57 protein-coding genes and 1 tRNA gene (2 of these 58 only partly in view) are annotated in these 55,122 nt (G+C 63.9%); 30 read left to right on the forward strand and 28 right to left on the reverse strand.

The genetic code is table 11. From position 1 onward, the window contains the following. On the forward strand, positions 1-577 hold the 3' portion of the coding sequence (locus tag F7R11_RS25155) for a porin (RefSeq protein ID WP_064805386.1). 530 nt of this gene lie to the left of the window's left edge; the window shows 577 of its 1,107 coding nt (coding positions 531-1,107); its start codon lies beyond the left edge, outside the window; it ends in the stop codon at positions 575-577. A gap of 467 nt (positions 578-1,044) precedes the next feature. On the opposite strand, the gene F7R11_RS25160 is transcribed toward F7R11_RS25155, so the two are convergent. Then, positions 1,045-2,256, reverse strand: a complete 1,212-nt coding sequence (locus F7R11_RS25160) for a Do family serine endopeptidase (RefSeq protein ID WP_021197507.1) — start codon at positions 2,254-2,256, stop codon at positions 1,045-1,047. Positions 2,257-2,275: 19 nt separating this feature from the next. Here F7R11_RS25160 and F7R11_RS25165 point away from each other — a divergent pair, with 19 nt between their 5' ends. Beyond that, on the forward strand, positions 2,276-3,022 hold the full coding sequence (locus tag F7R11_RS25165) for a Nif3-like dinuclear metal center hexameric protein (protein WP_064805384.1): 747 nt from the start codon (positions 2,276-2,278) through the stop codon (positions 3,020-3,022). Between the two features lie 15 nt (positions 3,023-3,037). Here the strand turns inward: F7R11_RS25165 and mscL are convergent, their stop codons facing one another. Beyond that, positions 3,038-3,469: a large conductance mechanosensitive channel protein MscL gene (gene mscL, locus F7R11_RS25170; RefSeq protein ID WP_021197505.1), complete on the reverse strand. Its 432-nt coding sequence runs from the start codon at positions 3,467-3,469 to the stop codon at positions 3,038-3,040. 245 nt (positions 3,470-3,714) lie between these two features. On the opposite strand from mscL, the gene petA reads away from it, so the two are divergent. From petA to F7R11_RS25200, 6 genes are all read left to right on the forward strand, one after another. After that, positions 3,715-4,323: a ubiquinol-cytochrome c reductase iron-sulfur subunit gene (petA, locus tag F7R11_RS25175; protein ID WP_031330196.1), complete on the forward strand. Its 609-nt coding sequence runs from the start codon at positions 3,715-3,717 to the stop codon at positions 4,321-4,323. After that, positions 4,323-5,726, forward strand: a complete 1,404-nt coding sequence (locus F7R11_RS25180; RefSeq protein ID WP_031330195.1) for a cytochrome b — start codon at positions 4,323-4,325, stop codon at positions 5,724-5,726. Before petA ends, F7R11_RS25180 begins: the two co-directional genes overlap by 1 nt. Positions 5,727-5,763: 37 nt before the next feature. Continuing rightward, on the forward strand, positions 5,764-6,507 hold the full coding sequence (locus F7R11_RS25185) for a cytochrome c1 (RefSeq protein WP_021197502.1): 744 nt from the start codon (positions 5,764-5,766) through the stop codon (positions 6,505-6,507). Between the two features lie 149 nt (positions 6,508-6,656). After that, a complete protein-coding gene (locus tag F7R11_RS25190) occupies positions 6,657-7,268 on the forward strand; it encodes a glutathione S-transferase N-terminal domain-containing protein (protein ID WP_004634649.1) in 612 nt (203 codons plus the stop codon). Between the two features lie 60 nt (positions 7,269-7,328). Next, a complete protein-coding gene (locus F7R11_RS25195) occupies positions 7,329-7,823 on the forward strand; it encodes a ClpXP protease specificity-enhancing factor (protein WP_031330192.1) in 495 nt (164 codons plus the stop codon). A 29-nt stretch (positions 7,824-7,852) separates the two neighbouring features. Further along, positions 7,853-7,928, forward strand: a tRNA-Thr gene (locus F7R11_RS25200). A gap of 315 nt (positions 7,929-8,243) precedes the next feature. Here the strand turns inward: F7R11_RS25200 and F7R11_RS25205 are convergent. Beyond that, the gene (locus tag F7R11_RS25205; protein ID WP_064805382.1) at positions 8,244-8,777 is read right to left on the reverse strand and encodes a hypothetical protein; all 534 of its coding nucleotides are present in this window, start codon (positions 8,775-8,777) and stop codon (positions 8,244-8,246) included. Positions 8,778-8,801: 24 nt separating this feature from the next. Then, a complete protein-coding gene (locus tag F7R11_RS25210; RefSeq protein ID WP_064805380.1) occupies positions 8,802-9,170 on the reverse strand; it encodes an antibiotic biosynthesis monooxygenase family protein in 369 nt (122 codons plus the stop codon). 97 nt (positions 9,171-9,267) lie between these two features. On the opposite strand from F7R11_RS25210, the gene F7R11_RS25215 reads away from it, so the two are divergent. Continuing rightward, positions 9,268-9,744, forward strand: a complete 477-nt coding sequence (locus F7R11_RS25215; RefSeq protein ID WP_197495017.1) for a MarR family winged helix-turn-helix transcriptional regulator — start codon at positions 9,268-9,270, stop codon at positions 9,742-9,744. Between the two features lie 205 nt (positions 9,745-9,949). On the opposite strand, the gene F7R11_RS25220 is transcribed toward F7R11_RS25215, so the two are convergent. Then, positions 9,950-10,279, reverse strand: coding sequence for a hypothetical protein (locus F7R11_RS25220; protein WP_064805378.1), 330 nt, complete (start codon positions 10,277-10,279; stop codon positions 9,950-9,952). 662 nt (positions 10,280-10,941) lie between these two features. On the opposite strand from F7R11_RS25220, the gene F7R11_RS25225 reads away from it, so the two are divergent. From F7R11_RS25225 to F7R11_RS25235, 3 genes are all read left to right on the forward strand, one after another. Continuing rightward, the gene (locus F7R11_RS25225; protein WP_064805376.1) at positions 10,942-12,405 is read left to right on the forward strand and encodes a carbohydrate porin; all 1,464 of its coding nucleotides are present in this window, start codon (positions 10,942-10,944) and stop codon (positions 12,403-12,405) included. A 232-nt stretch (positions 12,406-12,637) separates the two neighbouring features. Beyond that, the gene (locus F7R11_RS25230) at positions 12,638-12,844 is read left to right on the forward strand and encodes a hypothetical protein (protein ID WP_021197459.1); all 207 of its coding nucleotides are present in this window, start codon (positions 12,638-12,640) and stop codon (positions 12,842-12,844) included. A 58-nt stretch (positions 12,845-12,902) separates the two neighbouring features. After that, a complete protein-coding gene (locus F7R11_RS25235) occupies positions 12,903-14,546 on the forward strand; it encodes an NRAMP family divalent metal transporter (RefSeq protein ID WP_021197458.1) in 1,644 nt (547 codons plus the stop codon). 51 nt (positions 14,547-14,597) lie between these two features. Here F7R11_RS25235 and F7R11_RS25240 read toward each other — a convergent pair whose 3' ends face one another. The 3 genes from F7R11_RS25240 to F7R11_RS25250 form a co-directional block, all read right to left on the reverse strand. After that, positions 14,598-16,958, reverse strand: a complete 2,361-nt coding sequence (locus tag F7R11_RS25240; protein ID WP_021197457.1) for a TonB-dependent siderophore receptor — start codon at positions 16,956-16,958, stop codon at positions 14,598-14,600. A gap of 140 nt (positions 16,959-17,098) precedes the next feature. After that, positions 17,099-17,929 (reverse strand): FecR family protein, encoded by an 831-nt coding sequence (locus tag F7R11_RS25245; RefSeq protein ID WP_021197456.1) that lies wholly within the window; start codon positions 17,927-17,929, stop codon positions 17,099-17,101. Positions 17,930-17,946: 17 nt separating this feature from the next. Continuing rightward, the gene (locus F7R11_RS25250; protein WP_064805374.1) at positions 17,947-18,480 is read right to left on the reverse strand and encodes an RNA polymerase sigma factor; all 534 of its coding nucleotides are present in this window, start codon (positions 18,478-18,480) and stop codon (positions 17,947-17,949) included. 621 nt (positions 18,481-19,101) lie between these two features. On the opposite strand from F7R11_RS25250, the gene cyoA reads away from it, so the two are divergent. Genes cyoA through F7R11_RS25270 form a run of 4 tightly spaced genes read left to right on the forward strand, consistent with a single transcriptional unit; the run spans position 19,102 to position 23,094 of the window. Then, positions 19,102-20,091: a ubiquinol oxidase subunit II gene (gene cyoA, locus F7R11_RS25255; protein ID WP_374754720.1), complete on the forward strand. Its 990-nt coding sequence runs from the start codon at positions 19,102-19,104 to the stop codon at positions 20,089-20,091. Between the two features lie 9 nt (positions 20,092-20,100). After that, complete coding sequence (gene cyoB / locus F7R11_RS25260) at positions 20,101-22,080, forward strand: cytochrome o ubiquinol oxidase subunit I (protein ID WP_021197453.1); 1,980 nt, start codon at positions 20,101-20,103, stop codon at positions 22,078-22,080. Positions 22,081-22,083: 3 nt separating this feature from the next. Further along, positions 22,084-22,725 (forward strand): cytochrome o ubiquinol oxidase subunit III, encoded by a 642-nt coding sequence (gene cyoC, locus F7R11_RS25265; RefSeq protein ID WP_021197452.1) that lies wholly within the window; start codon positions 22,084-22,086, stop codon positions 22,723-22,725. Beyond that, a complete protein-coding gene (locus tag F7R11_RS25270) occupies positions 22,726-23,094 on the forward strand; it encodes a cytochrome o ubiquinol oxidase subunit IV (RefSeq protein ID WP_021197451.1) in 369 nt (122 codons plus the stop codon). A gap of 51 nt (positions 23,095-23,145) precedes the next feature. On the opposite strand, the gene F7R11_RS25275 is transcribed toward F7R11_RS25270, so the two are convergent. After that, entirely contained in the window at positions 23,146-24,261 is a 1,116-nt protein-coding gene (locus tag F7R11_RS25275) for a winged helix DNA-binding domain-containing protein (protein WP_064805372.1), read from the reverse strand. Between the two features lie 136 nt (positions 24,262-24,397). Between F7R11_RS25275 and ettA the strand changes: the two genes are divergently transcribed. Continuing rightward, positions 24,398-26,065 carry an energy-dependent translational throttle protein EttA gene (gene ettA / locus F7R11_RS25280; RefSeq protein WP_021197449.1) on the forward strand — a complete coding sequence of 556 codons (1,668 nt, stop codon included), beginning with the start codon at positions 24,398-24,400 and terminating at the stop codon, positions 26,063-26,065. A gap of 43 nt (positions 26,066-26,108) precedes the next feature. On the opposite strand, the gene F7R11_RS25285 is transcribed toward ettA, so the two are convergent. The 5 genes from F7R11_RS25285 to F7R11_RS25305 form a co-directional block, all read right to left on the reverse strand. Next, a complete protein-coding gene (locus F7R11_RS25285; protein ID WP_021197448.1) occupies positions 26,109-26,342 on the reverse strand; it encodes a CDGSH iron-sulfur domain-containing protein in 234 nt (77 codons plus the stop codon). Positions 26,343-26,374: 32 nt separating this feature from the next. After that, on the reverse strand, positions 26,375-26,863 hold the full coding sequence (locus tag F7R11_RS25290; RefSeq protein ID WP_021197447.1) for an aminoacyl-tRNA deacylase: 489 nt from the start codon (positions 26,861-26,863) through the stop codon (positions 26,375-26,377). Positions 26,864-27,020: 157 nt separating this feature from the next. Then, complete coding sequence (locus tag F7R11_RS25295; protein WP_064805370.1) at positions 27,021-27,332, reverse strand: PXPV repeat protein; 312 nt, start codon at positions 27,330-27,332, stop codon at positions 27,021-27,023. A gap of 197 nt (positions 27,333-27,529) precedes the next feature. Then, positions 27,530-30,109, reverse strand: a complete 2,580-nt coding sequence (mdoH, locus tag F7R11_RS25300; RefSeq protein ID WP_064805369.1) for a glucans biosynthesis glucosyltransferase MdoH — start codon at positions 30,107-30,109, stop codon at positions 27,530-27,532. After that, on the reverse strand, positions 30,082-31,665 hold the full coding sequence (locus tag F7R11_RS25305; RefSeq protein ID WP_064805367.1) for a glucan biosynthesis protein G: 1,584 nt from the start codon (positions 31,663-31,665) through the stop codon (positions 30,082-30,084). Before F7R11_RS25305 ends, mdoH begins: the two co-directional genes overlap by 28 nt. Before the next feature lie 304 nt (positions 31,666-31,969). Between F7R11_RS25305 and F7R11_RS25310 the strand changes: the two genes are divergently transcribed. After that, positions 31,970-32,695: a hypothetical protein gene (locus F7R11_RS25310; protein WP_064805365.1), complete on the forward strand. Its 726-nt coding sequence runs from the start codon at positions 31,970-31,972 to the stop codon at positions 32,693-32,695. A 130-nt stretch (positions 32,696-32,825) separates the two neighbouring features. Then, positions 32,826-33,011 (forward strand): hypothetical protein, encoded by a 186-nt coding sequence (locus tag F7R11_RS25315; RefSeq protein WP_021197442.1) that lies wholly within the window; start codon positions 32,826-32,828, stop codon positions 33,009-33,011. 19 nt (positions 33,012-33,030) lie between these two features. On the opposite strand, the gene F7R11_RS25320 is transcribed toward F7R11_RS25315, so the two are convergent. From F7R11_RS25320 to hemA, 6 genes are all read right to left on the reverse strand, one after another. After that, positions 33,031-33,654: a UbiX family flavin prenyltransferase gene (locus tag F7R11_RS25320; RefSeq protein WP_064805363.1), complete on the reverse strand. Its 624-nt coding sequence runs from the start codon at positions 33,652-33,654 to the stop codon at positions 33,031-33,033. Between the two features lie 32 nt (positions 33,655-33,686). Continuing rightward, positions 33,687-33,998 carry a Grx4 family monothiol glutaredoxin gene (grxD, locus tag F7R11_RS25325; protein WP_021197440.1) on the reverse strand — a complete coding sequence of 104 codons (312 nt, stop codon included), beginning with the start codon at positions 33,996-33,998 and terminating at the stop codon, positions 33,687-33,689. 101 nt (positions 33,999-34,099) lie between these two features. Then, the gene (gene prmC, locus F7R11_RS25330) at positions 34,100-34,966 is read right to left on the reverse strand and encodes a peptide chain release factor N(5)-glutamine methyltransferase (protein WP_279630101.1); all 867 of its coding nucleotides are present in this window, start codon (positions 34,964-34,966) and stop codon (positions 34,100-34,102) included. 88 nt (positions 34,967-35,054) lie between these two features. Beyond that, positions 35,055-35,390 carry a hypothetical protein gene (locus tag F7R11_RS25335; RefSeq protein WP_048935369.1) on the reverse strand — a complete coding sequence of 112 codons (336 nt, stop codon included), beginning with the start codon at positions 35,388-35,390 and terminating at the stop codon, positions 35,055-35,057. 189 nt (positions 35,391-35,579) lie between these two features. Next, a complete protein-coding gene (gene prfA, locus F7R11_RS25340) occupies positions 35,580-36,662 on the reverse strand; it encodes a peptide chain release factor 1 (protein WP_064805361.1) in 1,083 nt (360 codons plus the stop codon). 95 nt (positions 36,663-36,757) lie between these two features. Continuing rightward, entirely contained in the window at positions 36,758-38,065 is a 1,308-nt protein-coding gene (gene hemA, locus F7R11_RS25345) for a glutamyl-tRNA reductase (protein ID WP_021197436.1), read from the reverse strand. 254 nt (positions 38,066-38,319) lie between these two features. Here hemA and F7R11_RS25350 point away from each other — a divergent pair, with 254 nt between their 5' ends. The 7 genes from F7R11_RS25350 to F7R11_RS25380 all read left to right on the forward strand — a co-directional run bounded on the left by F7R11_RS25350 (position 38,320) and on the right by F7R11_RS25380 (position 45,506). Beyond that, positions 38,320-38,568, forward strand: a complete 249-nt coding sequence (locus F7R11_RS25350; protein ID WP_021197435.1) for a GlsB/YeaQ/YmgE family stress response membrane protein — start codon at positions 38,320-38,322, stop codon at positions 38,566-38,568. Beyond that, on the forward strand, positions 38,568-39,974 hold the full coding sequence (locus tag F7R11_RS25355; RefSeq protein ID WP_064805359.1) for a DKNYY domain-containing protein: 1,407 nt from the start codon (positions 38,568-38,570) through the stop codon (positions 39,972-39,974). The genes F7R11_RS25350 and F7R11_RS25355 overlap by 1 nt, the downstream gene beginning before the upstream one ends. Positions 39,975-40,047: 73 nt before the next feature. Next, positions 40,048-41,559: a hypothetical protein gene (locus F7R11_RS25360; RefSeq protein ID WP_064805357.1), complete on the forward strand. Its 1,512-nt coding sequence runs from the start codon at positions 40,048-40,050 to the stop codon at positions 41,557-41,559. Positions 41,560-41,907: 348 nt separating this feature from the next. Further along, positions 41,908-42,684 carry a basic amino acid ABC transporter substrate-binding protein gene (locus tag F7R11_RS25365; RefSeq protein ID WP_082932852.1) on the forward strand — a complete coding sequence of 259 codons (777 nt, stop codon included), beginning with the start codon at positions 41,908-41,910 and terminating at the stop codon, positions 42,682-42,684. Between the two features lie 96 nt (positions 42,685-42,780). Beyond that, positions 42,781-43,530, forward strand: coding sequence for an amino acid ABC transporter permease (locus tag F7R11_RS25370; protein WP_064805353.1), 750 nt, complete (start codon positions 42,781-42,783; stop codon positions 43,528-43,530). After that, a complete protein-coding gene (locus F7R11_RS25375; protein ID WP_021197430.1) occupies positions 43,517-44,239 on the forward strand; it encodes an amino acid ABC transporter ATP-binding protein in 723 nt (240 codons plus the stop codon). Before F7R11_RS25370 ends, F7R11_RS25375 begins: the two co-directional genes overlap by 14 nt. Before the next feature lie 10 nt (positions 44,240-44,249). Beyond that, positions 44,250-45,506, forward strand: a complete 1,257-nt coding sequence (locus tag F7R11_RS25380) for an MFS transporter (RefSeq protein WP_064805351.1) — start codon at positions 44,250-44,252, stop codon at positions 45,504-45,506. Between the two features lie 91 nt (positions 45,507-45,597). On the opposite strand, the gene F7R11_RS25385 is transcribed toward F7R11_RS25380, so the two are convergent. The 5 genes from F7R11_RS25385 to F7R11_RS25405 form a co-directional block, all read right to left on the reverse strand. Then, positions 45,598-46,638, reverse strand: a complete 1,041-nt coding sequence (locus tag F7R11_RS25385) for a PDDEXK nuclease domain-containing protein (protein WP_064805349.1) — start codon at positions 46,636-46,638, stop codon at positions 45,598-45,600. Between the two features lie 83 nt (positions 46,639-46,721). Continuing rightward, a complete protein-coding gene (gene ychF, locus F7R11_RS25390) occupies positions 46,722-47,816 on the reverse strand; it encodes a redox-regulated ATPase YchF (RefSeq protein WP_064805347.1) in 1,095 nt (364 codons plus the stop codon). 119 nt (positions 47,817-47,935) lie between these two features. Then, positions 47,936-48,829, reverse strand: a complete 894-nt coding sequence (locus F7R11_RS25395; RefSeq protein WP_064806456.1) for a DMT family transporter — start codon at positions 48,827-48,829, stop codon at positions 47,936-47,938. A gap of 17 nt (positions 48,830-48,846) precedes the next feature. Further along, complete coding sequence (locus tag F7R11_RS25400) at positions 48,847-49,671, reverse strand: DUF2182 domain-containing protein (RefSeq protein WP_249042864.1); 825 nt, start codon at positions 49,669-49,671, stop codon at positions 48,847-48,849. Positions 49,672-49,674: 3 nt separating this feature from the next. Then, entirely contained in the window at positions 49,675-50,277 is a 603-nt protein-coding gene (locus tag F7R11_RS25405; RefSeq protein ID WP_064805345.1) for a DUF1326 domain-containing protein, read from the reverse strand. Positions 50,278-50,752: 475 nt separating this feature from the next. On the opposite strand from F7R11_RS25405, the gene F7R11_RS25410 reads away from it, so the two are divergent. Then, positions 50,753-51,130 carry a flagellar protein FliT gene (locus F7R11_RS25410; RefSeq protein WP_021197424.1) on the forward strand — a complete coding sequence of 126 codons (378 nt, stop codon included), beginning with the start codon at positions 50,753-50,755 and terminating at the stop codon, positions 51,128-51,130. A gap of 23 nt (positions 51,131-51,153) precedes the next feature. Here F7R11_RS25410 and F7R11_RS25415 read toward each other — a convergent pair whose 3' ends face one another. From F7R11_RS25415 to F7R11_RS25425, 3 genes are read right to left on the reverse strand one after another with little or no spacing between them, the layout of a single operon-like run. Continuing rightward, positions 51,154-51,621: a lytic transglycosylase domain-containing protein gene (locus F7R11_RS25415; protein WP_064805343.1), complete on the reverse strand. Its 468-nt coding sequence runs from the start codon at positions 51,619-51,621 to the stop codon at positions 51,154-51,156. Between the two features lie 29 nt (positions 51,622-51,650). Continuing rightward, positions 51,651-51,998: a hypothetical protein gene (locus F7R11_RS25420; protein WP_064805341.1), complete on the reverse strand. Its 348-nt coding sequence runs from the start codon at positions 51,996-51,998 to the stop codon at positions 51,651-51,653. Between the two features lie 10 nt (positions 51,999-52,008). Then, positions 52,009-52,413: a hypothetical protein gene (locus F7R11_RS25425; RefSeq protein WP_031330165.1), complete on the reverse strand. Its 405-nt coding sequence runs from the start codon at positions 52,411-52,413 to the stop codon at positions 52,009-52,011. Positions 52,414-52,780: 367 nt separating this feature from the next. Between F7R11_RS25425 and F7R11_RS25430 the strand changes: the two genes are divergently transcribed. The 3 genes from F7R11_RS25430 to acuI all read left to right on the forward strand — a co-directional run. Further along, positions 52,781-54,076 carry a UbiH/UbiF family hydroxylase gene (locus tag F7R11_RS25430; RefSeq protein ID WP_064805339.1) on the forward strand — a complete coding sequence of 432 codons (1,296 nt, stop codon included), beginning with the start codon at positions 52,781-52,783 and terminating at the stop codon, positions 54,074-54,076. Between the two features lie 48 nt (positions 54,077-54,124). After that, positions 54,125-54,880, forward strand: coding sequence for a DsbC family protein (locus tag F7R11_RS25435; RefSeq protein WP_021197419.1), 756 nt, complete (start codon positions 54,125-54,127; stop codon positions 54,878-54,880). A gap of 85 nt (positions 54,881-54,965) precedes the next feature. Then, positions 54,966-55,122, forward strand: the beginning of a protein-coding gene (gene acuI, locus F7R11_RS25440; protein ID WP_064805337.1) for an acrylyl-CoA reductase (NADPH). 860 nt of this gene lie beyond the right edge of the window; the window shows 157 of its 1,017 coding nt (coding positions 1-157); it begins with the start codon at positions 54,966-54,968; its stop codon lies off the right edge, out of view.

The following is a 55,122-nucleotide window of genomic DNA, read 5'->3' on the forward strand; positions in this document are numbered from 1 at the left end:
CGGCAACGAAGTTGCTGGCAGCAGCAAGACCGGCCGTGAGTGGAGCCTGGGTGCTAACTACGCTGGCGGCCCGCTGGGCATCGGCGCAGTGTATGACTCGACCAACTCGACGGTTGTTGGCAGCGACAACAAGGAACAACGCGCCACGATCGCTGGCACGTACGCCTTCGGTCCGGCCAAGCTGTACGCTGGCTACCGTTGGTACAAGGCTAACTACGCAACCGTTGCTGGCAATGGCAACCTGCGTTCGAACCTGTACTGGGCAGGCCTGGGCTACCAAGCTACGCCGGCTCTGACGCTGACGGGTACGGCTTACTACCAACAGTTCAAGAACAGCGGCACGGGCAACCCGTGGCTGTTCGTGGTCGGCACCGACTACGCTCTGTCGAAGCGCACCGACGCTTACTTCAACCTGGCCTATGCTAAGAACAGCGGCGGTTCGGGTCTGGGCGTGATCGGCCTGAACGACGCTAGCTACGCTGGTACGACGCTGACGAACGGCAGCCAAGTGTTCTCGGGCCCGAACAACAGCAACAACCAGTTCGGCGCTACCGTCGGCCTGCGTCACAAGTTCTAATTTGACGCGCTCGTAAGGGCGCATCGAATTAAACGGTTAAACGCCGATCCCGAAAGGGGTCGGCGTTTTTCTTTGTGTGAGCGGTTTATGTGCGGCGATTGGTTGATCGTGGGGTGGAGGTGAGCCTGTTGGTTGCTTTGTTTTCACCGGCCGCAAAACAGGCTCGCTCGCGAAAGCATATGGATTGGATGGTGAGCGCAAAGCGTTGTCTTGCCAGTGTGGGTGTGACTTGGCTGGGTCCGGACCTGCGCTTGAGTTGCCGCGGCGCACGTGCGATCGCGTGACGCCTTGGGTGAAGAGGGCAGATGCCTGTACCTTGATTCGACCGGCATTCCAGAGGGGGGGGGCTTGGTCATGCCGGGTGAAGACTTTCCACTTTCCTGGCTGCTCGGCAGCCCCATGGTTGGTGCCGGTAAAAAACGGCGGCACATTGGCCGCCGTTTGTGTGTTGTCACTGCGTACGCTGCTTACTGCTCTTCTTCGTCCTGAGAGGGCATCGGTACGTTGCGTCGCGTTGGCGCCGGGCGCTTGCCGACGACAATCGTGAGTTCGACTGCCTTGCCCTTGCGCGACACGGCCACCTTGGCTTCCGCGCCAGGCTTGAGCTGGGCAATGCTGTTCAGCAGCGCGGTCGTGTCGGCAATCGGTTGGCCGTTCACGCTGGTGAGGATGTCGCCGGGGCGCAGGCCTGCTCGATCCGCCGGTCCCCCTTGGACTACCGCAGCGATCAGCGCGCCATCCTTGCGCGACAGGCCGAATGATTCGGCAATCTCCGGTGTCACGTCTTGTGGTTCAACGCCGATCCAGCCACGCACCACGCTGCCGGTCGAGATGATCGACTCCATCACCTGCTTGGCCAGCGACACGGGAATCGCGAAGCCAATCCCAAGCGAGCCTCCCGAGCGCGAATAGATGGCCGTGTTGATGCCGAGCAGGTTGCCGTCGGCATCCACCAATGCGCCGCCTGAGTTACCAGGGTTGATCGCCGCGTCGGTCTGGATGAAGTTCTCGAACGTGTTGATGCCCAGGTGGCTGCGGCCCAGCGCCGAGACGATGCCCATTGTCACCGTCTGGCCCACACCGAACGGATTGCCAATGGCGAGCACCACGTCGCCAACGCGCACGTTTTCCAGGCGGCCCAGCGTGATGGCCGGCAGGTCGGGCAGATTGATCTTGAGGACCGCCAGGTCGGTCTCCGGGTCGGAGCCAACCACCTTGGCGTTAGCCTTGCGGCCATCGGTAAGCGCCACTTCGATTTCGTCGGCGCCATCCACCACATGGTGGTTCGTTAGAATGTAGCCTTCCGAGCTGACAATGACGCCCGAGCCCAGGCTGGCTGTCGGCTCCTGGCGTTGCTCGGGGGCGCGGTCGCCAAAGAAGAAGCGGAACCACGGGTCTGTGCTGGCCTGTGGGTTGTTGTTGCGCTTCGGAGCGTTCTTGCTGCTGAAGATGTTGACCACCGCCGGCATTGCCACCTTGGCGGCTTCCGCGTAGGAGTTGCTGGAGGTGCCGCCGTGGCCGATCGGCGCGACTTCTTTCAGTGCGACGATGGGCGAGCCGGACTGCACAGCCATCTTGCCCCGCTGGAGCCACTCGGGCTTGAGGGTGGCAATCACAAACCAGACGGCCAGGACGACCGTGACGGCTTGTGCAAAAAACAGCCAAAAGCGGCGCAACATAGGGCGAAATTGAGTCGAAATGGATCGAAAAGAACTTGAATTGTACTTGAACGACCTGTTGCAAGCGGCCCGTTTTCGGGACTATTGCCCCAACGGTCTGCAAGTGCAGGGTCGCGAAGACGTCACCCACATTGTGACGGGGGTCACCGCCAGTTTGGCTTTGATTGAGGCGGCTGTCGATGCGCGTGCCGATGCCATCCTCGTGCATCACGGCTATTTCTGGAAGGGCGAGGACGCCCGCATCGTAGGTCAGAAGCACGCGCGTCTGAAGCGGCTTCTTGCGAACGACCTGAATCTCTTCGCCTACCACTTGCCGCTGGATGCGCATCCGGAGTTCGGCAACAACGCACAACTGGGCACATTGCTTGGTATCGAGCCCAAGGGTCGCTTTGGCGACGATGAACTGGGTTGGATCGGCTCGTTGCCCCAGGCGACCACGCTGGGTGTGTTTGCCGAGTCGGTCGCGGCCCGGCTGAACCGGGCGCCGCTGGTGCTCGGCGAAGCCGACCGGCCGGTGCGTACGGTCGGTTGGTGCACGGGCGGCGCGCAGGGCTGGTTTGAAGCGGCCGTCGCGGCGGGGGTGGATGTCTACCTGAGCGGCGAGGCATCCGAGCAGACCACGCATCTGGCGCGCGAATCCGGTGTGGCCTACATCGGAGCGGGCCACCATGCCACCGAGCGCGGTGGCGTTCAGGCGCTCGGCAACCACCTCGCCGAGCGCTTTGGCGTGCGTCACACCTTCATCGATATTCCGAATCCGGTGTGAGGCGGTGCGTACTGATTAACCCTTGGCCTTGAGGCTGTCGCGGATCTCGCGCAGCAGCACAGTGTCTTCCGGCGTTGCTGGGGCGGCTTCGGGTGCCTTGTTGGCCTCGGTCATGCGCGTGATGGCGCGCACCATCAGAAACACGATAAACGCCAGGATCAGGAAGTTGACCGCCACGGTGATGAAGTTGCCGTAGGCGAAGACCGGCACGCCTGCCTTCTTCAGATCGGCCAGCGTCTGCGGCACGCCTGCAGGGGCGTCGGCCAACTGGATATACAGATTCGAGAAATCGAGCTTGCCGACGATACGGCCGATCAGCGGCATGATCAGGTCATTGACCAGCGAGTCGACAATTTTGCCGAACGCCGCACCGATGATCACACCGACTGCCAGGTCGATGACGTTGCCGCGCATCGCGAATTTTTTGAAGTCTTGCACAAGTGCCATCGGTTTTCTCCGGATTGTTTGATTCGACACAAACGGTCAAGCTGTGGATCGGTTGACCTGAATTGTTGAAAGCGAGTTTATAGGAGACACTCCGAAACCGCGCTGGCACTGGGCTGGCGGGCGATCGGTAGGTCAACTATATCCGCAAGCAGCGTGCCCCGCGACGGGTATCGTCGGCTTCGTACGCTCGGGTATAATTTTTGGTTGACGCGAACCTATCTTGATTTCTCACCCTGGGGTCTTGAATGAGTGACCAGCAAAACGTCGATAAAGGGCGCCGCAATCTGTTGATTGCGACGTCCGTCGCTGGTGGTGTGGGAGGGGTTGCAGTTGCGGCCCCTTTCGTTTGCACATTCGCACCATCTGAAAAAGCCCGTGCAGCGGGCGCGCCCGTAGAGGCGGACGTGAGTGACCTGGCGCCTGGCCAGATGAAGGTGGTGGAATGGCGCGGCAAGCCGGTCTGGTTGCTCAAGCGCACGCCCGAAATGCTGGAATCGCTCAAGAAAACCGACGCTGAAGTCGCCGACCCCAAGTCCGACGTGCCCTTCACCATGAAGACGCCGGACTACTGCAAGAACGAAACCCGCTCCCGCGCCGAACATAAAGACCTGTTGGTCGTGGTCGGCATCTGCTCTCACCTGGGTTGCTCTCCGTCCGGTCCGTTTCCCGCAGGCGCCAACGTGCAGCTTGCCGGCGACCCCGGCTTCGTCTGCCCCTGTCATGGCTCCACGTTCGACCTGGCAGGCCGCGTGTTCAAGAACAAGCCGGCCCCGCAGAACCTGGACGTTCCGCCGTTCATGTTCCTGTCGGACACGAAGCTGGTGATCGGTAAAGACGAGAAAGGGGAGGCTTGATCATGGCCGAGAAGAAGGTGGAGACAACCGGGCTGCTGGGCTGGATCGATGCGCGCTTCCCGGCATCCGAGCTGTGGAAGGCGCATCTGTCGGAATACTACGCGCCGAAGAATTTCAACTTCTGGTATTTCTTTGGCTCACTGGCGCTGCTGGTGCTGGTGATCCAGATCCTCACCGGCATCTTCCTGGTGATGAACTACAAGCCGGACGGCACGCTCAACGCCGCCGGCATCCCCGTCGCCTACGCGAGCGTGGAGTTCATCATGCGCGAAGTGCCGTGGGGCTGGCTGGTGCGCTACATGCACTCGACCGGCGCGTCGGCGTTCTTTGTCGTGGTCTACATGCACATGTTCCGCGGCATGCTGTACGGCTCGTACCGCAAGCCGCGCGAGCTGGTTTGGATCTTCGGCTGCCTGATCTTCCTGTGCCTGATGGCCGAAGCCTTCATGGGCTATCTGCTGCCGTGGGGCCAGATGTCGTACTGGGGCGCGCAGGTGATCGTGAACCTGTTCTCCGCCATCCCGCTGATCGGCCCGGACCTGTCGCTGTGGATTCGCGGTGACTACGTGGTGTCGGACGCAACGCTGAACCGCTTCTTCTCGTTCCACGTGATTGCCGTGCCGCTGGTGCTGCTGGGCCTAGTGGTGGCGCACATCATCGCGCTGCATGAAGTGGGCTCGAACAACCCGGACGGTGTCGAGATCAAGGCCAAGAAGGATGAGCGTGGCATTCCGCTCGACGGCATTCCGTTCCACCCGTACTACTCGGTGCACGACATCGTGGGCGTGGCGGTGTTCCTGTTCATCTTCAGCGCGATCGTGTTCTTCGCGCCGGAAATGGGCGGCTACTTCCTGGAAGCCAACAACTTCATCCCGGCAGACTCGCTGAAGACGCCGCCGCACATTGCGCCGGTGTGGTATTTCACGCCGTTCTACTCGATGCTGCGTGCGACCACGTCGGACTTCCTGCCGGTCCTGTGGGGCTTCCTGGCGATCATGCTGGGCCTGCTGTTCGTGCGTTCGAAGAGCATGAAGGTCAAGGGCGTGGCGGTGGCGGTGGCCGTGATTCTGGCGCTGGGCTTTGCCTTCATCGACGCCAAGTTCTGGGGCGTGGTGGTGATGGGCGGCTCGGTGGTGATCTTCTTCTTCCTGCCGTGGCTGGATCAATCGCCGGTCAAGTCGATCCGCTATCGTCCGGGCTTCCACAAGACGCTGCTGATCCTCTTCGTGATCGCCTTTGCGGTGCTGGGCTACCTGGGTATCCAGCCGCCGAGCCCGATCGGTTCGATCATCTCGCAGATCGGCACCATTCTGTACTTCGCGTTCTTCCTCGCGATGCCGATCTGGAGCCGGATCGGGACGTTCAAGCCAGTGCCTGAGCGCGTCACGTTCACGCCGCACTGATAGAACCCGCGCACAAGGACCCATGAAGGACACAAGAATGAAAAAGCTGCTCGCGATTTTCGCCTTGGCCGGTCTCGTGTTTGCCGCGCCTGTGATGGCCAATGAGGGCGGCGTGCCGCTCGATTCGGCGCCCAACCAATCCAGCGACACGTCCGCGCTGCAGCGCGGTGCCAAGCTGTTCGTCAACTACTGCCTGAACTGCCACGGCGCAAGCGCGATGCGCTACAACCGCCTGCGCGATATCGGCCTCTCCGAAGAGCAGATCCAGAAGAACCTGCTGTTCACGTCGGACAAGGTCGGTGACCTGATGCATATCGCCATGTCGCGAGACGACGCCAAGAAGTGGTTCGGCGCCGTGCCGCCGGACCTGTCGGTGATTGCGCGCGCGCGCGGCAGCGATTGGCTCTACACCTACCTGCGCACGTTCTACCGCGACGACACGCGTCCGACCGGCTGGAACAACCTGGTGTTCGACAAGGTCGGCATGCCGCACGTGCTGTGGGAGTTGCAGGGTCAGCAGGTGCCGAAGTACGCCGAAGTGAAGTCCGAGCACGGCGAGGTCGAGAAGAAGCTCGTCGGCTTTGAACTGGCGGTGCCGGGCAAGATGAGCAAGGTCGAATACGACCAGGCAGCGGCCGACCTTGTCACGTATCTGGACTGGATGGCAGAGCCTGCCGGCAACCTGCGCAAGCGCCTGGGCGTGTGGGTTCTGTTGTTCATTGGCGTGTTCTTTGTGCTGGCCTGGCGCCTGAATGCGGCCTATTGGAAGGACATCAAGTAAAATCCGTGTTTTCCGGGCAAGGGCTAGGCCGGTGAAGAACTGGTCCTAGCCCTTGCCTTTTGGCTTTTTGTGCCGTGGCGGTAAGGTTTACCGCCACGGTTGTACCGTCATCGGGCCGCCCCCGGCCCATGCGTCAAGGAACTACAACCATGATGGTCTTGTACTCGGGCACCACTTGCCCGTTCTCGCAGCGTTGCCGCCTCGTCCTGTTCGAAAAGGGCATGGATTTCGAGATTCGCGACGTCGATCTCTTCAACAAGCCGGAAGACATCGCGGTGATGAACCCGTACGGCCAGGTACCCATCCTGGTCGAGCGTGACCTCATCCTGTACGAGTCGAACATCATCAACGAGTACATCGACGAGCGCTTCCCGCACCCGCAGCTGATGCCGGCTGACCCGGTGCAGCGCGCCCGTGCTCGCCTGTTCCTGTTCAACTTTGAAAAGGAACTCTTCACGCACGTGTCGGTGCTGGAGAACGAAAAGGGCAAGGCTGCCGAGAAAAATCACGAGAAGGCGCGTGCCGCCATCCGTGACCGCCTCACGCAGCTCGCTCCGATCTTCCTGAAGAACAAGTACATGCTGGGCGAAGAGTTCTCGATGCTCGACGTGGCGATCGCGCCGCTGTTGTGGCGCCTGGATCACTACGGCATTGAAGTCTCGAAGAACGCCGCACCGCTGATGAAATACGCCGAGCGTATCTTCAGCCGTCCGGCGTATATTGAAGCGCTGACCCCGTCGGAAAAGGTCATGCGCCGCTGATTGCCGCCGGGTTATGGGCCATGCACCAGCATGGCCGCACCCGCGGTTACTGATTTCATCATGTCGGAAACCTCCACCAAGCCCTATCTGATCCGGGCCATTTACGAATGGTGCACGGACAACGGCTTCACGCCGTACATTGCTGTCTTCGTCGATAACAGTACCAACGTGCCGCGCGAGTTCGTCAAGAATGACGAGATCGTGCTGAACGTGAGCTTTGACGCGACCAGTCAGCTCGACATGGGCAACGAGTGGATTACGTTTAGCGCGCGCTTCTCAGGCGTGTCGCGCAAGATCGAAGTGCCGGTCGAGAACGTGCTCGCCGTCTACGCGCGCGAGAATGGGCAGGGCATGGCCTTCCCGGTTGAGCGCAGTACGCCGACCACGCAAGCCGCCACCGAACGCGAGAACAATCCGCCGCCCAAGTTGGCTGCAGTGGACTCCGAATCGGCGCCTGCACCGGTTGCCGCAGAGGTGGATGGCGGCCCGGAAGACGAGCCGCCGCCGAATGTGCCACGAATTGGTGGCAAACCTGCACTGAAGGTCGTCAAGTAACGCGTGTTAGGTTAGAATCGCGTTTCTTTGCCGGCTTAGCTCATCTGGTAGAGCAGTTGATTTGTAATCATCAGGTGGCGGGTTCGAGTCCTGCAGCCGGCACCAAATGCGAAAGCGGCTTCCGAAAGGAAGCCGCTTTTTCTTTGCGTCTACAAAACGTCGAGTTTTCTACGAACTCTTCGGAGGGGGCATGGCGAGTCGATCGCGCAAGGCTGTAGAGCCGCTTGCCCCTGCCGCTTGCGTACATCGTGCTCAGTCATGTCGCGGCTTTGATGCCCCTGCAGTGGCCTGGGCATGACCCACGTTGTCCGTTTCGGTTGTTCAACGCGGCTATCCGCTCACCATCGCCCCATAAACTGACACACAGAACCCGATGCCTCCAACTTGCATGGCGAATTCAGGAGGGGTAGAGGTCGAGAGTCAACTGTGTTTCGGATGGTCTCTCCGGTTTCTCATATTCAAGGTAGAACCTTGCGTTTGCCGAAGCTCAGGGCGATTGAGTGGCGACTGGCTTTTTGCCCGCAGCCGGCCGCTCAAGCGTAGCCCGTCGCGGACGTTGAGGCCGATCAGCGTGAGATTCGTTGCGCCGGCCAGCAGCTCGATCGTCTGGACCAGGTAGAAGGTGGGGTCGAAGGCTCCCGCCGAAGCCCAGCGGTTCAACGCGATGGCGCAGGGCACGAGCACCAGCAGACCCACAGCCGCGATGATCGGCATGCGCTTCTTTTTGGCGTCGACCAGCCGTCCGCGTCGCGACTTTGCAAGGAACATTCCGCTCGCTCCTGTCGCTGCAAGCGCAGGAATCAGGATCCACAATCCTGGCGTGACGATCAGAGACTTCAACTGGGCCACCACCGTGCGGGTGGCAAACAGCTCACACAGCAGGGTCGAGAGGAAGAAGGTCGCAATGCATAGCGGCGCGATCGTGCTGCCGATGCGATGAATGAGTTTGGGCATGGTTGTCTTTTCGACTTTGCAGGCTCAAGCCGTGCAGAGGTTGGGGACCGACACCTTCGAGAAGAGGTGCGGCTGCGCAACGGCGCTGGAGGGGTATGCAGCCAGTGCGTTGGCGAACTCGGGATGGGTGAACGCAGCACGGAAATGGTCGACCGACTCCCAGACTGCGTAGTTCATGAACATAGCGCTTGCGCCGACAGCCCTGTGCAGTTGGGTCGAGATGTACCCGGGCTGGAGTTTCATCCAGTTGGCGTCGTGCTTCCAGGCAACCATCAGGGCAGGGATATCTGCTTCTGCCACAGTGAAGAGATTCACCAGGACGACTGGGGTTGATGCGCAGTGGAGCTGTTGCTCAATAGGAGCGACGGGATCAAGGGGGCGCAACGAAAGCATGGCAAGGTCCTTCGGTGGTTGCACGACACCGAATTGACATCATGCATCCTTAATGTAGCAATTTGGCATTGTGGTGTCAAGATGGTATGATTGCGTCATGACCCTGGAAAAGCACACACTTGCCGGTGAGGCATTGACGAATCTTGTTCTGGAGCTGTTCCGGCTGAACAACCGCATGCTGACGGCCGGCGATCGCTTGGTGGCCGACATTGGCCTGACCAGCGCCAGGTGGCAGGTGTTGGGAACGATCGCAGCGGCTGAGCGTCCTCAGCCTGTGGCCTGGTTGGCCCGCGACATGGGAGCCAACCGCCAGAATATCCAACGCATCGTCAATGACCTGGTAAGAGACGGGTTGCTCGAATTCCAACCCAATCCCCACCATCGGCGCGCTCAACTTGTCGTCTTGACGAGCGCAGGGCGCGACGCGTTTGCCAACGCCATGCGCGTTGAAGTGCCGTGGGCCAACGCGCTCGCGGACGGGCTCGAACCGTCGGATCTTCAGACCACGCATCAAGTGCTAACCGCCCTACGCAGGCGGCTTGAGGGCGCCACCGAGTCTGAGTCGCTGGAATAGCATTGTTCCCGGTGCGAGGCATCCAGGGGGTGCGGGGACGCGTTCTTTGCATCGAATAGCCTGTCGAGTCGAGTGATGGCAGAGGAAGCGAGGTTGGGTTCGCGGTTGTTCCACCCCTGCAGCCGCACCAAATGCAAAAGCGGCTTCCAAAAGGAAGCCGCTTTTTCTTTGTCCGTTCGCAACACGTGACGGCGCAGGGGAAACCTCAGCCCCGCCGCACCCAAATCACCTTGCCGTTCTGGATACCCAGATTACGGCGTTCTTCCCGATAGTCCATCGTGCCCGGCAACGCCTTGCCGTCGCGTTCACTGACGCGCCACAGGCAGCCGTTCAGCAGTGTCGTTGCATCTTGCTCGGATTTGCCGATGAGTGTGTCGTCCGGAACCGAAGCGGCCTGGCATGCGCCTGCCGGTTGCGTGTGTTCAGCCATGGGCGCCTCGCCTGCGTTCTTGGTTTGCTCTATGCCGGCCGTGGAGCATCCGGCCATGCTTGCAATGGCGGCAACTGCCATGAGCATTGTTGCTAAGCGCGTCATACAACCTCTCGTTTGATGTCGAATGGGATCTGCGATCGAGTGCGATGCGTGGGTGGCGCAGTGCGCTCGGGTTCGTGGCGGTAGTGTATCCACAGGGTCAGTTAAGCAGGCGCGGCAGCGGGATGCGAATGCTCGCGGCGCGTGGTCGGTGCGTCGCAAATAGGCGCGTGATTTGTGTGGTTACACACGTACTTGGGGGGAGTATTTTCTATTGTGACTCAGTTGCCCGCAAATGGCGCAGGCAAGCCAATTCCGCACCAGTCATGGGTTTGCGAGGGATGCCCATGTTGTCGGCGCGCAAAGCGCCTTCCACCCCCTCCAAAAAACGCTTGCCGAGCCCAAGAACACTTTGTTACTCTGCGCCCCGTCATCACTACGGAGATGTTCTCCATGGACAGTTGTTCTAGTCGATCTTCGATCGCACTCTGAACGGCTAGACAGTCTCGGCGCATCGCTTTCGCTTTGCGCCCATCCACTGCCTAGCCGTATGCACGGCGGGTAGTGGCACTTGTGCGGGTTCTCCGTACAAGCCCATTCCCACAATTCGATTGTTTTACCGACACGGCCATGTGGCTGCGTGCGCGCTCGCGTTCGTAGTCTCCTGGGAGGACCGTGGTCGGCTCATGCCTACGTTCGTCATAGAAACGAACGGGGGAGGTCTCATGCTGTTTCTCTCGATGCTGCAATACGTTTGGGTCGCGGTGCGTCCGCTCGTTCTGGTGCGTGCTGCTGCCGCATTCCGCCCGTTTGGTCCCTTCCGTCGTCCGGCCTTGCTGGCCGCGATGGCTTCGTTCTCTGTTTTCACCCACGCGGCTCAAGCCCAAGAAGCCCAGGCTTCCGCACCGGCTGCGGATGCACTGCCGATCGCTGGCGGTGAACTCGATGACCGCTTCGGTTTCCACGGTCAATCGACCTGGGTTTGGCAAGCCAAGCCTGCGTTCAAGTCACCGTACAGCGGTGATAACAGCCTGACCGGCGGCCGCGCCATCAGCTACTCGTTCAGCACCACGCTGGACCTGGGCATGCGGTTGTGGAAGGGCGCCGAGTTCCACTTCAACCCGGAAGTCATCATGGGCAAGGCGTTCTCGGATCTGCATGGTCTGGGTGGCCCGACCAACGGCGAGCTGGCGAAGGTGACGGGCACCGACCCGACGCTATACCGCGCCCGCGCTTTTCTGCGCCAGACCTGGGGCCTGGGCGGCGATACAGAAAAGATCGACGCCGACTTCAACCAGTTTGCAGACGTGGTCGACAAGCGCCGCGTGGTGCTGACCGTGGGCAACATGCCGGTGTTGGATGTGTTTGATGGTGTGGAGTACTCGCACGATCCGCGCACGCAATTCTTGAACTGGTCGTTCATGGCGAGCCCATCGTTCGACTACCCGGCCGATGCGCGCGGCTACAACTGGGGCATCGCGTTGGAGTACATCGACAGCGAACTCGGCTGGGCCGCGCGCGCTGGCCGCTTCCTGCAGCCGATCGAGTCCAACGGGTTGGCACTGGATTCCGCCTTCATGCAGCACTACGGTGACATGGTGGAACTGGAAAAGAGCTACACGCTGTTCGGCCAGGACGGCAAGGTACGGTTGATGGGCTGGCGCAACAAGACGCGCATGGGCCGCTTTGATGACGCCATCGCTCTCGGCCAGGCCACGGGAAGCGCGCCGGACCTGAGCCAGGTGCGTAAGGAGCACGCCAAGGTGGGCGTGGGCCTGTCGTTCGAGCAGAAGGCGGGCGAGAACCTGGGCCTGTTTGCACGGCTGAACTGGTCGGATGACAAGACCGAGACGTACGCCTTTACTGAGGTGGGCCGCAACGTGTCGTTCGGCGGTCTGCTGAAGGGCTCGTCGTGGGGTCGCCCCAATGATGTGGTGGGTGCGGCATTTTCGCTGAACATGTTGGGCCCGGATCACAAGGCCTACCTGGCGGCCGGCGGTAGCGGCGCGTTCCTGGGCGATGGCGCGTTGAACTATGGCCACGAGCGCGTACTCGAATTGTTTTACAGCTTTCAACCGGTGAAGGGCCTCATGCTCAGCCCCGATTTTCAATTGATCCAGAACCCTGGCTACAACCGGGACCGCGGCCCTGCCAAGTTTTACGGCATGCGCGTCCACGCCGAGTTCTAAGACCTACGGAGGACCCATATGGACAGTCCGAGTCGACCTTACCCGACATTTCTTTCCTACTAGGCGAGTCCGCCGCACGGTTGTTCCCTGCTGCTGACTTGCCGCCCCGGCAAGGCAGCGGTGTCTGCATCGCTCCTTGATTGTTTGAATCTGCCGCCTCGGGTACGACAACCCGAGCGCGGCGATTGCCGCATGCCGTGCACGCGTCGTGCCCATGCGGCCAGGAGTTGTTATGCGCAAATTCAACATTCCCGCCCGTCGTTTCTCGGCCATCGCTCTGCCGTTCAGCTCGCCGTTCGTGCAGGCCCGTGCTGGTGCGCCGGAGCGTGCCAACGCTGTGTCGACCACGTCCAACCGGCGCGCTGACGACGGGGGCCAATCGCTCTCCAACCACGGCTACGCCGCCGCCGCCATCCGGCTGTCGCGCACCTATTGGTAACCGGCGGGTAATCCAACGACGGGTACATCCCTCACCCAATAACAAATCGGAGGTCGATATGACCCAAATTGCTTCTGGCATCGACGCACCACCACGTCATGCCGCGCTTGATGAGGCCCATGTGGGCGACATTCGTGGCGCGCTCGGCACCATTGCGCACCACGATACTGGCGCGCGTGACGGCTGGCGTGCACGCTTGCGCACGCTGCTGGCCATCCTCGGCCCCGGCCTGATCGTAATGGTGGGCGATAACGACGCCGGCGCCTTCGGCACGTACACGCAAGCCGGGCAGAACTACGGCACCACGCTGTTGTGGACGCTGATGCTGCTCATCCCCGTGCTGTACGTGAACCAGGAGATGGTGCTGCGCCTGGGCGCCGTCACCCGGGTTGGCCATGCGCGGCTGATCTTTGCGCGCTTCGGCAAGTTCTGGGGCAGCTTCTCTGTCATCGACCTATTCCTCGTCAATGCGTTGACGCTGGTGACGGAGTTCATCGGTATCAGCCTTGCGCTGGAATATCTCGGCATTCCGCGCCACTGGGGTGTGTGCGCTGCAGCGGCGCTGGTGATGTTGGCCGCGTCCACGGGTGACTTCCGACGGTTCGAGCGCTTTGCACTTGCGCTGGTGGCGGGCAGTCTCACGCTCATTCCGATCTTTCTGGTGGTGCATCCGCCGATGGGGCAGGTGGCACGCGATTTCTTCGTGCCTGCTCTACCGGCCGGTGCACCGCTGGCGGAAGTGATGCTGCTGATCATCGCCATCGTTGGGACGACCGTGGCGCCGTGGCAGTTGTTCTTCCAGCAAAGCTACGTGATCGACAAGCGCATCACTGCGCGCTTCATCCGCTATGAGCGTGCGGACCTGTGGCTGGGCATCGTGCTTGTGATTGCCGGCGCGGTGGCGATGATTGCCTTCAGCGCGCAGGCCTTCCACGGTACGCCGGAGTTCGGCAACTACACCGATGCGCTGGGTACGGCGAAGGGGCTGGAGGCCTACTCGGGCCGCTGGGCGGGCATTCTGTTCGCCATTGCGCTGCTGGACGCCAGCATCATCGGCGCGTGCGCGGTGTCGCTGTCGACCGCCTATGCGATTGGCGATGTGTTTGCCGTGCGCCATTCGCTGCATCGCAAGCCGACCGAGGCCAAGGGCTTCTACGCCGTCTACTTCGGCTTGACGCTGCTGGCCGCAGGCCTGGTGCTGACGCCGGGTGTGCCGCTGGGCCTGCTGACCAATGCCGTGCAATCGCTGGCGGGCGTGCTGCTGCCGAGCGCCACGGTGTTCCTGCTGCTGTTGTGCAACGACAAGGCTGTGCTGGGCCCGTGGACGAACGGTCGCGCGATGAACATCTTCACCGGCGGCGTGGTGGCGGTGCTGGTGATGCTGTCGGTCATCCTCACGGCTGCGGTGCTGTTCCCGGGCATCGGCGAGTTCGAGATCGGCGCGATCCTGATCGGCGGTTCGGTCATCGCCGTGGTGATGTCGCTGGTGCTGTGGCGCATCGAGCAACGCAACCATCGGACGCATCATCCGCAACGTGTGAGCGTGCTGGACCGCAATCACTGGACCATGCCGCCGCTGGAGCAGCTCACGCCGGCACGCTGGACGCCGCTCAAGCGGACATGGATGTTCGTGCTGCGCGGCTACCTAGTCGTGGCCGCAGGGTTGGTGCTGGTGCGCATTGCCGGATTGGTAGTGCAGTAAAGAGAACGGGCCACGATGTGGCCCGTTTTTCTTTGGCGATGTCGCAGCGTGTTACCAGGCGTATTTGGCTGTTGCCAGTACCGTGCGCCCGTTGTTGTAGATGCAGCGCGTGGCGTCGTAGCAGCCGGAGATGACTTCGCGGTTGCCCAGGTTCGTGCCGTTGAGCGCAAAGCGCCAGTGGCCGACGGTGTAGAAGATGGACGCATCAAACAGCGTGTAGCCCGGCACCTTGAGTGAGTTATCCGGCGCACCGGCCGTCGGGCTGGTGTAACGCACACCGGCACCGATGCCCACACCTTGCAGCACACCCGAGCGGATGCGGTAGTCCGTCCACAGCGATGCCATCTGACGCGGAATCGGAATCGCGATCGGCCACTTGTTGAGCGTGACGTCGTTGGCCTTGGTGTTGCGCACGTCCTGATATGTGTAGCTGGCGATCACGTTCCAGCCCGGCAGCAGCTGCGTCGTGCCTTCCAGCTCGATGCCCTGCGAGCGGATCTCGCCCGACTGCGCGTTGTGCATGCCGGTCGGGTCGTTCAGGTCCGGCGTGAGCACATTGGTCTGGTGGATCTGGAACACCGCCGCTGTGATCGACGTCTTGCTGCTCGGCGCAAACTTGATGCCCGCCTCGATCTGCTTGCCCTTGGTCGGCTTGAACGGCTGATTGTTGCGGTCGGTGCCGATGGTCGGGTTGAACGACGTCGAATAGCTCACGTACGGCGACAGCCCGTACGGCCCGAGGTACACCACGCCCACGCGGCCCGTGAAGGCGGAATCGCGCTGGCTGCTGTTGGTGCCGGCGAGCAGGTCGTCGGTGCGCAGGTCGCTCCAGTCGTGGCGGCCGCCGAGCGTAAAGACCCAGCGTTCGCCCAGCTTGATCTGGTCCTGCAGGTACACACCCAGCTGCGTCTGCTTCTGATGGATGTCCTGCGGCGATGCGCCTGAGCCATTGAAGATCGACCAGTCGAACGGGGCATACACCGGGTTGTACAGATCCAGCGACGAGGTGAGGGCGTAGTTCTCAGGGTCCTTGGTGGTCTGGCGCTGATAGTCCACGCCCGCCAGGAAGGTGTGCCGCGCGATGCCGGTGGCGAACTTCGCCTGCACCTGCGTATCGACGTCGAATCGCCCGTAGCTCGGCTTGGCGATGCCGGCGTAGCGCCACATCATGCGCTGCGTCGGGTCGCTCGGGTCCAGGCCCACGCCGTAGGTCATGCGGTCGTCCAGCTTCAGGTGCATGTAGCGCGTGTTTTGCCGCACCGTCCACGTGTCGTTGAGCTCGTGCTCGAACTGGTAGCCCAGCGAGTACTGCGTCTTCTCGTACGCATCAAAGTCCGGCGAGCCCGTGAACAGCGTGGCGGGAATCTTGCCGTTCGGGTTCGGCAGGATGGTGCCGCTCGCGGGCAGGAAGTTGTCGGACGAGTTGGTCTTGTCGCGCAGGTAGGTTGCCAGCAGCGTGAGCGTGGTATCGGCCGATGGCTTCCACGTGAGCGAGGGCGCCACCATCAGGCGTTGGTCCTTGAACGGGCCGAAGGGCAGGTTGCCGTCGCGGGCAACGGCCGTCAGGCGATACGACAGCTTGCCGTCGGCGTCGAGCGCGCCGGCAAAGTCGCCGGCCACCTGCTTGCGCGCGTGGCTACCGTATTGCACTTCAATTTCGCGGATCGGCTCGGTGGTCGGCTGCTTGGTGACGATGTTCACCGTGCCGCCCGGGTCGCCCTGGCCATACAGCACGGACGACGGCCCGCGCAGCAATTCGACGCGCTCGATCTGCCACGGGTCCACACGCCAGCTCGCCAGGTTGATGGTGTTGGGCAACTGCAGCCCGTCGAGGTACGTGGCCGGCACGAAGCCGCGCACGGCGGTGTACCAATCCGAGCGCGTGCCCGCGCCGTACGACGAGACGGACGCCGAGTAGCGCAGCGCCTCGTTCACGCTCTGCGCACCCTGCGCCTCGAAGCGGTCGCGCGAGACCACGCTGATCGATTGCGGAATCTCCGAGAGTGGTACATCGGTTTTGGTGCCAGTGGCGCTGCGCTGGGCGATGTAGCCACGCACAGGCCCAGTCGCCGATTCCTGTTGCGCACTGGCGGTCGCCACCGTGGCCGGCAGCGTGACTTGCGCGCTACCGCCCGTCGGTTCGATGGTGAACGTGTTGCCGCCTTGCTTGCGTGCCACCAGCCCGGATTGGGCGAGCAGCCGGTCGAGTGCATCTTCCACGCGCATCTGCCCCTGAACGCGCGGCGCCGTCTTGCCCGCCGTCAGCGCGCTGGCAAAGATGAGCTGCGCACCCGCCTGCCGTGCCAGCGCATTGAGCGCAGCGTCGAGCGGCTCGGCAGGAATGTCGATGGTCATGTGGGCCTGTGCGAAGGCAGCGCTGGCCAGCAGCGTAGCCGCGGCCAGCGCGATCATGCGCGGCACGCGTCGTTGTGTGCGAATCACTGTGAAGCTCCCCGTGTTGAATCTGTGGATCTGCGGATCCGTTGGTCTAGGTCACAGGGGAGTAGACGAACCGCGCACCGGGCATCCCTACCTTGGCGTGCGATTTTTTTTTATCGCGTGATGCTGCGGGCGAGAATGCGCACGGTGTCGTTGGCCTCACGGCGGACGGCCACCGGCAGGATGGACGGCAGCAGATCGAGCAGCGCATCGGTGCGCGCGCTGTCGAACACGCCCGAGATCTGCAGGCGGCCCAGTGCCGGATCGGTCAGCACAGCGGGCGTTGCGCGATAGCGGTTGATGTCGGCCACAGCCTGGGCCAGCGGTGTGCGGTCGAACATCAGCTTGCCGTCTTTCCAGGCGATGGCAGCGCTGAGGTCGGGCGCGGCGCGCGCGGTAAGCGTGCCGTTGAACGACTCGGCTGCCTGGCGGGCCGTCAGCAGCACGGCATCGCCCGAAGCCTCTTCCACAACATGTACGCGGCCGCGTAGCACGGTCACCGTGACATACGGATCGGCGCGTCGCACGTTGAAGGCGGTGCCAACCACGCGCACGGTCGTTTCGCCTGCATGCACGACGAAAGGTCGCCACGCCGAATGCGTCACGTCGAACAGCGCCTCACCGTCGATGAGACGAACTTGCCGCGATCGCAGGTGCCATTCCACCTCAGCGACGGTGCGCGTGTTGAGGGTGAGATCGCTGCCGTCCGGCAGGGTGAGGTGCTGGTGTTCGCCTGCGGCCGTGACATAGCGCTGCGTATGCCAGGCCGGATCCGCCCACAGCACCGCACCGAGCAACGCAACGATCCCGGCCGCCACCATCGGTGCTCGCCGACGCGGCGCCTGTGCCGGCAATTCCGGCATGGCAAAGCGCGCCTGCAGCGTGCTGCGGTGGCGCGCCAGGCTGTCGTCCTCGCGGGAGAAGTCGTCGGGTGGGTGGGGCATCAAGAGCCTGTGCGTGTTCAACGCGGCGGTGCGGCTGCCGGGCGGTCCAGCGCCGTACGGCAGGCCATCATGCCTAGCCGGATGTGCTTTTCGACCGCCTTGCGTGAAATCCCCAATCTTATCGCCACCTCGGCCTGCGGCATCTCGTGGATCTTATGCAGCACAAACACCTGCTGGCAGCGCGGCGGCAACAGGGCAATGGCTTCCGATAGGCGATCCAGTTCACGGCCGGCGTCGACGTGGCGGTCGTGGCCGGGGGCTTCGTCGGCGGGTTCGGGCAGTTCGGTGGCCGACTCGACCCACGCGCCGCGGGCCGTTTCCACGCGATGCCGGTCGATCGCCAGGTTGACCGTCGCGCGCCGCAGATAGGCCACGGGGGCCGTGACCGGCTGGCGCGGCGGCTCCGAGAGCAGGCTCACGCACACGTCATGGACGACATCTCGCGCAAAACCGCGGTCCGCGCCAAAGCGCCGGCGCAGCAGATCGACCAGTTCGTCGTAATGACGGACCAGTGCGGCAAGCAAGGGCGGGGCGGAGGAATCGCAGGACACCGGGCGGTGATGCGGAGCAAGAAAGTGCTGAATTGTAAATGAGAAGTATTCTTATTTTCAATTCAACATTTGGGCGCAGATTTGGGGGCTGCGTCGGGTGCGCACCACTGTGGCTGATTGTCGCAGTGCAACAACAGGCACTTTCGATTTGCTTACCCGCAAAACCGCGTAAACCCTAGCCGGGCGGGGAGGGCGCCACTTGTCAATCGGCCCCGATTTCTATTTGCCTGAGCATCTATCGCAATCCGAAGCGCTGTCTGGCGGTAAGATCGCGCCCGCATTCCACTCCAAACCGCGCTCCCCAATGAGCGCTTGACGTAGTGCCTGCATCGAATCCTGCCGCCCCCGATCTGTCGTCCGCTGCCTTGTGCAGTGCGGCGGCGCTCAGCTTCGTCCATGCCCATCATGGCCGAAGTCCGCCTCTGTGGCGGGGTGCGCTGGGTTCAGCTTCTCCCTGACCGGCGCCTGATGTGATCGAAGCCCCGCTATTGCACCCAGTGTTTTCGGGGTGTCGGTAGCACGGTCTTTTCTCATTTCCCGCGTTTTTCTGCCTGTGGCCGCTGTCTGGGCTGCTTGGCTCCCGTGATGTTGGTAAGCATTGCCGGCGCAACTGTGCAAGACATGAAGAACACACTCGTTCCACATATGAAGCGGTTTTTGACCGCAACTCTGGCCGCAAGCCTCCCGCTCTTGCTGGCGGGCTGCAACCTGACGGTCCTGGACCCGAAGGGGATGATTGCGGCGGAAGAAAAGACGCTGATCCTGGTGGCGACCGGCTTGATGTTGCTGGTGGTCATTCCCGTGATCATCATGACGCTGGTGTTTGCGTGGAAGTACCGCTCCACCAATACCAAGGCGCGTTATGAGCCGGACTGGTCGCACTCCAACGCCATCGAGGCGGTGGTGTGGCTGATCCCCTGCCTGATCATCGTCGTGCTGGGCTGGATCACCTACAAGTCCACGCACGCGCTCGATCCGTACAAGCCGATCGAATCGGATGTGAAGCCGATCACCGTCGAGGCCGTCTCGCTCGACTGGAAGTGGCTGTTCATCTATCCGGAACTGAAGATTGCGACGGTCAACCAGCTCGCGATCCCGGCCAACACCCCGATCAACTTCAAGATCACGTCCGACACGGTGATGAACGCGTTCTTCATCCCGCAACTGGGCAGCCAGGTGTACGCCATGGCGGGCATGCAGACCAAGCTGCACCTGATCGCCAACGAGACCGGCGTGTTTGACGGCATGTCGTCGAACTACAGCGGCTCGGGCTTCACGGGCATGAAGTTCAAGGCCACGGCCATGACCAGCGAAGAGTTCGACGCCTGGGTCAAGCAGGTCCGCAGCGCCCCGCAAGTGCTGACCAAGGAAGGCTACGCCGAGCTGGCCAAGCCGAGCGAGAAGGTGCCGCCGGCGGTGTACGCCAACGTGGACCCGGCGCTGTATCACAGCATCCTGCACAAATACATGGGCGACGGCGACAAGGTCCTGACGCTCGACGAGGCGCTCCAAGGCGCCAACTGCACGGTGGAAACGGCGGATGCGGCAACGCGCCCGCTGCCGGTGCAGTCCGCCCTGCCGGCGCCCAAGAGCGCGGCCAAGAATTCCTAGGAGTTGACGATGTTTGGCAAGTTGAGTCTGGAGGCCATTCCGCTGCACGAGCCCATCGTGGTCGTGACGGTGTCGGCCATTCTGCTGGGTGGTGCGGGCGTATTTGGCCTGATCACCTATCTGAAGAAGTGGTCGTACCTGTGGAATGAGTGGATCACCTCGGTCGATCACAAGAAGATCGGCGTGATGTACTGCATTCTGGCCATCGTGATGCTGCTGCGCGGCTTTGCCGACGCCATCATGATGCGCTCGCAACTGGCGGTTGCCTCGGGCGGCGGTGCCGGCTATCTGCCGCCTGAGCACTACGACCAGATCTTTACCGCGCACGGCGTGATCATGATCTTCTTCATGGCCATGCCGCTGATGACGGGCCTGATCAACCTGATCGTGCCGCTGCAGATTGGCGCGCGCGACGTGGCGTTCCCGTTCCTGAATACGCTGTCGTTCTGGCTGGCTGCTGCCGGCGTGGTGCTGATCAACGTGTCGCTGGGCGTGGGTGAATTCGCGCGTACCGGCTGGCTGGCGTACCCGCCGCTGTCGGAGCTGGCGTACAGCCCGGGCGTGGGGGTCGACTACTACATCTGGGCCTTGCAGATATCCGGGTTGGGCACGTTGCTGACCGGGGTGAACTTCGTCGCGACCATCTTCAAGATGCGCGCGCCGGGCATGACCCTGATGCGCATGCCGATCTTCACCTGGACCTCGCTGTGCTCGATGATCCTGGTTGTGGCTGCCTTCCCGGTGCTGACCGTGGCGCTGGCGCTGCTGGGTGCTGACCGCTATCTGGACATGCACTTCTTCACGAACGAGCTGGGCGGCAACGCCATGCTGTACGTGAACCTGATCTGGATCTGGGGCCACCCCGAGGTGTACATCCTGATCCTGCCGGCGTTCGGCATGTTCTCGGAAATCGTCGCCACGTTCTCGCGCAAGAAGCTGTTCGGCTACACGTCGATGGTGTACGCAACGGCCGGTATTACCGTGCTGTCGTTCCTGGTGTGGCTGCACCACTTCTTCACCATGGGCTCGGGCGCGAACGTCAACGCGTTCTTCGGCATCGCCACGATGATCATCTCGATCCCGACCGGCGTGAAAATCTTCAACTGGCTGTTCACGATGTACCGCGGCCGTGTTGAGATCAACTCGATGATGCTGTGGACGATCGGCTTCATGATCACCTTCACCATCGGCGGTATGACCGGCGTGCTGCTGGCCGTGCCGGGCGCTGACTTCCTGCTGCACAACAGCTTGTTCCTGATCGCTCACTTCCACAACACCATCATCGGTGGCGTGGTGTTCGGTTACCTGGCCGGTATCACGTACTGGTTCCCGAAGGCCTTCGGCTTCAAGCTGGACGAGAAGTGGGGCAAGCGCGCCTTCTGGTGCTGGTTCGTGGGCTTCTACACCGCGTTCATGCCGCTGTACGTGCTGGGCTTCATGGGCATGACGCGTCGTCTGAACCATACCGACAATCCGGCATGGCAGCCGTGGCTGTACGTTGCCGTGGTTGGTGCCGCGATCATCGCCTGCGGTATTGCTTCGCAGCTGATCCAGATTTTCGTCTCCATCCGCAATCGTCATGCGCTGGCTGACCTGACGGGCGATCCGTGGGGTGGCCGTACGCTGGAGTGGGCAACGTCGTCGCCGCCGGCGCACTACAACTTCCCGGTCCTGCCGGTGGTGCGTGATATCGACGCCTTTGCTGACATGAAGGCGCGCGGTGAAGTGCCGACGCAAGTGGCGGCCAGCTACGAGAAGATCCACATGCCGAAGAACACCGGCGCCGGCTTCTTCATCGGCATGTTCTCGATCGTGATGGGCTTTGCGCTGATCTGGCACATCTGGTGGATGGCCGTGCTGGGTCTGGTCGGCATGATCGGCAGCTTCATCCTCCGCAGTAACGACGATGACGTCGATTATTACGTGCCCGCTCACGAGGTCCACGAGACCGAGTCGGCCTACTTCCAACGTATCGGTTCGCAGGCTTAAACCATGGCTTCCAATGTTCTAGACGGTCACGCCGCGCACGGTCACGCGCACGGCCACGACCACGCGCATGACCATGCGCACCACCACGACGTCGCAGACACCAAGGTCTTCGGCTTCTGGGTGTACCTGATGAGCGACTTGATCATCTTCGCGTCGCTGTTCGCTACGTTCTGCGTGCTGCGCGGCGCGACGGCGGGCGGCCCGACGGGCAAGGAGCTCTTCGACCTGTCGTACGTGGCCATCGAAACCGGCATCCTGCTGGTGTCGTCCATCACGTACGGCATGGTGATGATCAGCGTGCAGAATGGCCGCAAGGATCACGTGATGCTGTGGTTGGGCATTACCTTGCTGCTGGGCGCCGCGTTCGTCGGGATGGAAATCAACGAATTCCATCATCTGATTGCTGAAGGTGCCGGCCCGAACCGCAGCGCGTTCCTGTCGTCGTTCTTCCTGCTGGTCGGCACGCACGGCCTGCACGTGGCCAGCGGCATGCTGTGGATCATCGTCATGATGTGGCAGATCGGTGCCAAGGGCCTGACCCCGACCCAAACGACCCGCCTGTCGTGCCTGAGCCTGTTCTGGCACTTCTTGGACGTGGTGTGGATCGGCGTGTTTACCGTCGTGTATCTGCTGGGAGCGATGTAAATGGAACAGACCAATGTTTCGACGGGTATCGCCCACGGCGACGCCCACGGTCATGCGGCCGGCGGCGCCGGTCATGCCACCATCAAGGGCTACCTGATCGGCTTTGTGCTGGCGGTGATCCTGACGGCCATCCCGTTCAAGATGGTGATGGACGGCGGTTACTCGCACCAGACGGTGCTGGTGACGGTGATGGCGCTGGCGGTTGTGCAGATCGTTGTGCACCTGATCTACTTCCTGCACTTGGACGGTTCGTCCGCCCAGCGCTGGAACGTGATGGCTTTCCTGTTCACGCTGCTGATCCTGGCGATCGTCGTTGTCGGCTCGCTGTGGGTCATGCACAACATGAACGCCAACATGATGACGATGTAACGAGGGTTGCTTCTCGCTGCATCAGAAGGGCGCCCCTGGTGGGCGCCTTTTTTATTGCCCGAAGCGGACGACGTGTGTGGAGCAATCCGCTGCGGCAAAGGCCAGCAGTTGCGCACCTTCCTCCTCCAATGCCCGCGTGTCGGCCTTGGCCAGCTTGGCAAAAGGCCGCAGCGTGAGCGTAGCCTGCTCGCGGGCCAGGTCCAGCTTCCAGGTGCCGGCAACAAAACCGTCGATCAGCAGCGTCGGCGGCAGGATCCCGTTCTTCGTGTAGATCGCCTTGCGATGACCATCGTCGAGAATGCGCGCGCGGTCGGCATGTGCCAGCAGCGCGCAGTCCAGCTCGGGTAGAAAGCGTACCGGAGCCGGCGTGTCGGCATCGGGCCGTGGGGCGCGCGGCAGGTCAAACAGCTCGACGCCGTGCTCGTCGGTGAAGGTCTTCAGCCGGGGCCGTAACGTCTCGAACGCCGCCGACAACCGCGTGAGTCCTGACCATGCCTGCGCATCCGCCACCGAGGCGGGGCCGTAGCCGGCGAGGTAGCGCAACACCAAAGCCTCGGTCGTGGCAGCCGGTTCGACGGCTTCGCCGAGCCAGTCGGCGACGGTGGCCAGCGTGGCTTGCCCGGCGCCGCGCCACAGGCCACGCGGCGGCACCTGTACTAGCGGCTCCAGAAACGGAATGGCGCGCGCGAGTGCGGCTGCATCGTGCTTCGGCCATAGCGGCTGCAGGTGCTCGCCAAGCTGGACGGCGGTGAGCGGACCACCGGCCAACGCCGCTCGGGCCGCCGCACGCAGCGCTGCGGGATCGACATCGGCGATGCTCTTGCCGGCGTTGCTGAAGGCCAGGCGCAACATCTGCGCATCCAGCAGCGGGCGCAGCGCAAGACAGTCGTGTGCGCTGGTCAGGTGTAACGTGCCGCGCATCATCGCGCCGCGTATGGCACGGCGGGTGGTCAACAGCTTGTCGAGCGCCTCGGTGCGAAACCCTTCCAGCCGCGACCACAGCCCGTAGTGCGGCGCCTGCGGCATCTGCGATTGCATCGCCACCAGACGCTCAATCGCCGCCAGCGGCGTCATGCGAGTGCGGCGCAGAAGCAGCTGGCGATCGAGCAGCGCGCGGTTGAGTGCGCGGCGGGTCAACAGCGGGGCGGGGAGCGATGAGCGAGGCATGGCGTTGTTCTGAGCCAGATTGTGCCGACTGCGCCGATTGTGCCGCAAACGCCGCGCGTTCGCGTCCGCTGCGGGTCGTGCCTTTGCTACACTCCGCGGGTTCCCAATTTCACGCGCTTTCCCCCGCTTTTACGCCATGTCACAGTACGTTTTCACCATGAACCGCGTGGGCAAGATCGTTCCGCCCAAGCGCCAGATTCTCAAGGACATCTCGTTGTCCTTCTTCCCCGGCGCCAAGATCGGCGTGCTGGGCCTGAACGGCTCGGGCAAGTCGACCGTGCTCAAGATCATGGCCGGCCTCGACAAGGACATCGAGGGTGAAGCCACGCCGATGCCCAACCTGAACATCGGCTACCTGCCGCAGGAGCCGCAACTCGATCCCACCAAGACCGTGCGTGAGGAAGTCGAGAGCGGCCTGGGTGAGGTGGTGGACGCACAGAAGCAACTTGAAGCCGTCTACGTCGCCTACGCCGAGCCCGATGCCGACTTCGACAAGCTGGCCGAGGAACAGGCGCGCCTGGAGGCCATCATCGCAGCCGGCTCCGGTGACAACGTTGAGTTGCAGTTGGAAATCGCCGCCGACGCGCTGCGCCTGCCGCCGTGGGACGCCAAGATTGAGCACCTCTCGGGCGGTGAAAAGCGTCGCGTCGCGCTGTGCAAGCTGCTGCTCTCGCGCCCCGACATGCTGCTGCTGGACGAGCCGACCAACCACTTGGATGCCGAATCGGTGGATTGGCTGGAGCAGTTCCTCACGCGCTTCCCGGGCACCGTGGTGGCCGTCACCCACGATCGCTACTTCCTCGACAACGCCGCCGAGTGGATTCTCGAACTCGACCGCGGCCACGGCATCCCTTGGAAGGGCAACTACAGTTCGTGGCTCGATCAGAAGGAGACCCGCCTGAAGCAGGAAGAGTCGAGCGAATCGGCCCGCCAGAAGGCACTGAAGAAGGAACTGGAGTGGGTACGCCAGAACCCGAAGGGCCGTCAGGCCAAGTCGAAGGCGCGTCTGGCCCGCTTTGACGAGCTGAACAGCCAGGAATACCAGAAGCGCAACGAGACGCAGGAAATCTTCATCCCGGCCGGCGAGCGTCTGGGCAATGAAGTCATCGAATTCGAGAACGTCAGCAAGAGCTACGGCGACCGTCTGCTGATCGACAATCTCAGCTTCACGATTCCGCCGGGCGCCATCGTCGGCATCATCGGCCCGAACGGTGCGGGTAAGTCGACGCTGTTCCGCATGCTCACAGGCAAGGAGCAGCCGGACTCGGGCACCATCAAGATCGGCCCGACGGTCAAGCTGGCCTACGTGGACCAGAGCCGCGATGCACTGTCCGCCGACAAGACCGTGTTCGAAGAAATTTCCGGCGGCTCCGACATCCTGACGGTGGGCCGTTACGAGACGCCGTCGCGCGCCTACATCGGCCGCTTCAACTTCAAGGGCGGTGATCAGCAGAAGCATGTTGGCACGCTCTCTGGCGGTGAGCGCGGGCGTCTGCACCTGGCCAAGACGTTGATCTCGGGCGGCAACGTGCTGCTACTGGACGAACCGTCGAACGACCTCGACGTGGAAACGCTGCGTGCATTGGAAGACGCGTTGCTGGAGTTTGCCGGCAGCGTGATGGTGATCTCGCACGATCGCTGGTTCCTCGACCGGATCGCCACGCACATCATCGCCTTCGAAGGCGACTCGCACGTCGAATTCTTCCCGGGCAACTACCAGGAATACGAAGCCGACAAGAAGAAGCGTCTGGGTGAAGAGGGCGCCAAGCCCAAGCGCATCCGCTACAAGCCGGTCGTGCGTTAAGCGGGAGGCGGGCGGCTTTGTACCCGCATGCCCGCACCCCGGCCTACGGCGAGCGATCTGCCTCGACCGTGGGCGGCGCGTCGAGATCGCTATCGAACTCGGCGCGCTTGTGCGAGCCGTCGCAGAACGGCTTGTTCAACGAGTGCCCGCAGCGGCACAGCCATACCTGATCGCCCTCGATCGCCAACTCGCGCCCACCCTGGGTGACGATGCGAAAGCTTCCCTTGATGTGATACGGCCCGTTGTTGCGGGCCGTGATGACAACGTCGTCGGCCATGGCGGCCTCCTTCGCAGACAAAGGCAGTGCGCTCAGAAGAGGATGCCCTGCATGCGGTAAGCGAAGTGCGCGGTCTTCGCGTCGCGCATCAGCGCCATGAACTGATCCATGTCCATGTGCACGACATTCTCGTGGTCGCCGGCTTCAAAGTAGACGTCGCGATGGGTCATCAGGCTGCTGTCGAGATACGTCGGCATGCCGTAGGCCATGCCCACTGGCGGCACGGCACCGGCGTCGCAGTCCTTGAAGACTTCGCGCAACTCGGATTCATCGGCCAGCGTCAGGTCATCGCGGCCCGATGCCTTCTGCAATTCCGATAGATGCAGGTGATAGGTGGATGGCAGCACAGCCGCCACGTAGCCGAGCTTGTCCTCAAGCAACAGCGTCTTGGCCAGACGGTCCCCCGGGACGTGCGCGGACTGCGCGGTTTCGGTGCTGGTGTGAGTATGCGGATGGCGAATCACCTCGTACAGGCAGCCCTTGCTGCGCAGGCAGCCGTCGAGGGTGGTGGAGATCGACATGGCGTCCTCCCGTGTGCGGTGCGGCCGGCGGCGGGATTGCAGTGGCCGCTACGTCAGCATAGGTCGGTTTGCAGTTTGCGCAGGCGTTGGCAAGTACAAAAGCAACGGGCCGCTCGTGTGAGCGGCCCGTTTGCCAAGTTCCGTTGATCAGCGGGTCTTAGCGATCCCAGCCGCGGTGCCAGCCGTGGTCGTGACGCCATTCACGTTCGCGCCACTCGTGGCGGCGCCATTCGCGCTCACGCCAGTCGTCGCGGTCACGCCAGTAGCCACCGCCGTAGACCACCGGAGCCGGTGCATAGTAGACCGGCGCCGGGCGATAGACCGGGGGTGGTGCATAGACCGGTGCCGGGGCCACATAGACCGGCGCAGGTACGCCGATCGCCACGCCGACATCCACATGCGCCAGCGCCGCCGTCGAGGCGCACAGCGCGGCGCCACCCAGAACGAATGCGAGCAGTGTGCGTTTCATGATGCTTCTCCTTGGCGAGTTGCGAGGCCGGGGGCAGGGTTGCCGTCGACTTCGTGTATCAGGTTGTTGAGGTCATTCTATGAACCGCAAGCCGGATCAGGTGATACGCAATTCCTACGGATGTAACGGAAAGTAAAACGCCCCACCGGCAAAAGCCTTGTGGGGCGTGGGTTTCAGGCGGCGCCTGTTTGGGGTGCTCAGGCTTGCCAGGCGGCGCGGTGTTCCGGTGACGACCACACCGCCAAGTGCAGGGCCGACAGCGAGAACGGGTCCGACAGCAACACCAGCTTCTGTTTGCCCGTGAGCTTGTCAGGGCCGACCTCCAGCGCGTGACGCACCGTGGCTTCACGCACGGCGAGCAGACGGCGGTCGTGAGGGAAGCGCGTGGTGCCGATCGCGCACATCAACGCGTTGGTGACCGGGTCGACCACGGCCTGACGAAAATCGGGCGTGGGAGGCGCATTGCGCAGATGCTTGCGCGTGGCGCGCAGTTCGCGCGGTGGGCGCACTTCCTCGGGGATCATGAACAGGTGCAGACGACGCATGCGCCGGCCCAGACTCACGCGGCTCGAGAACACCGACAGTGGAATCGACACGATCAACGCACCCACCACGGGCGACAGCCACCACAGGAAGCTCGGGTTCAGCCAATACACGATCGCGGCCCAGACGATGCCGATCACGGTGTGCAAGCCGTGGCGGCGCACGGCGTCGCCCCAATGCGTCTGCGCGTCTTCACGCGGGGGCGATTTCCAATGCACCTTCCAGCCGAGGAACGCGGCCGTCACGAAGCGCGTGTGGAACAGCATGCGCACCGGCGCGGCCAGCACCGAAAACGCCGCCTCGATCGCCATCGACAGCGCCAGATGGAGGGCGCCACCGAAGCGCTTCGGCCCTTGCGCCCACAGCACCAGCACACTCAGGATCTTCGGCAGGAACAGCACGGTGGCGGTGGCTGAGAACAGCGCGGCGGCCTTTTCCGGGTGCCATTCCGGCCAAATCGGAAAGAGCTGGCGCGGCTGCGTGAAGTACTCCGGCGCGATCAGCGTGTGCTTGGCCAGCAACGCCGTCGACAGGATCAGAAACAGGAACCACAGCGGCGCCGACAGATACGCCATCACACCCGTGATGAACACCGCGCGGTGCACGCGGTGGAAGCCCGGCGCACCGAACAGGCGGAAGTTCATCAGGTTGCCATGGCACCAGCGGCGGTCGCGGCCCAGCTCGTCGAGCAGGTTGGGCGGCATCTCTTCATAGCTGCCGTCCAGGTCATAGGCGATCCACACGGCCCAGCCGGCGCGACGCATCAGAGCGGCTTCGACAAAGTCGTGCGACATGATCTCGCCCGAGAGCGAGCCCTTGCCCGGAATCGGCGCCAGCGCGCAGTGCTTGATGAATGGGTCGAGCCGGATGATGGCGTTGTGGCCCCAGTAGTGCGATTCCCCAAGCTGCCAGTAGTGCAGGCCCGCCGTGAACAGCGGCCCGTACACGCGCGTGGCGAACTGCTGGATGCGCGCATACAGCGTGTCACGGCCGGCGGCGCGCGGCGCGGTCTGGATGATGCCGGCGGACGGTGCACCTTCCATCAGCTGCACCAGGCGCGTCAGGCAATCGCCGCTCATCACGCTGTCGGCGTCGAGCACGATCATGTAGCGGTACTTGCCTCCCCAGCGCCGGCAGAAATCGTCGATGTTGCCGCTCTTGCGCTTCACGCGGTGACGGCGCCAGCGGTAGAAGATGCGGCCAAAGCCATCGAGCGCGCGGCACAGGTGGAGCCACGCATCGGCTTCTGCGGTGCGCAGGTCCGGATCGCCGGAGTCCGACAGCACGAAGAAGTCGAAGTGCTCCAGATGTCCGGTGCGCTGCAACGATTCATACGTGGCGCGCAGCCCTGCGAACACGCGCTGCACATCTTCGTTGCAGATCGGCATGACGATGGCGGTGCGCGCATCGTCGGGAATCACGGCATCCGGCGCGGCGCGGCGCGAGATGACGAAGCGGTCGCCATGGAAGGCCAGCAGCAGGAAGCCGGTGATGGCCGTCCAGAAACCCGCTGACACCCAGCAGAACAGCACCGCAAACAGCACGATGATGATGGCTTCGAGCCAGTCGGCGCCGTGGTACGGCAGCACCGTGCTCATCGCCCAGGTGGCGGCGACGGTCTGCGCAATCATCAGCGCAAGCAGCGTCAGGCGACGGCGTGTGCCGACAAAGCGCCAGATACCTTTGGGGTCGGGCGAATCGGGTTTTTCGTAGGGCGTGGGCGCCTTGCCGCCGTGCTGCCAGCGGTGGATGGCATTGCGCATGCGCCAGATCGGCCCGAGCACCCACGGCCACGGCACCATCGAGCGGCGGGCAGGCGTAGGGCCGGTGTCCAGGTGGATGCGGCCTGCGCTGTCGTGCGCAAGCGGCGGCGCAGGTTCGGCGGCGGGTTCCGTGGATGCGGCATCGGCGCGCGTGGCACCGTAGGCGGCGTCCAGGCGCGACCCCACTGATGCGTAAGCCGGGGCTGTTGCTTCGAGCGAGGTCGTCTGCGCCGGGTCGAGCTTGGCCAGCGCGCGGTGCAGTTTGGCCAGCGCCGCCGCATCGTCGTCACCCGCTGCAATGCCAGCGTCACGCACCAGTGCAGCGCGAGCCTCGGCAGCCAGCGGGAGCGCTTCAAGATAGCGCTCGGCCACCGACTCGGGAGAGGGCATCGTGGTTGGGCTGGCGGAGGCGGCAGCGCCGCCATTCTGGGCTGTCGTCACGTTCAGCCCGGAGGTAGCAGGTAGCTCCACGTCTCAGAAATTCCGGTACCGCCGCTGCGCAGGTAACCGCGCAGCTCGATGGGTTTGTCGTCGTCGACCCGCTTGAGGCGCACAGTCACACGCCAGCCGCCGGTCGCGGTGTTGGGTTGGCCGAAGATCGATTCGATCTTGCCGTTGGCGTCTGCCGAGAACACCGGCTCGACTGGTGCGTTGGGCGCCAGCTTGGCCAGCGCCGGGCCTTCAAAGTCAACCACGAAGGCGATCGTGTCGTCGGGTTTGCGCTCATCCGGGCGCTTGGTGGTCCAGCCGTGCGAGCGGCGCGTCTGCGTGACCCACGACAGGGCCGGCTTCTTGTCGCCTTCCTTCTGCCACAGCAGACGGTATTCCAGGTTGAACGGCTGCTGCGGCTTGGGCGGGTTGTCCGGCACCCAGTAGGCGACCACGTTGTCGTTGGTCTCATCCGGCGTCGGAATCTGCACCAGTTCCACGCGGCCGGCGCCCCACTTGCCCACGGGCTCGACCCAGGTGCTCGGACGCAGCTCGTAGCGATCGCCGATCTCTTCGTAGCTGGAGAACGCGCGGTCACGCTGCATCAGGCCGAAGCCGCCCGGGTTGGTGGTCGAGAACGAGCTGACCAGCAGGCGCTTTGGGTTGGTCAGCGGACGCCAGATCCATTCGCCCGTGCCGGACAGCACCGACAGGCCGTCGGAGTCATGCACCTCGGGGCGGAAGTCCAGATTGGCGGCCGGCTGGTTCTCGCCAAAGAAGAACATGCTGGTGAGCGGGGCGATGGCCAGCTTGCTGACGTTTTCGCGCATGTAGACCTGCGCCTTCACGTCGACCACCGTATCGGTGCCCGGCTTGATGACGAAGCGGTACGCACCCGTGGCGCGGCGCGAGTTCAGCAGCGCGTAGACCGTCAGCTCCTTGGCGTTGGCCGCCGGGCGTTCGATCCAGAAATCAGTGAAGCGGGGGAATTCCTCGCCCGAGTTGAGTGCGGTGTCGATGGCCAGGCCACGTGCAGAGAGGCCGTAGACCTGGTTTTTGCCGATCGCGCGGAAGTACGACGCGCCCAGGAAGACGATCACTTCGTCCTTGTACTTGGGCGTGTTCATTGCGTAGTGCACGCGGAAGCCGGCAAAGCCCAGGTGCTGCAACTGCTTGGCATCCAGCTTGACCGGGCCGTAGTCGAACAGGCGCGGGTCGAAGCGGATCTCGCGCACGCCCGCCGGCGAGACCTCGTTGATCTTCACCGGCTGGTCGTAATACGAGCCCTCATGAAAGAAGCCGAGTTCGAACGGCAGCTTATCTTTGCGCCAATAGGCTTGATCCGACTTGAAGCGGATTTCGCGGTACTGGTCGTAGCGGAGTTCGCGCAACTGGCGCGGCAGCGTCTCGGCGGGCGCCTGGTACGGCTTGGCTGCCAGTTGCTTGGCGCGCACGGCCACGTCATTGAGGCCGAAGGCCAGTGCCGCATGTGCCGAAGCCAGTGCCAGCAGGCCTACAGCCAGCCGTGCATAGCCGGCAAGCGAGCGGGCCGGGCGGGATGGGCTGGAATGGAAGGGAACAGCGTCGGGAGTGTTCAAAATGAGATCGCGTACTGTGCGGCAGGTTGGAGGAAAGTGACGCTTGGGCCTGCCGATCATTCGTCTGTGCCCCCAGGATTTTACCCGCCGGACCTTTATGAGATCAAAACCGGCAACATTTTGATAACGTTTCCGCCGGTATTCCGCCTATAAACGCGTCAAGTTGCGTGTAAACCTCGTCTTTTCGTTGGGCCAGCCTTTCGGGCGGGGGAACGCGACCCCGCTCGTTGGGTCAGATCCGCGTTCGCCATTGTGCATCCTGCGCGCGTGGCACACTCTCGGCTCTTTCCTTCATGGAGTTCGCATGACTTGCTGGACGCACGGCGCGGTAGCGCTCGTTTTCTCGACCTCGCTGCTGGCGCCGGTGGCGTTTGCTGCACCTGCGGCCAAGGCGGCTCCGAAGGCGGAGGCACAGGCCAAGGCGGTGCGCGACCCGGGCGATGTGGCCGTGCTGCTTGATGCCTTCCCGCTCGGCAAGCCGCTGCGCAAGCTGCCTTCGTGTGAGGACGTGCGTAGTGCAGGCGGCAAGGACGTCTCCGAATACTGTTCCGACACGCTGGAATCGCATGGCCGCACGCGTTCGCTGGGCGTGCCGTCGGGCAAGCGGCCTGAGTTGATGGATGGCCCGCAGGCGGTGCTGCTGATTGACCAGGATGGCAACATCGCCGGCATGTTCGTGCCCACGCGTGGTGTCGATACGGAGCAGCGCGTGTTCCAGGCGCTGTCCGATCGCTACGGCAAGCCTGCGCAGGAAGGCAAGGCGCCGCTCAAGCTGAAGTCGGGCAAGACGGTCGATTCGCTGCGCGCGCGCTGGGCAGGGCATCAGACTGTCGTGACGATGTATGCGATTCCCGAAGAGCCGCAGAACGGCACGGTGGAATTCCTCTGGTCACCGCGCGCGGGTGCGGTGATGGATCAGATGCGTGCGGACGTGGACCCGGATGCCCCCAAGCCGGCTTCGGACGTGGCCGCTTCTGCGCCTGCCGCGGCAGCTAAGCCCGCCGCAGGGAAGCCGACGCCACGGAAGTGACCTCTCGGGGATTACGAACACACGTTCGTAGTCTCCGGTTACAACCCTTACACCCGCATGACCCCGGCGTCGCGTGGCGGCGCTTATAACGTCCGCATGGCCTCATTGGAGGGGCCAAAGGACGCTAATCATGAAAATCGTGGCTCTGGCCTCGCTTCTTGCACTGTCGGCCGCGACGCTTGGGGGGTGTGCGGTGTATCCGGCACCGGTGGCAGTTGCGCCTGCACCGGTCTATGCGGCGCCGGCCTATCCGGCCTACTACGGCGGGTACGGCTATTGGGGGCCGTCGGTGTACTTCAACTATCACCACCGCTGATCGGCGGCGCGCAGGTGAGCTAGCCCGCTGAATGCAGCCCTGGCCAGCCCGGCGCCAGCGTCTGCGGCAGGCCCAGCAAATCGAGCACGCGCCCGACTGTGTGGTCGACCAGGTCGTCGATGGTCTTGGGGCGCTGGTAGAAGCCCGGCACGGGCGGGAAGACGATGCCGCCCATCTCGGTGACGGCCGTCATGTTGCGCAGGTGCGCGAGGTTCAGCGGCGTTTCGCGCACCATCAGGATCAGGCGGCGGCGCTCCTTGAGCGTCACGTCTGCCGCGCGGGCGATGAGGTTGTCCGACAGGCCGTGCGCGACGGCTGCCAGCGTCCGCATCGAACACGGCGCCACCACCATTGCCTCGGCAGAAAACGAACCGCTCGCGATGGTCGCGCCGATGTCGCGCACGTTGTGCACCACGTGCGCAAGTGCTTCCACTTCTTCGCGCGCCATGTGCAGCTCGTGCTGCACGTTCATCAGCCCTGCCGGAGACATCAGCAGGTGCGATTCCACCCCCGCGGATTCACGCAGGCCCTGCAACACCTGCAGCAGCCGCACGCCATAAATTGCCCCCGACGCGCCCGTGATCGCCACGATGATGCGGCGCGCACGTGGCGTTTCGGTCGAGGCGGTTGCTGGCAAGGTCACGCTGAAATGAGGACGCGGATGGCGATCGGCAATCAGGCCGCCAGCAGCGGCTGCAGTTCACCGCTCTGGTACATCTCCATCATGATGTCCGAACCGCCGATGAATTCGCCCTTGACGTAGAGCTGCGGAATGGTCGGCCAGTTGGCGTAGTCCTTGATGCCCTGGCGGATTTCGTCGTCTTCCAGCACGTTGACGGTGTGCGGCTTGTCCACGCCGCAGGCCTTCAGGATCTGGATGGCGCGGCCCGAGAAGCCGCACATCGGAAATTGCGCCGTGCCCTTCATGAAGAGGACGACGGGGTGACCTTTGACGATCTGGTCGATTTTTTCGTGCGTGGTGCTCATGGGGAGACTCGATTCGATTTGGGGTGCGATTGGGGAGCAGCAGGACGCCGCGTCCGCATTGGAAAACTTCTCTATTTTAGCGAGATTCGGTCTGCGCCGTTTTAAGCCGCTGGGCGGCGCCCGCCGCTGCAGCGGTCGTGACCGGCCAAGTCCTGCGCGGTGAAGACGTCGGCAAAGCCCGCCTCCGTCAGCAATGTGCGCACGGCCTCGCCCTGATCGTAGCCGTGTTCGAGCAGCAGCCAGCCGTCGGCCGCCAAGCGCGCCGGGGCACCGGTGACGATGGCGCGCAGGTGGCGCAGGCCGTCGTCGTGATCGGTGAGGGCGCTGGCGGGTTCGAAGCGCAGATCGCCCTGGCCGAGGTGTTCATCGGTCGCGGCGATGTACGGCGGGTTGCTGACGATCAGATCGAAGGCGTGTGGCGCGTCGGCTTCGGCCAGTGCACCGTACCAGTCGCCCAGCGCGGCACGCAGATTCGTGGCGCCGAGCGCTTGCGCGTTGCCCATCGCCACAGCCAGTGCGTCGGCGGATGCATCGGTGGCCCATACGCGTGCATCGCGGCGCGCGAGCGCAATGGTGATGGCGATGATGCCGCTACCGGTGCCCATGTCCAACACGTCAGGGGCGTCGCGGTCTTCGATGCGATCCAGTGCCTGTTCGACCAGCAGTTCCGTATCGGGACGCGGGATCAGCACGGCCGGCGTTACCTTGAACGTGCGACCGAAGAATTCGCGCTCGCCCAGCAGGTAGGCCATCGGCTCACCAGCCAGGCGGCGTGCGGCGAGTTCGCTGATCTGTTGGCGCACGGCTTCGTCGATGCCATAGGTGTCTTGCGTGATGAGCTGCACGCGCGATAGTCCCGTCGCGTGCGAGACCAGCATGCGTGCTTCCAGCGCGGGCAGGCCGCTGCGGGCAAGCGCAGCCAAGGTCACGGCGACGGTAGAAAGCGAATCGGGCGAGAGCGCGGACACGGGGCAGGGTAGGCGTGATCGGGCCGCCAAAATAACACGGGCCCGCGTCGTGTGGCGCGGGCCCGTGTGAGGTGTGGCGCAGAGCGGGTTACGGCTTCTTGGCGCCCTCGACTTCCTTGGTGGTGGCGTCGATGGCCTTGTTCGTGGCTTCCTGGCCGGCTGCCACCGCGCTCGATACGGCGGCCTTCGTGTTTGAGGCTGCGTCCAGCAGGCTGGTCTTGGCGGCTTCCTTGGCCTGGTCCGCGGCTTCAGTGGCCTTGCCGGCGGCATTGCTTGCGCTGTCGACGGCGCTCTTGGCGGCATCGGCCGATTGTTGGATCGCATTCTTGGCGGCGTCAGCCGGGGCTTCGTCCTTCTTGCCGCAGGCGGCCAGGCCGAGGGCGAGGGTGGTGGCAACGGTGATGGCCAGCAGTTGGGTACGCATGGAGATTCTCCTAATCGTCGTGGTGGTTGCCGCGCCTGTCAGGGGAAGATGACCGCCGGGTGCGACCGGCGGCGCACTCGGCGCGATCGAAGTCGATTATAGGAACGGGCGGTCGACACGCCACCGCGCAAAGCTGTATCAAACGCAAGCGAATGTTACGAAATGGCCGCTTTTTAACAATCGGGCGCGTTAGATGTCCTCGCCCAGTGCAGCAAGCTGCTCGGCTTGGTGCTCGGCGGCCAGTGCGCCCACCAGTTCATCCAAGTCGCCGTCCATGATCGCGTCGATCTTGTACAGCGTCAGGTTGATGCGGTGGTCGGTCACACGGCCCTGCGGGAAGTTGTACGTGCGGATGCGGTCGGAGCGGTCGCCTGAGCCGATCAGGCTCTTGCGGGCGCTGGCCTCCTTGGCCTGTGCCTCGCGCTCCTGGCGGTCTTTCAGGCGGGCGGCCAGGACTTGCATGGCGCGGTCCTTGTTGCGGTGCTGGCTGCGGTCGTCCTGGCACTCCACCACCAGGCCGGTCGGCAGGTGGGTGATGCGCACGGCCGAGTCCGTCTTGTTGATGTGCTGACCGCCCGCGCCGGATGCGCGGAACGTGTCGATGCGCAGGTCCGCCGGGTTGATCTGGATGTCAGCCAGCGCATCGGCCTCGGGCATCACGGCCACGGTGCAGGCGGAGGTATGGATGCGCCCCTGCGCCTCGGTGGCTGGCACGCGCTGCACGCGGTGGCCGCCCGATTCGAACTTCAGCCGCGAATATGCGCCTTCGCCCACCAGCCGCGCGATCACTTCCTTGTAGCCGCCCAGGTCCGACGGCGATTCGCTGACAATCTCCACCTGCCAGCGCTGGCGCTCGGCAAAGCGCGTGTACATGCGCAGCAGGTCGCCCGCGAAGAGCGCGGATTCATCGCCGCCCGTGCCCGCGCGGATTTCCACGAAGATGTTGCGGTGGTCGTTCGGGTCTTTGGGCAGCAGCAGGCGCTGCAGTTCGCCTTCGAGTGCCTCAAGCCGTTCGCGCGCGGCACGGAGTTCGTCTTCGGCAAACGCCTTCATGTCCGGATCGCCCAGCAGCTCCTGCGCGGTGGCAATGTCGTCCTCAGCCTGCTTCCACGCCGCGAACTGTGCGACCACGGGTTCCAGCTCGGCGTGTTCACGCGTGAGCTTGCGGTATTGGTCGAGGTTGGCGGTGGCGTCTTCGCGCGCGAGCAGCGCGTTGATTTCGATGATGCGCTCGGCCAGTTGGTCGAGCTTGGACAGCATGCTGGGCTTCATTCGGGCAGTCGCTGGTGGAAACGCTAAGGCGAGGGCGGCGCAGGATACCGCACCGGAACATGCGCCACGGATGGGCGCGTGCGGACGAGGCGCCGCTAGCGCTCGGAGTGGCTGGACTGGCGGAACAGTGCCGGCAGCAGGTCGATGAGCTGTTCGCGGCCCTCGCCCTGCGCGTGGTTCAGCGCATGCGTCGGGCCGTGGAGGAATTTCTTGGTGAGCGCCTGCGACAGCGCTTCGAGCACGAGCGCCGGATCATCGCCGCGCGCGAGCATGCGCTGCGCGCGTTCCAGCTCGCCCTGACGCAGCGTTTCGGCCTGCGCGTGCAAGTCGCGGATGACAGGCACCACGCTGCGCGCATCGAGCCAGTGCATGAAATTCTGCACACGCGTCTCGATGATGGCCTCGGCCTGCGCGACGGCGGCCTGCCGCAGTGCGTTGCCCTCGCGCACGATGGCGCCGAGGTCGTCCACGGTGTAGAGGAAGATGTCCGACAGGCGTGCGACTTCGGGTTCGATGTCGCGCGGCACGGCCAGGTCGACCATGAACATCGGGCGGTGGCGGCGCTGCTTGATGGCGCGCTCCACCGCACCCAGGCCGATGATGGGCAGCGTGCTGGCCGTGCATGAGACGACGATGTCGAACTCGGCCAGCTTGGTCGGCAGTTCGGCCAGGCGCACGGCGCGGGCGTTCAGGCCCTGGTTCGACAGCGCTTCGGCCAGCTTCTCGCCGCGCTCCAGCGTCCGGTTGGCAATCACCAGCTCGCGCGGTTTTTGCGCGGCGAAGTGGGTGGCGCACAGCTCGATCATCTCGCCGGCGCCGATGAACAGCACGCGCTGCTCGGCAATCGATTCGAAGATGCGCTGCGCTAGGCGCACGGCGGCAGCGGCCATCGACACGGAATGCGCGCCGATCTCCGTCGTGCCGCGCACTTCCTTGGCCACCGCGAAGGTGCGCTGGAATAGCTGATTCAGGTACGTGCCCAGCGCGCCGGCCTCAGTCGCGGTGCGCACGGCATCTTTCATTTGACCGAGGATCTGCGTCTCGCCCAACACCATCGAGTCGAGCCCGCTGGCCACGCGAAATGCGTGGCGCACAGCCAACGATTGACCCAGCGAATACACGTGGGGCGCGAGTTCGCTGGCGTCGACGTTGTGGTGCTGCGCCAGCCAACGAATGGCGTGCTCATGCGCGGTCTCTTCAGGCAGGTTGCCGTCGGTCGCAAAGTAGAGCTCGGTGCGGTTGCAGGTGGAGAGGATGGCCGCTTCGGCCGTGCTCTTGAGGTGCGGCAGGTGCTGACGCAGCGTGCCCAGCGCGGGCTTGAGCTGTTCGAGCGGAAACGCCACCTTCTCGCGCAGGGAAAGCGGCGCAGTGTGGTGGTTGATTCCGAGCGTCAGCAACTGCATGTGGGGCGGCCGGTTAAGAGGGAACGGCACGAATTTTGAGCACTCGTGATTATAACGCCGGCCCCGACGCTCGACAGGACACAGGGCAATCTGACCAACGATCGGTGTCGAAATGTTGGTTATGCATCACCTGATGACGGGTGCGCTGGGGTTGCCTTCTGTGTGGTTTTCCGCCCGGCCTTGCGCTAAGGTACGCGTCCAATTGAATCGCGACGCATCGCGAAATCGCGCACGGCAACACGGAGAACAGGCAAATGGGGTGGATCGCGCCGCTATGGATCGGGCTGGCAGTGGGCGCTGCGGCGCGTTGGCTGTATCCGGGCGGCAAACGCCTCGGCTGGCTGGCTGCGTTGTTGGCTGGCGTGATCGGCGCGTTGGTTGGCTACTACGGAGGCCAGTTTGCGCACCTGTATGCCGACGGGCAGATCATGGCGTGGACGGCCGCGGTGATCGGCGCGATGGTGGTGCCGGCTGCGTGGGGTTTGCTGCGGGGCGGCCGCTGATGCGGCGTGCATGGCGGGCCGGTCTGCTCGCCATCGGCGCGATGTTGCTGGGGCTGCCGGTGGCCGGACTGGCCTATACGGTGCGCAGTTGTACCGAGTATTGGTATCCGCCCGCCAAGCCTGGGCAATCCATCTCCGATCTGCGGCCAGAGCGCACCAACGCTTGCCGCAAGCATGCGATCGAGATGCGCAGCGACCGTTTTGGCGTGATCGACGGCCAGGGCTACTTCATCACCACCGATGTGAACACGTCACGTGCGTGCGCCGGCGGCGGGCCGGCGTTCAACCCGTCATGCCTGATCCCCGGGCCCCTTCAGCGCAATGCGGTGTCGGAGGTCCGCAACTACTACCGGCTGACGTCGAATGGCGCGAGCCTGCGCCCGCTCGGTCAGGGCTATGCGACCGATAGTCGCACGGTGTTCTCCTACACTTCGCCGATTGCCGGTGCGGATGCAGCCAGCTTCCAGGTCTTCACGCCGGAGGGCGCGGCTGCTGATGCCGCCTGGGCCCGGGACCGCACGCGCATCTACCACGACGAGACGCCCGTGCCGGGCATGGTGCCGGGGCCGGTGACGGTGTTTGACGAGACCTTCGCTGTCAACGGTGGCCGGGTCTATGAGATCGATGCACTGGACGGCATCAAGCCGCGCCCCGATGTGCGGCCCAACCTGACTGTCCTGGCTTTTGCGCAGCCGCTGTACTCCAACGTGATCAGCGATGGCCAGCACATCTTCGTGAAGGGCAAGCCGCTGGATGGGGTGCGTGCGGCTTCATTCCAGATGCTGCCGTCGACGTGCCCGGTGCCGGGGCTGCCCGAGCTGAAATGCCGGACAGAACTCGTGCGCAACACCACCGCATCGAACTTCCGCATCGCCCGCAGTGGCAATGACATCCTGTACTTCGGCGAGGTCTACAAGGTCGTGCGCATTCGCAACGCGCCGGACTTCGTCTACTTCCAGGTCGCCGACAGTGACGAACTGCTGGGTCTCAGCGGCAATCGCCTGTTCCAGCTCGAGGAAATGGGTTCGGCGCTGGGCGATACCGTGATTGGCCGCCCCTATGTGGGCCGCCTGAACGGGCCGGTCGCCGGTTACCTCGTCGACGAGACCGGCTTTATCTCGCTGCATGATCTGGAGCGCGGCAGTGGTCCGCTGTGCGGTCAGGTGTCTGATCTCGCCACGCCCGAGCGCGATGGTGTGTCGCGTTTCGGCCCGATGAAACGCCTGCCCGAGGCCCAGGTGCCCGCTGGCTTCAAGATCGCGTTCGAGAACACGCGTTACCGCTACCTGTTCGCCAACCCGCGGCAGTCGACCGAATTCGACACGGTGATTGACCTGCGCGACGGCCGCCGTATGCGGGCCAACTGGTGCGGGGACGGCATTCAGCCGCAAGTGGTGCGGCGTTAGAACCCCAAGCGTGGTTAACCGCCGTTAACATGGCTTTGCTATCGTGGCGCGCTTTGCACAAGGCGCGCCAACCATGCTCCGCTCCCGTTTCTCCAACAAGACGTTGCGTCGCGTCGGGCTCGTCATCCTGCTGGCCGCGCCGGCTTGGTACATGGGCAAGATCACCATGGCCAAGTTCGAGATCGGCGGCGCCAGCCCCAACCAGCGTACGCTGGGCGCCGCCGCCTTTGTCGAGCAGCGCGGCATGGAGCAGATGTGCACTGGCGTGACCGTCACGCCGCAGTCGACCTGGCTGATCGGCAGTTACGAGGGCTCGCGCGATGTGGTGCCCGGCGATACCCACCCCGTCAGCATCGATGCACTGCTGCACGACAAGGCCACCACCGACGCCAACGGCGATGAGCCGACGGGCTCGCGCGGCATGCGCGAACGGACAACCTCCTTTCTCTCGCGCCTGAACGCGCAGGGCCAGTTCGAGCTGGTGGCCACCGTCAGCGGCACCACCTGCCTGCAGACCACTCCCGATGGGCGCACGCTCTATCTGCTCACGAGCCAGGACCGCCCGGCCTCTGCCAGCGGCGACGGCATCCAGCAGACCGCCGTGTTCCGCAGCGACGACCAGGGCAAGACCTGGACCTGGCAACGCGCGGGGTTCATGGACACCACCAATGTTTCTGCCTGGGCGCTCAAGCTGAGCGGGTTCGGCGCGCAGGAGCTGTGGAGCGTGGGTTCGGGCGACGGCCTAGTCTTCGGTGCAGACGCCGAGGCAGATGCCGGCGCAGACAATCCTGCGCCGGACACAGGCCGCGCCGTGGCGCTGTTCTACTCCAATGACGGCGGCAAGACCGCGCAGCGCGTGCCGGTTCCCCGGTCGATGCTGGTCAACGTGGACCACGTGCGCGGCAAGGCGCCGTCGGGCGTCGAATGGGGCTCCGGCGCCGAAGCCGTGGAGGGCGAGGTGCAGGCGCAGGTCGTGCAGCTGGATGCCCAGCGCGCGGTGCTCTGGGTCTCGCAACGCTTCCGCTACAGCCGGCCCGACAGTGCGTACTACGCTGGCGCCGTGCTGGTGACCAGCCGCGCTGAACTGCGTCGTGTCGACGACCACTGGCAGGTGGGTGCGCATCAACGCCTGGAAGACACCTGGGTTGACGCGGTCTACCGCAACCCCGCGGGCCGCGTGATCGGCCTGATCGACCATGCCGGCGACAAGCGCACGCAGGTGGCGCTGCTGGATGCCACCACCCTGGCCTGGAATGAGCAGGGCAGTCTGCCCACGTCGTTCGATCCGCTGTCGGCCAGCACCTATACGCGTGGCTTCTGGGCCGGGCAGGAGACGCTGGTGGCCAATGTGAGCGGCACCCACCATGTGCCGAAGTGGATCTACCTCTGGTCTGCAGACGGCGCCCAGATCTCGGGCGATGCGGTGTTTTACTCGCGCGACTGGGGGCGCTCCTGGCATCGGCTGGCGATCCCGGGCTACTTGGGCGTGGCCGGCTTCGACGCCGCGAGCGACGAGGTGTTCTGGTCCAAGGGCAACTGGTACGAGAGTTCGGACAAGCGCGTCTACGGCTACGGCCTGCGCTAGTCGCCGTCGCCCCGATCGCCGGACATGAAAACAGCCCCGCCGCAACGCGGGGCTGTTTTCGTTGCGCCTGCCTGATCAGACCTTGAACAGGACGTGCAGCATGTCGCCGAAGCTGCCGTATCGATCTGCATTGCCTGTAAAAAAGTGATGCTTAATCGCCTCAAAGTCGCCATGCCCGCTGGATGCCGTTTGACTTGCGCCAGCGCGTGGCGGTAACCCAGGCGCCGGCTCCCGCCCCATCTGCGGCACCTTCCCGACGCGCCAACTGTGGTCGACCCGCATTTTTGTGCGGCAGACGGAGGAGTATCATCGGCGCCCTGTTCACCACACCCGCCGGGAAGATTCAACATGTTGATCAAGCGCTTCGTCATGGCCGCCGCTGTTCTGACCACCCTCGCCATGGCGCCAGGCGGCGCATCGGCGGAGCCCACCTACATCGTTGGCGCAGGCGGCACCTACCGCCCGTTCGAGTTCGAAACCCCGCAGAAGGAATTGACCGGTTTCGACATCGACCTTATCAAGGCGATTGGCAAGGCTGGCGGCTTCAACGTCAAGCTGGTCAACTCACCGTTTGAGGGTATTTTTGCTGCGCTCAACCAGGGCGACCGCGACATCATCATTTCGGGCCTCACCATTACCGACCAGCGCAAGCAGATGGTCGATTTTTCCGCGCCGTACTTTCCGGCCAGCCAGGTGATCATCACCGCGCCGAACGCCAAGATCGCCGGTCTGGCAGACCTGAAGAAGCGCCAGGTTGGCGTGGTGGCGTCGAGCGCCGGTGACACCGCGGTCTCCGAAGAACTGGGTCGCACCAGCTCGGCCATCAAGCGCTTCGACAACACGCCGCTGATGCTCGAAGAGCTGTACCGTGGCGGTGTCGATGCGGCGGTGGGCGATGTGGGCGTGATCAAGTTCTACGTCAAGAGCCACCCGGAAAAGCCCTTCAGCCTGGTCTCTGACGCGAAGTTCAAGCCGCAGTACTTCGGCATCGCGGTCAAGAAGGGCAACAAGGTGGTGCTCGACCAGATCAACACCGGCCTGAAGAAGGTTGTTGCCGACGGCACCTACGCCAAGATCTACAAGCACTGGTTTGACGACAACGTGCCGACGCTACCCCAACAATAAGCAGCAATAAGCACGATTGCGCACCACGCGTTTTTCCCCGGAGCCGGCATTGCCGGCTCGTTTCATTCTGTTGCTCCAATAAAAAAGGTGGTCTCCATGGGTGGGTTCCAGTGGAACATCATCGGCGAATATCTGCCGCTCTTCGTCGAGGGCACGCTGATGACGCTCAAGTGCACGGTGATCTGCGTGATCGCCGGCACGTTGCTCGGGCTGGTGCTCGGCGTTGGCCGGCTGGCCGAGGCGCGCCATGGCTTCTACAAGTATTTCCTGCGCTACGCGGTGCAGTATCCGGTGCGCTTCTATGTCAGCTTCTTTCGCGGCACGCCGCTGTTCGTGCAGATTCTGCTGATCCACTTTGCGCTGATGCCGTTGCTCATCAACCCGGCAGATGGCTGGCTCATCAGCGGTGAGCTGGCGCGTGATGTGCGGCAGCAGTACGGCGCGTTCACGTCGGCGGTGCTCGCCATCTCGCTGAATGCGGGCGCGTATGTGTCGGAAATCTTCCGCGCCGGCATCCAGTCGATCGACCGCGGCCAATCGGAGGCGGCGCGCTCGCTGGGCATGACCTACATGGAGACGCTGCGCCGCGTCGTGCTGCCGCAGGCGTTTCGCCGCATGCTGCCACCGCTAGGCAACAACGCCATCGCCATCGTCAAGGATTCGTCGCTGGCCTCGGCCATCGGTCTGGCGGAACTGGCCTATGCCGCACGCACCGTGTCGGGCGCGTATGCGCGCTACTGGGAGCCGTATCTGACGATCTCGCTCATCTACTGGGCAATCACGCTGGTCTTGTCGGCCGGGGTTCAACATCTGGAAGCGAGGTACGGCAAGAATGATCGTCGTTAACAACCTGCAGAAGCAGTACGGCAATACGCACGTGCTGCGCGGCATCACCTGCCGCATCGAAGAGCGCGAAGTGGTGTGCGTGATCGGCCCGTCGGGCTCGGGCAAGAGCACGTTCCTGCGCTGCCTGAACGGGCTGGAAACGGTCTCGGGCGGCGAGGTGCTGGTCAACGGTTTCCACGTGGAAGACCCGAAGACCGATCTGAACAAGATGCGCGCCAGCGTGGGCATGGTTTTCCAGCGCTTCAACCTGTTTGCGCATATGTCGGTGCTCGACAACCTCGTGCTCGCGCCGATGCAGGTGCGCCGCATGAAGCGCGACGAGGCCGTCATCGTGGCCGAGCAACTGCTGCGCAAGGTCGGCCTGCTCGACAAGATCGACGCGCACCCGAGCCAGCTTTCGGGCGGTCAGCAGCAGCGTGTGGCCATCGCCCGCGCGCTGGCGATGTCGCCCACCGTGATGCTGTTCGACGAACCCACGTCTGCGCTGGACCCGGAGCTCGTCGGCGAAGTGCTGGAGGTGATGAAGTCGCTGGCCGAAGAGGGCATGACGATGGTGGTCGTCACGCACGAAATGGCCTTCGCGCGGGAAGTGTCGGACCGCGTGTTCTTCATCGACCAGGGCGTGATCATGGAAGAGGGGGCGCCAGAGCAGATTTTCACGGCGCCCAAGCACGAGCGCACGCGCGAATTCCTGCGCAAGGTGTTGTAGGAGCGACCAGATGGAAGCGAACGCAAGCGCATCGCCCGCGGGCGCCGATACTCCGGCGTCGCCTCCCGCGCAGACCTCGGCCTACGCCTGGAAAGCGTTGGCCGGTTCAACCATCGGTTATGCGATGGACGGTTTTGATCTGCTGATTCTGGGCTTCATGCTGCCCGCCATCAGCGCGGCGCTGGCCCTGACGCCGAGCCAGTCCGGCGCTCTGGTGACCTGGACGCTGATTGGCGCGGTGGCCGGCGGCATCGTGTTCGGCGCGTTGAGCGATGTGTACGGCCGTGTGCGCGTGCTCACCTGGACCATCGTGCTGTTTGCCGTGTTCACGGGCCTGTGTGCCTTTGCCCAAGGCTTCAGCGATCTGCTGGTCTATCGCACCATCGCCGGGATCGGCCTGGGCGGCGAATTCGGGATCGGCATGGCGCTGGTGGCCGAAGCGTGGCCCGCGCACAAGCGGGCGCGGGTGTCTTCGTATGTGGCGCTGGGCTGGCAGTCGGGCGTGCTGTTGGCGGCGTTGCTCACGCCGATGCTGCTGCCGGTTATCGGCTGGCGCGGCATGTTCGTGCTGGGGATGGCGCCCGCGCTGGTGGCCTGGCTGGTCCGCAAGACGCTGCACGAGCCGGTCGTCTTCGTCCGCCACGTGGATGCCGCGCGCCCGAAGCCCAATGCCTTCCGGCTGCTGGTGGCCGATGCCCGCACCACGCGCACCAGCCTGGGCATCGTCATCCTCTGCGCCGTCCAGAACTTCGGCTACTACGGCATCATGATCTGGCTGCCGACGTATCTGGGCAAGACGCTGGGCTTCTCGCTCACCAAGTCTGCGCTGTGGACCTCCGTCACGATTCTCGGAATGATGGCCGGCATCGTGGTGTTCGGTCATCTGGCCGACCGCATCGGGCGCAAGCCGACGTTCCTGATCTTCCAGGCGGGTGCCGTGGCCATGGTGTTGACCTATGCGCAGCTGACCGATCCGGTGACGATGCTCTGGGCCGGCGCGCTCATGGGCATGTTCGTCAACGGCATGATCGGCGGCTACGGCGCGCTCATCTCCGAGGCGTATCCGACGGCCGCTCGGGCCACTGCGCAGAACGTACTGTTCAACATTGGCCGTGCCATCGGTGGGTTTGGGCCGGTGGCGATCGGCAGCCTGGCGGCGGCGTATTCGTTTCAGGTGGCGATTGCGCTTCTGGCCGGCATCTATGTGCTGGACATGCTGGCGACGTTCTTCTTGATCCCTGAGCTGAAGGGCGCTGAACTAGTCTGACGGCAGACCGTTGGCTTGCGCGTTGCCCATAAGGAAAGCCCCGCACTGCGGGGCTTTTGGGAAGTGCTTTTCCAGCAGTTTGGCGGTGTGCTTATTCAGGCTCGCCTCCCAGTTCACGCTCGATCTGCTCGATGCTGGGCAGGCTGGTTTGCAGTTCTTCAGGCAGGGATTCCATCAACTGGTATTCCGCCACGCCGATGGGCTGGGTCTTGTCACGCAGCGCGTACTCGGCCACAACAGTGTTTTTGCTTTTGCATAGCAGCAGGCCGATGGTCGGGTTGTCCTGTTCAGCCTTGACCTGCATGTCCACGGCGGTGAGGTAGAAGCTCAACTGACCGAGGTGCTCCGGTTTGAACTTCTCGGCTTTCAGTTCGACGACCACGTAGCAGCGCAGCTTGAGGTGGTAGAACAGCAAGTCGATGAAGAAGTCGTCACCACCGACTTCAAGATGAACCTGGCGGCCGACGAAGGCAAAGCCCGCGCCCAGTTCCAGCAGGAACTGGGTAATGTGCTTGACCAGTGCCGCCTCGATTTCCCGTTCATTGGCTTCCTGGCCGACATCCAGGAAGTCGAACAGGTAAGGGTCTTTGAGCGATTGCCGGGCCAGATCGGTGCCCGGCGCGGGCAGGCGATCGGCGAAGTTGGTGATCGCTTGGCCTTCTCGCTCCAGCAGGCGGGATTCAATATGAATTTCCAGCGTGGCGCGCGACCAGCCTTGCTCCACTGCCCGTTGGGCGTAGGCAAGACGTTGTTCTGGCTGCTTCAGCTTGGCCAGCAATACGAGGTTGTGCCCCCAGGGCAATTGTCCAACAGCCTGTTGGACAATTGCCGCGTCCGGCCATGCCTCCGCGAAAGAGCGCATGTACATCAGGTTGGCGCGGGAGAAGCCCTTCATGTCGGGAAAGGCCGTCTTGAGGTCATGCGCTAGCCGTTCGATGACCTTGGCGCCCCAGCCTTGTGCAGCCTGCCGCTGCAGGATGTCACGACCAATCTGCCAGTAGAGCAGAACCAGCTCGCGATTGACGGCCAGCGCGGCCCGTTGCTGAGCACCATGAATGCGGCTCTTCAGCTCACCCAACCAGCTCGCGTAGCCTTCCGGAGCTGGAACGAGAGATACGGGCGCGTCGCTCATGCATTCCTTTTATGCGGCCTTTCTCTTGCGCTTGGACTGGGCGCGCTCTTTCTTGGGGATGCCCCCTAGAGCAGAAAAAGTCGTCAGACGTTGAACAGGAAGTGCAACACATCGCCATCCTTGACGATGTATTCCTTGCCTTCGGCGCGCATCTTGCCGGCTTCCTTGGCGCCTTGTTCACCCTTGAACTGGATGAAGTCGTCGTACGAAATCGTCTGGGCGCGGATGAAGCCGCGTTCGAAGTCCGTGTGGATGGCGGCAGCGGCGCGCGGGGCGGTGTCGCCAATGTGGATCGTCCAGGCGCGCACTTCCTTCACGCCGGCCGTGAAGTACGTTTGCAGGCCCAGCAGCTTGAAGGCGGCGCGGATCACGCGGTTCAGGCCCGGCTCGTCCATGCCGATGTCGGCCAGGAATTCGGCCTTGTCGGCGTCGTCCAGGTCGGCAATTTCGGCTTCGATGGCGGCGCACACGGCCACCACCGGCGAATTCGTCTGCGCAGCGTAGTTGCGCACGGCATCCAGGTGCGGGTTGTTTTCGAAGCCGTCTTCGCGCACGTTGGCGACGTACATGGTCGGCTTGGCTGTGATCAGGCACAGCGGCTTGAGCGTCGCCCATTCCTCATCGGTCAGGTTCAGGCCGCGCACCGGCTTGGCTTCGTCCAGCACCTTCTGGGCCTTTTCCAGCACGGCAACCAGCTTGGCGGCTTCCTTGTCATTGCCCGATTTGGCGGCCTTGGTGTAGCGCTGCAGCGCCTTTTCCACCGTAGCCAGGTCAGCGAGGGCCAGTTCGGTGTTGATGACTTCGATGTCGGCGATCGGGTCAACCTTGCCGGCCACGTGGATCACGTTGTCATCTTCGAAGCAGCGCACCACGTGGGTGATGGCATCCGTTTCGCGGATGTTGGCGAGGAACTGGTTGCCCAGGCCTTCCCCCTTGGATGCGCCCGCCACCAGGCCTGCAATGTCGACGAACTCGACGACCGCCGGCAGCACGCGCTCCGGCTTGACGATCTCGGCCAGCGCGGCCAAGCGCGCGTCCGGCACTTCCACCACGCCCACGTTGGGTTCGATCGTGCAGAACGGGTAGTTCTCGGCGGCGATGCCGGCTTTGGTCAGGGCATTGAACAGGGTCGACTTGCCGACGTTCGGCAGACCGACGATGCCGCATTGGAGGCTCATGGTGAAAAAGGCTCTAAATCAAGGGGTTACGTGACGCGGGGGAAGGCGGCAGCACAGCGGAAACAAGACTGTGCGCGTCGTTCACGGAAAGGCGTGATTGTAACCGCTCCGGATGGGGTCTAGCCCTGCGACGCCGCCTCGTTCCGCTTGCGCTGTGTACGGCTCGCCAGCACCAGGGCGATCCCGCCCAGGATGGCAGCGGAGGCCGTTGCCAGCCTTGGCGTGAGCGGCTCGGCCAGGAACAGCACCGCGCCGAACGCTGCAATGGGCGGTACCGACAGTTGCACTGCCGCCGCGCGGATCGCCGACAGCCCCTTCAGAGCGGCATACCAGATCACATAGCCGATGCCCGACGTGATTGCGCCGGAGGCCAGCGCCAGCGCAATCCCAGCCGGGCTGGCATGCGCGCGGGCGACCAGCACGGCACTCAAGGCGACGGCCATGGGTGCGGCCCGCAGAAAGTTGCCGGCGGTGGCGCCCAGCGGATTGTCGAGCCCCCGCCCCCGCAGCGAATACACGCCCCAGGCCACGCCGGCCACGGTCATCAGTGCGGCGCCCAGCGGCGTCGGTGCCGTCACACCGGGCGATACCAGATAGACGAGGCCACCCAGCGCCAGCGAAAAACCCAGCCAGCCGAGCGGCTCGAACCGCTCGCCCGCAGTCAGGCCTGCGCCCAGCATGGTGAGCTGCACCGCGCCGAACAGGATCAACGCCCCCGTGCCCGCGCTGAGGGTGAGATACGCGAACGAGAAGAGGGCGACGTAGGCGAACAGCATGGCCGCGGCGGTCCAATCCGTGCGGGCTTCTGGCGCCCGGCCGGCGTTGAACCGCGCGAGGATGGCCAGCGTGATCGCCCCCGACACCAGCCGGATGCAGGAGAAGCTCGCCGCATCAATGGCCGCATGCTGCAACGCCAGCCGGCACAGCAGCGAGTTGGCGGCAAACGCCACCATGGCGATGCTGGTGAGCACCACCGTGCGCAGGGCGAACTGGCCGTCGTTGGTGGTATCCATGGCATCCATGGTGGCCATCACGCGATGGGCGCTGCGCCCCAGAGGTGCGTTGCCGCAAGCACGGCGGCGCCCGCCAGCAGCGCCACGCCCAATGGCGCAGACAACCGCCGCCCCCACGCAACGTTCTTCTCGATCGCCATGGCGGCGGCCAGCACCAGCATCCAGCCGAGACTGCCCGCGCCCACCACGAACATCAGCAGCATCAGCGCCCAGCAGCACCCCACGCAGAACAGCCCGTGGCGCAGGCCCAGCAGGAACGCCTGCCGTTGCGGCGCGGGGCCGTGCCAATGGCTGATGACGAAGCTCAGCGGCGAGCGGCACTGGTCGAGGCATCGAGTCTTCAGCGCGCTGAACTGGAAGGCACCGGCACCCGCCAGCGTGGCCGCACCAATCAGCCAGCCATACCAGCCCAGCAGCGGCATCCGCGCGACCCCGGCGAGCAGTAGGGCATGCAGCCCATGCGCCAGCAGGCCGAACGCGCTCCAGGCAGCCAGATAGCCCACGCCCAGCAGCACCAGCAGGCGCTGGCGATCCACCCGCCCCGCAACGACGCGGTCAAACGCCTGGAACAGCGGCAACGTGGTCGGCAGCATCATCGCCAAGATCATCAGCGTCCAGGCCAATGCGTAGAGCGCCGCCGGCACGACGAGCGACCCGGCCGGCACGACGCGGCACAGCCACGCCGCCGGGCCGGAGGCCGTCCAGTCGCCGTGATCCAGATAGCGTCCATACGGGCTGCGCGCCCACAGCCACAGCGTGAGCCACGCAAGCGTCACCAGGCCGGCCAGCACCGGCAGGAAGACGCGTTGGTGGCGCGATGCGGCAACGCGCACGATCGCCACCGTTCAAGCGTCGAACAGGAAGGTGCTCTGCAGCGCGTTGTGGTTCTGGAGGTCGACGTTGATGCCGATGTCCGCGTTCTTCGAGCGGTAGACCGGCGCCTTGCCCACGAACACCGGCGCGCCGGGCACGGTCGAGAACACCGTGTCCGACAGTGTGGTCTGCCTGCCGGTCGGGCTCACGTACGGTTCGAGTTCGGCGTAGTAGTCGGCGCCGATCTTGAGCGTGCCCTTGGCGCCCATGATGTCGAACGTGATCGGTGCGCGCTCGACCGAGACGACCTTGCCGATCAGCTTGGCGAGTTCGGCAATCGGCCCGCCGGCCTGGCCGGTGTAGACCTTGAGCAGCGCCTTCTCCTGCGCATCCGAGGCGGAGTCGTTGAGGAAGATCGCCGCCGTCCAGTTGCCTTCCAGGATGTTGCCCGGGACATGAGCGACGGCGGCGATGGTGCAGCCGGACACATCGACACCGTCGATCGCGCCCTTGTCCATGTGCCACGCGATGATGGTGTCGCAGGTGCCGAAATCGGGGTCTTCGCCGATCCAGCACGGGCACAGAACGCGGCAATTGCAGACTTCGAGCAGCCTGCCTTCCAGGTGATAGGACATGGTTTCCTCCATCCGACGTGGTTGACGAATGCGCGCACGGCCCCGGCAATCGACCGGGGCGGACGTTGTCAGGGCTTGGCCCGGATGGAGGGTCGGAAACGGGCCGGCAGGCAGCCGGCCGTATCGAAGACAAGCGGACGAAAGCGGCCCCGCAATCCGTCTGCGGCGCGCCACTGTCAAATTCTAGGAAGCCACATCGGGTACGCAAGACGATTCCCGGCAGGCCCGGGGGGTGGGCTGAAAACGCGTTACGGGGCCGTTACGCGTGACGTTCCAGAAACGTAACAACTTTGCGCAAAACCCCATCCAGGGTGGGGGACGGCAAGGGGGTAGGGAAGTCCATAGCCTGCCAGTAAACCCAGGCTGGATAAGGCTTTTGGCCAATTTTGGCCCAGCAAAAACCGGTGCCACCCGGACCGGGCATGCCTATTGCAATGTCGTACTCCAAACAACAAATCTGAATGGGGAGCACAGCATGTCCTGGACCGTTACCACCGCCGCCCGCCCGACCCACGTGGTCGCCAGCAACGACAGCCTGTTCGCCAGCTATGAGGCGATCGCCACCCTGTCCGCAGAGATGGTCGTGGCGGCCGAGATGGGCGATTGGGACGGCGTGAGCGCGCTGGAGCGCGAATGCGCGGTCTACATGGAACGCCTGGGCCACGCCCAGCGCCCGGCCTTGTCGCGCGAAGAACTGCAACGCAAGCGCGACCTGATGATGCGCATTCTGGCCAACGACGCCCGCGTGCGTGCGCTGGTCTGCCCGCGCCAGGATGAGCTGATGCGCCTGGTCAGCGGTGAACGCCGCTCGATCGGCGCACGTCAGGCGTACGCCACCGTCTCTTACTACTAAGAAGACGATCGGCAGCTAGCCGATCAGCGGGGCTGCAACTCCCCCCACGACACCAGCACACGCTGGATGCTGCGTGCGTAGGAATCGCGTTGCGCCGGTGTTTCGGAGTGGTACGCGCCAATCGCACGCCACGTGTTTCCGTGGCGAACCATCTTTTGCTTGAGCAGCCAGGCCGCCACAAACACGTTGACGCAGGCATCGGTCAGCGCGTGGCGCGGCACCCCGTAGCGCGCCAACGTACTGAAATGAATCGAGTTGATCTGCGCCTGGCCGATGTCGACCGAGCCGTCGGCGTTGCGGTGCACGGCATTCGCGTCGCCCTTCGATTCAAACCACACGATCGCGCGTAGCACCGTCGGGTTGACGCCCTGGTAGGCGCCGGCCTGCTCGAAGCAATCGCCTGCTGCATGGACGGCAAAGCTCGAGAGCGCCAGTAGAAGCGCTGCACCAAGTCGGCCACAGATCAAGCGAAGGGTGTGGGTGGCGGGCATGACGGCTCCGGCGTGCGGTCGTTGGTTGGTTACTTCTGCAGGGCGGCTTCGAGCTGGTGCTCGATGCCGGCCAGATACGTGTGCGTCGCCTCCGACACCACCATGCGCGGCACCGGCTCGGCTGCCTTGCGCACCTGGACGAAAGTGGCCTTGCGCCTGCTGCCACGTGTGCGCGCAGCGGGCGCAGGCTCGATTTCGCTACCACCACCACCGCCTGGCGGCAGCATCGCCAGCGAGGGCAGGGGCGGATAGACCTTGTCAGCCGCCGCGGCCGCCGCCGTTGCCGGCATCAAAGAATCGGGCGGTGCGGCGAATGCGGATGCCGGCACGGCCAGCAGGCCGACGGTCAGTGGAAAGAGTAGATGGGTCATACGCATGACATTCCTCTTAATCCTGCGTGCGGATCGTCACGCCATACGGCTGGCTGGCGTTGACGGTCAGGTTTTCCAGGTGGACGTAACTGGCACGCTGCGCAGGCACACCATTCCACAGCGCCTGGTTCAGGTAGCGGAAATCCTGCGCCAGCGCAGCAACCTGGATCGTCGCCGGGCGCTTCTGCGCGGCAGCCAGCGCGCCGGCCTTGGTCAGCACGGCGGTCAGTTGCGGGTCATGCGCACCCAGTGCATCGGGCGGGATGGTGAAGCTCATGACCTCGCCTGCCGGTGCGGTGCGGGCGTTGGGCGTGGCCGTTGTGTGCGTCTGCGTCTGCAACTGTGCGCAGCCAACCAGCGCCAGCAATGCGGCACCGGCAATCAGCCTGGGCAACGGTGTCATATGGGAGAGAGTCCACATGGCGATCAGGAATCCATGGATCGGACCCGCACTCTATCGGCGGGTCGCGCACGTCAAAACGTCGAATTGCCCGGCTTTTATCGTCCATCCCGGGCGATGACTTGAGCGCTGTTTTTCAGGTGGAAATGGCGTCACATTGCGGATTGGCGGACATGCCAAGACGTGACCACTTTTGGGGTGCTGGGGGCACTTCGGGTGGCAGAAAAAATGCACCCCGCGTCGCAATCCTCATAAGTGATTCAGACGCACCTCGGCACCTGCTTAGGCGTAAACACCGACCGACCCCATTTCAGCGTTGCGTGCCTGCCGTGACACATTTGCGCGGCGGCAAAGTCGCGCCGGCCCCCGCCGCTATAATCGGCGCACCATGAATACACCCGCGTTTTCCTCTCCCAAGGCGGCTTCCAAGGAGGCACCGGCCTACCATCTGGCGGTGGTTGGCGGCGGTATCGTCGGGCGCGCGTGCGCGCTGCGGCTTGCGCAGATCGGCTTGCGTGTGGCGCTCGTTGCGCCGCCCGCGCCGTCGCCCGCGCCTACCGGGCCCGATGCCTGGGACGCCCGCGTCTACGCGTTCTCGTCCAGTTCGCAGGCGTTGCTGGAACAGTTGCGCATCTGGCCCGCGCTCGACATGACGCGGGTGCAGCCAGTGCACGACATGCGCATCTTCGGCGACGCCGCCGCCGCGCGTGGCGAGCACAGCCATTCCGATCTGCATTTCTCTGCCTATGCGGCCGGCGCGCCACAACTGGCGTGGATTGCCGAATCGTCGCTGGTCGAGCGCGCACTGGAAACCGCGCTGCGCTTTGCCCACACCGTGCAGACCTTCCCGCATGCCGCCACCGGTTTTGCAATGGAAGCCGACGCTGTGCGCCTCACGCTGGCCGATGGGCAGGTGATCCGCGCGGAATGCGTGATCGGTGCTGACGGCAAACACTCGTGGGTGCGCGAGCAGGCCGGCATCCAGGCCGAAGCGAAGCCGTATCGCCAGTTGGGCGTGGTCGCCAACTTCCAGGCCGAGCACTGGCATCAGGACACCGCGTGGCAGTGGTTTCTCGGCACCTCCGCCGAGCAGGCTGCCGCAGCCGACGACGCCACCCCCGCACGCGGCGAGATCCTCGCGATGCTGCCGTTGCCTGATCGCCGCGTCTCGATGGTGTGGTCCGCCGACGAGAACCACGCGCGTGAACTGCTCGCCCTGTCGCCGGATGCGCTTTGCCGCGCTGTGGAGGCCGCCGCAGGTGGCGCCATCGCCGCCCGCTTCGGGCGCCTGTCGAACATCACGCCCGCGCAGGGCTTTCCGCTGATCCTGCAGCACGCCAGCCGGGTGGTTGCGCCGCGCGTGGCGCTGGTGGGCGATGCGGCCCATGTGATTCATCCGCTGGCCGGGCAGGGCATGAACCTGGGTCTGCGGGATGTCGCAGAAATTGGCAAGGTGATGGCGGAACGTGAAACCATGCGCGATCATGGCGATCTGAGGTTGTTGCGCCGTTACGAGCGTGCCCGCCGCGAAGACCTGCTCTCGCTCACGGCCGCCACGGATGGTCTGCACAAGCTGTTCGCCCTGCCGGGCGCACTGCCCCGCACGGTACGCAATGCGGGCTTGGCGCTGGTGGGGATGACGCCATTTATCAAACGCTTATTGATCAAGCACGCGCTGGGCTGAGGCAGTATCAGCGCGAGTTTGCGATTTCTCGGGGTTTCTGGAGCTTTTATGTCGTTTCGTATTCGGGTGGCGGCCATCGCCTCGGCGGTCACTGTGGCTGCTATTGGCGCGGGTTACCTGCTGACGACAGGGGCTGCGGGCGCCGCCGAGCCCGCACTGGACAAGGTCAAGGCCACCGTGCAGAAGGCCCTGGGCTCCAACGTGGAGATCAAGAGCGTTGCCAAGTCGCCGCTGGCCGGCCTGTACGAGATCAACCTCGGCAGCCAGGTCGTCTATACCGATGCCACCGGCCGCTACGTCCTGAACGGCGACCTGCTCGACACGCAGACCGCCACCAACCTCACGCAAGAGCGCCTGGCCGAGCTGAACCGCATCAAGTGGTCCGACCTGCCGCTGGACCGTGCCGTGAAGTGGGTCAAGGGCAACGGCGCACGCAAGATCGCCGTGTTCTCCGACCCGAACTGCCCGTACTGCCACAAGCTGGAGCAGATGCTCACGCAGGTCGACAACATCACGGTCTACACCTTCCTGTTCCCGATCCTGTCGGAAGACTCGAACACCAAGTCCAAGCAGATCTGGTGCTCGGCTGACCGGGCCAAGGCCTGGCGCGACTGGATGACCGCCAAGACCGCCCCGTCCGGCGCCGGCACCTGCGACACGCCGCTGGAAGCCAACCTGAAGCTCGGCCAGTCGCTCAACGTGACCGGCACGCCGGCCATCATCTTCCCCGACGGCTCGCGGGCCCCGGGCCTGATCGATGCGGCCACGCTGGAGCGCAAGTTCGCCGCGCTCAAGAAGTCGTAAGCCACCCCATGAAAGCGCCGGTTCTTCCGGCGCTTTTTCTTTGGGCACTCACGTCACAACAATCACAACCCGATCGGAGACCTTCATGTCGTTTCGCGCGCTGATGCTGGAAAAGCAGGATGGCGGGCCGCTGGCCCATATCGTTGACCTGGAGGACGCGGCATTGTCTACGCCCGAAGCGCTGGCCAGCGACGTGACCGCGGGTGACGTGCTGATCCGCGTGGACTGGTCGACGATCAATT

The organism is Ralstonia insidiosa, from assembly GCF_008801405.1.
GTDB lineage: Bacteria > Pseudomonadota > Gammaproteobacteria > Burkholderiales > Burkholderiaceae > Ralstonia > Ralstonia insidiosa.

Excerpts from the sequence above, each read along its gene's own strand:
- F7R11_RS25160 (WP_021197507.1), bottom strand. The coding sequence starts at position 2,256 with ATGTTGCGCCGCTTTTGGCTGTTTTTTGCACAAGCCGTCACGGTCGTC.
- F7R11_RS25165 (WP_064805384.1), top strand. The coding sequence starts at position 2,276 with ATGGATCGAAAAGAACTTGAATTGTACTTGAACGACCTGTTGCAAGCG.
- mscL (WP_021197505.1), bottom strand. The coding sequence starts at position 3,469 with ATGGCACTTGTGCAAGACTTCAAAAAATTCGCGATGCGCGGCAACGTC.
- petA (WP_031330196.1), top strand. The coding sequence starts at position 3,715 with ATGAGTGACCAGCAAAACGTCGATAAAGGGCGCCGCAATCTGTTGATT.
- F7R11_RS25185 (WP_021197502.1), top strand. The coding sequence starts at position 5,764 with ATGAAAAAGCTGCTCGCGATTTTCGCCTTGGCCGGTCTCGTGTTTGCC.
- F7R11_RS25190 (WP_004634649.1), top strand. The coding sequence starts at position 6,657 with ATGATGGTCTTGTACTCGGGCACCACTTGCCCGTTCTCGCAGCGTTGC.
- F7R11_RS25195 (WP_031330192.1), top strand. The coding sequence starts at position 7,329 with ATGTCGGAAACCTCCACCAAGCCCTATCTGATCCGGGCCATTTACGAA.
- F7R11_RS25205 (WP_064805382.1), bottom strand. The coding sequence starts at position 8,777 with ATGCCCAAACTCATTCATCGCATCGGCAGCACGATCGCGCCGCTATGC.
- F7R11_RS25210 (WP_064805380.1), bottom strand. The coding sequence starts at position 9,170 with ATGCTTTCGTTGCGCCCCCTTGATCCCGTCGCTCCTATTGAGCAACAG.
- F7R11_RS25215 (WP_197495017.1), top strand. The coding sequence starts at position 9,268 with ATGACCCTGGAAAAGCACACACTTGCCGGTGAGGCATTGACGAATCTT.
- F7R11_RS25220 (WP_064805378.1), bottom strand. The coding sequence starts at position 10,279 with ATGACGCGCTTAGCAACAATGCTCATGGCAGTTGCCGCCATTGCAAGC.
- F7R11_RS25225 (WP_064805376.1), top strand. The coding sequence starts at position 10,942 with ATGCTGTTTCTCTCGATGCTGCAATACGTTTGGGTCGCGGTGCGTCCG.
- F7R11_RS25230 (WP_021197459.1), top strand. The coding sequence starts at position 12,638 with ATGCGCAAATTCAACATTCCCGCCCGTCGTTTCTCGGCCATCGCTCTG.
- F7R11_RS25235 (WP_021197458.1), top strand. The coding sequence starts at position 12,903 with ATGACCCAAATTGCTTCTGGCATCGACGCACCACCACGTCATGCCGCG.
- F7R11_RS25240 (WP_021197457.1), bottom strand. The coding sequence starts at position 16,958 with ATGATCGCGCTGGCCGCGGCTACGCTGCTGGCCAGCGCTGCCTTCGCA.
- F7R11_RS25245 (WP_021197456.1), bottom strand. The coding sequence starts at position 17,929 with ATGCCCCACCCACCCGACGACTTCTCCCGCGAGGACGACAGCCTGGCG.
- cyoA (WP_374754720.1), top strand. The coding sequence starts at position 19,102 with ATGAAGAACACACTCGTTCCACATATGAAGCGGTTTTTGACCGCAACT.
- cyoB (WP_021197453.1), top strand. The coding sequence starts at position 20,101 with ATGTTTGGCAAGTTGAGTCTGGAGGCCATTCCGCTGCACGAGCCCATC.
- cyoC (WP_021197452.1), top strand. The coding sequence starts at position 22,084 with ATGGCTTCCAATGTTCTAGACGGTCACGCCGCGCACGGTCACGCGCAC.
- F7R11_RS25270 (WP_021197451.1), top strand. The coding sequence starts at position 22,726 with ATGGAACAGACCAATGTTTCGACGGGTATCGCCCACGGCGACGCCCAC.
- F7R11_RS25275 (WP_064805372.1), bottom strand. The coding sequence starts at position 24,261 with ATGCCTCGCTCATCGCTCCCCGCCCCGCTGTTGACCCGCCGCGCACTC.
- ettA (WP_021197449.1), top strand. The coding sequence starts at position 24,398 with ATGTCACAGTACGTTTTCACCATGAACCGCGTGGGCAAGATCGTTCCG.
- F7R11_RS25285 (WP_021197448.1), bottom strand. The coding sequence starts at position 26,342 with ATGGCCGACGACGTTGTCATCACGGCCCGCAACAACGGGCCGTATCAC.
- F7R11_RS25290 (WP_021197447.1), bottom strand. The coding sequence starts at position 26,863 with ATGTCGATCTCCACCACCCTCGACGGCTGCCTGCGCAGCAAGGGCTGC.
- F7R11_RS25295 (WP_064805370.1), bottom strand. The coding sequence starts at position 27,332 with ATGAAACGCACACTGCTCGCATTCGTTCTGGGTGGCGCCGCGCTGTGC.
- F7R11_RS25310 (WP_064805365.1), top strand. The coding sequence starts at position 31,970 with ATGACTTGCTGGACGCACGGCGCGGTAGCGCTCGTTTTCTCGACCTCG.
- F7R11_RS25315 (WP_021197442.1), top strand. The coding sequence starts at position 32,826 with ATGAAAATCGTGGCTCTGGCCTCGCTTCTTGCACTGTCGGCCGCGACG.
- grxD (WP_021197440.1), bottom strand. The coding sequence starts at position 33,998 with ATGAGCACCACGCACGAAAAAATCGACCAGATCGTCAAAGGTCACCCC.
- F7R11_RS25335 (WP_048935369.1), bottom strand. The coding sequence starts at position 35,390 with ATGCGTACCCAACTGCTGGCCATCACCGTTGCCACCACCCTCGCCCTC.
- prfA (WP_064805361.1), bottom strand. The coding sequence starts at position 36,662 with ATGAAGCCCAGCATGCTGTCCAAGCTCGACCAACTGGCCGAGCGCATC.
- hemA (WP_021197436.1), bottom strand. The coding sequence starts at position 38,065 with ATGCAGTTGCTGACGCTCGGAATCAACCACCACACTGCGCCGCTTTCC.
- F7R11_RS25350 (WP_021197435.1), top strand. The coding sequence starts at position 38,320 with ATGGGGTGGATCGCGCCGCTATGGATCGGGCTGGCAGTGGGCGCTGCG.
- F7R11_RS25355 (WP_064805359.1), top strand. The coding sequence starts at position 38,568 with ATGCGGCGTGCATGGCGGGCCGGTCTGCTCGCCATCGGCGCGATGTTG.
- F7R11_RS25360 (WP_064805357.1), top strand. The coding sequence starts at position 40,048 with ATGCTCCGCTCCCGTTTCTCCAACAAGACGTTGCGTCGCGTCGGGCTC.
- F7R11_RS25365 (WP_082932852.1), top strand. The coding sequence starts at position 41,908 with ATGTTGATCAAGCGCTTCGTCATGGCCGCCGCTGTTCTGACCACCCTC.
- F7R11_RS25370 (WP_064805353.1), top strand. The coding sequence starts at position 42,781 with ATGGGTGGGTTCCAGTGGAACATCATCGGCGAATATCTGCCGCTCTTC.
- F7R11_RS25375 (WP_021197430.1), top strand. The coding sequence starts at position 43,517 with ATGATCGTCGTTAACAACCTGCAGAAGCAGTACGGCAATACGCACGTG.
- F7R11_RS25380 (WP_064805351.1), top strand. The coding sequence starts at position 44,250 with ATGGAAGCGAACGCAAGCGCATCGCCCGCGGGCGCCGATACTCCGGCG.
- F7R11_RS25385 (WP_064805349.1), bottom strand. The coding sequence starts at position 46,638 with ATGAGCGACGCGCCCGTATCTCTCGTTCCAGCTCCGGAAGGCTACGCG.
- ychF (WP_064805347.1), bottom strand. The coding sequence starts at position 47,816 with ATGAGCCTCCAATGCGGCATCGTCGGTCTGCCGAACGTCGGCAAGTCG.
- F7R11_RS25395 (WP_064806456.1), bottom strand. The coding sequence starts at position 48,829 with ATGGATACCACCAACGACGGCCAGTTCGCCCTGCGCACGGTGGTGCTC.
- F7R11_RS25405 (WP_064805345.1), bottom strand. The coding sequence starts at position 50,277 with ATGTCCTATCACCTGGAAGGCAGGCTGCTCGAAGTCTGCAATTGCCGC.
- F7R11_RS25410 (WP_021197424.1), top strand. The coding sequence starts at position 50,753 with ATGTCCTGGACCGTTACCACCGCCGCCCGCCCGACCCACGTGGTCGCC.
- F7R11_RS25415 (WP_064805343.1), bottom strand. The coding sequence starts at position 51,621 with ATGCCCGCCACCCACACCCTTCGCTTGATCTGTGGCCGACTTGGTGCA.
- F7R11_RS25420 (WP_064805341.1), bottom strand. The coding sequence starts at position 51,998 with ATGCGTATGACCCATCTACTCTTTCCACTGACCGTCGGCCTGCTGGCC.
- F7R11_RS25425 (WP_031330165.1), bottom strand. The coding sequence starts at position 52,413 with ATGTGGACTCTCTCCCATATGACACCGTTGCCCAGGCTGATTGCCGGT.
- F7R11_RS25430 (WP_064805339.1), top strand. The coding sequence starts at position 52,781 with ATGAATACACCCGCGTTTTCCTCTCCCAAGGCGGCTTCCAAGGAGGCA.
- F7R11_RS25435 (WP_021197419.1), top strand. The coding sequence starts at position 54,125 with ATGTCGTTTCGTATTCGGGTGGCGGCCATCGCCTCGGCGGTCACTGTG.